Origin of the sequence: Acinetobacter sp. 1294596 (genome assembly GCF_000582925.1) — a bacterium.
In the GTDB taxonomy this organism is placed as follows: Bacteria; Pseudomonadota; Gammaproteobacteria; order Pseudomonadales; family Moraxellaceae; genus Acinetobacter; species Acinetobacter radioresistens.
On the sequence record NZ_JFCC01000021.1, the window covers coordinates 1 to 46,542 of the forward strand.

Genomic DNA, 46,542 nt, shown 5'->3' on the forward strand with positions numbered 1-46,542 from the left:
AACTAACCCATATCTAAAAATAAAAAGAACAAATATTAACCAAGAACATACAAAATAAGATAGAATATTTCACTGTTGATATAGATTTCATGCACCATGTCACATATTAGCTTTATTCATGCCCTTAACCTTAACTTAAGAAAACTAATCCTTATTCTTACCATATTTGCTGTTTCTTCTTTATTTATTATCTCCTTACTCATTGGTCACTATATTGCTAAAAAAGAATTAATAAATGATTCACTTGCCTTGAACTATGAATATGCTTTTAAGATCGCGAATAGTACTGACAACTATTTTAGAAATCTTTTATCTGAACTCAAGCATAGTACTTTAGCCGTTAGTTATTCTTTTGATAATAATAAATTACGGCAATATGAAGTCGATCGCCTGAAGAATCAAGCTCATTATTTTAATGCGGTAATCATTGGTGACCGTCGAGGAAATATTCTTAATTTTAGTCCGGCCAGTTTTGATAGCGGTCAACTGACAAATCAGGATCTTCTAAACTTCAAGCATCTAGCACAGAGTAAACAACCCTATATTTCTCAACCTTATTATTCTATCAGGCACAATTTAATTATTTTTATAGCTCAACCAATCTTCAACAAGCAAAATATTTATCAGGGCTATATGGGGGTTGTTATCAATTTAAATGAAAAAAATATTATCAGTGACCTTCTTGCCAGCGAATACGGTTATAAAAAAAATTATATGTATGTGATCGATCAAAGCAGACAGATTATCTTTCATCCCGATTCCGCGAGAATAGGTAGCATTATGACTAACAATACTGCCCTCTCTTATATGAACCAAATCAATAGAGGGCGAGTAGAGCTCATTAACAGTCAAGGAATAGAAAATTTAGCAGGTTTCGCTCGTATTTCTACTACCAACTGGATTGTGGTTTCTCAACAGCCAACCAGAGAGTTACTTAAACAGGCAAATTCAGTAATTTATAAAGTATCAGTTGTTATCCTATTATTTTATCTATTGATCTTTTTGGTGATCTGGAAACTTTCACTATTCATTTCTTCCCCCTTGAATCACTTGGCTAAAATGGCGAGTCGTCTTAACCAGCCAGAAATAGAACAGAAAATTCAAGCGATTAGCCCTTGGTATTATGAAGTACAGAAATTCAAACTATCTTTACTTTTAAGTGCACAAAATTTTAGTAAGAAAATTTCAGAAATGAATCATCATGTTAATTCTGATCCTCTCACTGGCTTGTACAATCGCAGGGGGATCGATATCTTTATTAAAGAAATGGTAGATAACCATACACCTTTTTCTATTCTCCTGATTGATGTCGACTATTTTAAAAAAATTAATGATACTTATGGCCATATTCAAGGTGATATAGTTTTAAAACAAATTGCCGGTCATTTAAGAACCAATTTTCGTAAAGATGATATTTGCTGTCGTTGTGGAGGAGAAGAGTTTGCTGTACTCATGCCTACTATTGATAAAAAAGCAGTCTATAACAGTGCTGAACGTTTAAGAAAAAAAATAGAATCGAATATTACCAACCTGTCTGGCCCGGTAACTATTTCTATTGGTATCGCATACTGGCCAGAGAGCTCCAAAAGCACTGAAGAAGTTTTCAAAATTGCTGATCACTATCTTTATCAAGCTAAACGTGAAGGTCGTAACTGTGTTCGTGGTCCATAAAGTATAGTTTATATAAACCGGCATATAACGGGCTATTCTAGTTATTTAAACGATGCTTGCTCTTCTCTGTTTAAATTTAGGCTTGCATATGAATACATTAAAATAAAAAAGAGCTTCTTAAAGAAGCTCTTTTTAAAAGACCAGATTATGATTGATGTGTAATCTGAACAGTCTTGATTCGGTTACCTTCCAGTTCTGTCACTTCAAAATGTACACCCCGGAAATCTAGTTGAGTACCGATTGTGATCTTATCCTGAATTTTATCTAAAATCAGACCAGCTACACTCACATAGTCTGCATCATCTTCTACCAGGTCTAGCATGCCAAGCTCCAGTTCTAGTTGATACAAATCCAGACTTCCAGCAGCTTTCCAAGTGCTTTCATCAATCTTTACCAGGTCAAGCTGTTCATCGGCATCTGGAAACTCACCTGCAATTGCCTCAAATACATCTAGTGGTGAAATAAGTCCCTGGATATTACCAAACTCATCATTGACCAATACTAGCGAGCCTTTGGAAGTACGCAAAGTATTAATCGCATCAATCACTTTCATTTTTTCAAAAATGTAGATTGGACGTTGCTGTTTTAACAGGGCTTTTAGCTGGACTTCATCTTCAAGTACATCTAGCAGTTCCTTGGCACGTATCACGCTGATTACTTTATCAAGGCTACCACGGCATACAGGAAACAGGCTATGAGGAACAGATAATACCTGTTCACGAATCTGTTCAGGTGAATCCTCAAGGTTTACCCAGGAAATCTGGTTACGGGGAGTCATAATTGAGGCTACTGAGCGTTCGGCAAGTGTCAGTACTCCACCAATCATATAGCGCTCTTCATCTACAAATGCATCTTGCGCTTCTGTAGATTGTGCATCAGCCACAGTTTCTACACGTCCACCCATCAGTTTTAAAATCGAGTTCGCTGTACGATGACGCAGAGGAATTTTTGCCTCATGCTTTGCTGCATTTCGCGAAGTAAACTGATTAAATATCTCAATAAGAATTGCAACACCTATACCTGAATAAATATAGCCTTTAGGAATATGGAAACCAAATCCTTCAGCAATCAGGCTAATACCAATCAAGAGCAGGAAGCTTAAACACAGGATAATAACGGTCGGATGACGGTTTACAAATTCAGTTAATGGTTTGGAAGCCAGCAACATTACTGCCATAGCGACAATCATGGCGGCCATCATGACATAAATATTGTCAACCATTCCAATTGCAGTAATCACCGAATCTAAAGAGAATACAGCGTCGAGTATAACAATCTGGGCTACAACCGCAGTAAAACTTGCATAAGCTACATTTGTAGTAACTTTAACTTCAGTTTTACCTTCCATCCGTTCATGTAATTCACTGACTGCTTTATAAAGCAGGAACAGACCACCGAATAAAAGAATCAGATCCCGACCGGAGAAAGTCCAGTCAAAGACAGTAATAAGCGGTTGAGTCAAAGTGACTAACCAAGAGATAGCAAATAATAAGCCCAAACGCATTACTAGGGCTAAAGAAAGACCTATTACACGGGCTTTGTCCCGTTTTTCAGGAGGGAGCTTGTCAGCCAAAATGGCAATAAAAACCAGGTTATCAATACCTAGAACAATTTCTAAAACAATCAGGGTAAGTAAACCCACCCATATGCCCGGATCTAATAAAAATTCCATTAGTTTAGACCTCCGGATAAATGAGGCTGATTAAAAATAATTTTTGATCGACACGGCGATGGATCCATATAAGTGAACCTTTTCAACTAAAGATAAAATTATTATGCACACTTTTAGTAAATTGTAATTACTTTTTTATAATGAGATGAAAGGTTTTATGTATAACTGCTATAGCCTTTATGAATTATTAGATTCATTTATAATTAAACAGAGAGTAATTTTTTATTATTTAGAAAATATAAATATTATATAATTTGAACAGGTTTAATATAGTTATAATAAAACTGTTTTTGAAGGCAGGGCTTTAAAGTTCACAGCTTGTATCTTATAAAGCCCTGTATTGTCTAATCTGAAGAGGCGGATGATTTGTGCTCTTGTTCATATTGATAGTCTAAAGCAGCTTTTTGGGCTTCGGCTGCAGCAATGGCTTCTGGTGCAGGTCGATCCGCGGTAGAAGCAGCAATAACAGAAGACGTAAATGACGTACCAGTTAAAGAAAGTATAAGAACTGCGTAAATATTCTTCATTTTGATTCCTCTACTTTTTAAATCGCTTTATAAGTCATTTAATACCCCCTATTAAGCTGGGTCTGTAAGAGGATGGTCGAGAAATGTAAGGGCTTAGCCCCTATAATTACTTAGGCAACCTGAATAATCATTTGATTAAATAAAAGTGACACTTAAAGACTGAATGTATATTTTTATCATAAAAAATGTAGAGTCATAACATATTATTAGGCTAGTTAGTTCAGTTTAAGTATCCCTATATTTCTTTAAGAGCAAGAGAAAATATCCTCATCGATATTTTCTCTCTTCTCCCATTTATCTGCTTTTTTCTGGCTGATTAAATTCTTTGAAATCAGCTTTTCGAATCATAGCGTGAATTCCTTTAGTCCGGTCTACTACTTGTGAAACTTCAAAATCAGTAGCAGCACTTAAATAAGCATAAGCAAGTGCTTCATCAATACCATATTCCTGATTTAAGAACCGGATAGCTTCACGGGTGGATTTTTTCATGGCTATATCAAGGTCTTCATCTAATCCTGGTGTAATCCAGAATTGATCATTTTCAGCCAGTACATGTTTAATCTCCTTACCAGGAATTTTGTCCTTTCCAGCTTTTAGCAGTGTAAATTTCAATGTAGCGCGTGCTGAACCTTCAAGTGCCGTTAAAGCGACTTCACCATCGCCCTGAACGAAATGGCTATCACCAGTATAGAAAAGTGCGCCAGGAACCTGGACCGGATAATAAACAGTTGAGCCTTTACCTAACTCGTTAATATCAATATTTCCGCCAAAGAAAGCAGGTGGAATTGAATTTACTGGTTCACTGGTATTAGCAGCCACACCCATAATTCCCATAAATGGTGCAAGAGGGAAACGAATCGACTTGCCCTGTTGTGTTTTTAGTACACCTTCATATTCTCCCTGAGCATTTTTCTCAATAGGTGTAAAAACTGATACATTGCCATAACGTTCCGGGTGTAAGTGGGAAGCACCTTCCTGTACTGTTTTTTTAGGGTATTCTCCTACTAGAGTGCCTTTACCATGACGGTTAGAAATTACCCCATACGGAACTCGTGGTTCAACATTGAGTACTTCTACCTTTAATATATCACCCGGCATTGCCCCCTGTATTTCAATAGGCCCCGTCACAATATGTGGTCCATCTTTACTAAAATCATGTTTTAAAGCAGACTGCGTAATCATCTTTGCTTCATCTAGAATATATTTTGGCTTTACACCCTGGGAACGAAAATATTTTTCTGCATTACGCCCCTGATCTTCGAGCAGGCCTTCATGGGAAACAGTATCAAAAATAACAGTACTATCGGTAGGCACACTTAGAACTGGTCGAGAATCTTTATTAGGCAGATAACCCCATTGAATAGTTTTTAAAGTACTGGGTATATAATATTGATCTTTATACTTTCCCTGCGTTAAAAGTCCCGGCTGATTACTTATCTGTTTAAGAACTTTAAACTCTTCTGCAAAAGTTGAAGTAGAGCCTAGTAAAGCTGACAATATAGCCAGTGATAAAGTAAGCGGTTTATACATCCTATTTCCCTAAATTTAAAAAGTTGAATATTCATCTTTTTAAAAGCAAGGGTCATGCCAACTAGAATTATTAAATCTTATTCATCAATTCTCTGTCGCTTAATAATATGTACAGGGATATAGAATTATTTTTTAAACGGGCTTCTCTAATATACATATATATTCGTACATTTTATTAGCGACATAGTATACTTCATTCGCCTTAGGTGCTTATCCCTGTACTCATCTGTCTTCATTGTCATGAAAAAAAATTTACGCTGCACAACCGCCGTTAAATCCTTAAGTGTTCTTGTTCTGTCACTCAGTCTGATTGCCTGCGGCGAAGGCTCGTGGTGGTCTAAAAATGATGAGCCAGAATTAAAAGAAGAGCAGATTAAACGGCTTATTCCTACTCGTGTACAAAACCGTGGCTCTTGGGCTGGCGACTTATATGAGATTACTGACCAGTTGGGAATACCTAAAACCAAGGAAAATATCTGTACAATTATTGCAGTAGTCGATCAAGAATCTAACTTTGTTGCTGACCCGCAAGTACCGGGTTTGGGTGAAAAAGCTATACGTGAAGTTGATCAGCGTCTTGAAGATAAACTGGGTGTAACACTGGCCGGATATTTTAAGAATATGCTGAAAACCCAACCTTCTCCGGATGATAACTACCTGAGCAGAATGCGCAAGGTTAAAACAGAACGTGAACTGGATGAACTCTACCGTGAAATGTTTAATCATTTTAGTAAACACTATCATGTAAGTGCTCTAACCGGAGCCGCCCGTCTGGTAGGACAAGATGTTTCTGAACGTTTAAATCCGATTACAACCTTGGGTTCAATGCAGGTTCATATCGGTTATGCCAAAGAGCATAAGCGTTCTGGTATGAACATGGCTGAATTGCGTAGCGACCTGTATACCCAAAATGGCGGCCTATATTATGGGATCCATCGTTTGATGATGTCCCCTGCTGATTATGACAAGCCGCTCTACCGCTTTGCAGATTATAACTCTGGACGCTATTCAAGCCGTAATGCAGCCTTTCAGAGTATGCTTAATGACTTAACTGAAGCAGAGCTAGACCTAGATGGTGACCTGCTACTTTATAATAAAGACGGTAGCATCCGTTCAAACAAAAGCCAGTCTGAACGTGAGCTGATTGCGGTCTTTGCTGCAAACAATGTTCTGATTACGCCACGCCAAATTCGCTCTGATTTAAAGGAGGAAAAAGAGCAAGACTTTGAAGATACTCAAACTTACCTTGCAGTAAAAAAACTCTACCAGGAAAAAACAGGTAAAGAACCAATTTATGCCATTATGCCAGAAGTAGTCATTTCCGGACCAAAATTAAGCCGTGACTATAATACCAACTGGTTTGCCACACGCGTCAATGGACGATATCAGACATGCATGCAACGCGCCAAACGTATCAAGCTATAAACCTTGCGCTATTTGATTTTGACGGTACATTGTGCCGTAGTGACAGCTTTACTGGCTTTATCTTTTATACGCTCTCTAAACGACATATCATGCGTCAAGGCCTGAAAATTCTCCCTTGGATTCAGGCCTATTATTTCAAGCTATACACTGCACACCAGATGCGCCCGAAATTGTTTTCGGCCATGTTTAAAGATAGTAATGCCAAAAATATACATTCAATGGCAGAACAGTATGCACACTTGTTAGTACACCAGCTTAATCCTGAATTATTAAGGCGTCTGAGACAACATCAAGCACAAGGTGACGATGTTGTTATTGTATCGGCTTCAATCGATCTTTATCTTGAACCTTTTTGCAGGCTGCTTGGAGTAGACCTGATTTGCACTGAAACTGAAGTACATCAGGGCAAATTGAGCGGATTTTATAGCAGTCCAGATTGCAGTTGCGAGCAGAAAAAGTTAAGGATACAAGAAAAATATACATTAACCGATTACCAGTCTGTTTATGCGTATGGGAACAGTTATGAAGACCTAGAAATGTTTAGTCTGGCTGATTACTGCTATATGGTTGGAGAAGATGCTGAACTGCCTACATTAGAGCCTATAAAAAAGCTCGCCTGAGCGAGCTTTTTTATTAATACAAGAATCTCAGTAAATCGCCATATGATTGCGATGAATCATTTCTAGAGAGCGTGCTTCACCAAGAACTTGATAAACTTTATTGGAAGATAGACCTTTTACAATTTCCGCAGAGCGCGAACTGAAATTCACTCGGCCTACTGCAATCCGTTTGCCCCGGCTATCTACACACTCCACAACATCACCACGATTAAAATGGCCTTCCACGGCGCGAACACCCACAGGTAACAGACTACGGTGTTTTTCACGAATAGCTTCTATCGCACCATCATCGATTACAAGCCGCCCGGCGGTCTGTAAATGGGCAGCCAGCCACTGTTGATGCGCAGTCATGCGATCTTTATCAGTGGCAAATAGAGTCCCCAGCATTTCACCGCTCATCAGACGTGAAAGTACGTTGTCACTTTCACCACTGGCAATCAGGGTAGGACAACCTGATCTTGCGGCCAAACGTGCAGCACGAACTTTAGTGACCATACCGCCTCGGCCAAGTACGCCGCCACCGCCTGCCATTTCAAACAGACTATCATCAAGTGCACGCACTGTAGAAAGTAGTTTGGCTTGCGGGTTGGAACGCGGATCTGAGTCGAACATACCTTGCTGGTCTGTCAGAATAATTAACAGGTCAGCATGTACTTGTCCTGCTACCATTGCAGCAAGTGTATCATTATCGCCAAAGCGGATTTCATCCGTCGAGACTGTATCGTTTTCATTAATAACTGGCACCACTTGCCAGTCAATCAGATGCTGTAATGCATCACATGAGTTTAAATAACGTCTACGGTCTGCCAGATCATCGTGAGTTAAAAGTACCTGTGCAGTTTGAATCCCATGCTTTTCCAATACACTGGACCAGGTTTGGATTAATCCCATCTGGCCAATGGCAGCACATGCCTGAAGACTGGGTAAATCTGTGGGTCGACTGCTCAATTTCATGCGCACCATCCCCTCTGCCACAGCACCGGAAGACACTAATATAATTTCATGTCCGGCTTTATGCAGGTCAGCAATCTGATTAGCCCAATGCGAAATTGCATTAAGATCCAGTCCCTGACCATTTGCTGTGAGTAAAGATGAGCCGATTTTTACAACGATACGTTTACAAGCTTTGAGCTGTCGCTGCCCATCTACCACTTCTATCATCATGTCCTCAGTTCTACTTAACGTACGTAGATTACTTCCACTTCATCATCGTCATCATCGAAGTCCTCATCATCCTCATGATCTGCAAGACGTTGCGCACGACGCATTGCACGATAGGCTTCTTTGGCGGCGATGGTTTGCTCACGTGTTTCAGCTTCAAGCTGTTCACGGAATGCCTTAACCTGAGCTGCATATTCAGGGTCTTCAATTTCACGTTCACGTTGCTGCTCAATCTGGTCCATCAGATAATAAACAACATCTTTTGTTCCTTCGCTTAGCAGACCTGAAGTCTTAAATACCGGGCCATCCCAGTTCAATTCATTCAGAATATGTTCACACCATTCTTCACGGCTATCCTCTGGTAACTGGTCGAGTTTGTTGAGAACCAGAACCACAGGTAACTGTGCCAGTGTTGGTGAGAACTTTTCAAGTTCACGTAAAATTGCTTTGGCATTATGTACCGGGTCTGAACCGTCAATCGGCTGCACATCGACGATGTGTAATAAAATACGGGTACGTGCCAAATGTTTCAGGAAGCGGATACCCAAGCCTGCGCCTTCTGCCGCGCCTTCGATCAGACCAGGAATATCAGCCATTACAAATGAACGGTGACGATCAGCATCAACGACACCCAGATTTGGCACCATAGTGGTAAATGGATAGTCTGCTACCTTAGGTTTAGCTGCAGAAACAGCACGAATAAAGGTCGACTTACCAGCATTCGGCATCCCCAGCAGTCCTACATCAGCCAGTACTTTAAGCTCCAGACGGATCTCACGATACTCCCCTTTTACACCAGTTGTACATTTACGTGGAGCACGGTTGGTTGATGACTTAAAATGAGTATTTCCCAGCCCACCTTCACCACCACCGGCAACTAGTACTCTCTGGCCACTTTCAATCAGATCACCAATAATATCGCCTGATTCTGTATCCACTACAGTCGTTCCTACAGGAACATATAAAACAACGTCTTCACCACCACGTCCGGTACAGTTTGCACCTGCTCCGTTCTTGCCACGTTCAGCACGGAACTTACGGGTATAACGATAGTCGACCAGCGTACTGGTATTGTCATCCGCCTGGATATAAATGCTTCCCCCACGGCCACCGTCACCACCGTCCGGTCCACCAAAAGGTACAAATTTCTCACGGCGAAAACTGGCTACGCCATTGCCACCGTCGCCAGCCTCTACGGTAATGACTGCTTCATCAACAAAGCGCATATGCCAATCCTCTAAAAACTCTTAAAACCGCCTATTCTGCCATATTTTTACTAAATTCTCGAATAGAAAATATAGCAATTGTTTATTATAAGCCGGTATTTGCAAGCTTCATAAATGCTTATAAAGTTTGACGGTTTTTCTATAGGGTTTTTATAGCTTTAAATCAGCAACTCGCTTAGTTTTAAATAAGCAACCTAAATAATTTAATTCCACTTTTAATTGTTCTATTGATATTGAATATAACTTAACGGCAGTAGCATTTTCATATCCAGATTGGCTTTGGTATTACGCTCAACGTTATACATGGTGGCTTCGAAGTTAGCGATCTTAGGAATATTAATCGGATCATTCAGTTCTAAAGAAGGATTAAGCTGATGCTTTACATGCACATTAATCGGTTGTTGGTTAAACTCGAAATACACCGGGCCATTAAATGCAATCTGGATGGGCAATTCATAAGTCCGGTTCAGTTCAAATGGAACATCAATATTTACCGGTACATCGAGTTTTAAAGGAAATTTTGGAAGTAGTTTGTTTTTATAGATCAAATCTGTAGTCGTTTCGACGGGCATCACCTGATTAATTTTGAGCATGGTCGAATATTTAATTTGTACCGATACAGGAGTGGTCACATTAAATTTTAAATCTGCCAGATATTTGCCATCCAATGGTAAAACCAAGTGGTGATCAAGATCAATTGATGAACTGATTCGCCCTATAGTCTGTGCAGTCAGATATTCTCCTACATGAATACGGGTACCTAGAGAATGGGGTAAAGTAATATCGGTCTGGGTCGAGCTCACCTGTAGAGAAGCCTGTACATTTAAATACAGCCAGAACACTAGTGCAATTAAGCTACTCACTAAAATAAAACTGGCCAGCCAGACTTTTAACGAGAAGTTACTGATATTCATCCTTAACTTCTCCTATTTTAAGGTGGAAGCTTGCGAACTGGCCGGTTCAGCCGTAACCCGCTTAAGTGTTATATGTTCAAGGGGTATTGAAAGCTCTCCCTTACGTATCTTTACCGGCAGAATATTCTTGACATCAACCGAAGCAGAAAGTGGCGCATTAACTGGAACACTGAGTCTACCTTGAATGGGAATACTTGTATTCAATGTTGTATTCAATGGAATATTCAGATTTTCACGAATGACCGTTTTGACTGGAGCCGTAAATTTTAAATGTACTTTCTGGTTTAAAGGCACTTTAATATCAATCGGCACATCAAGATCAATAGGAATATTACCTTTGAGCGGTAACGTTACATCTTTGCCCAAAATTCTGACTTTGACCTTGGTATCAATAGGTAGTTCCTGTTTCACCTTAAGTGTTTCTTTTACCGGTATAACAGTATTGATAGGTACTTCATTATCAAAATATACCCGTGGATTTAAAGTCTGAGATAGTGGAATATCAAGCTGTTCATGAATCGGTATACTGGCATTCACTTTTCCTTTGACATTCACATCTAGGGCCTCATGAATTTTAACGCGTGCTTGCAAGGGTTCCTGTAATTCAATATCAACTGCCTGATTTTGTAAGGGAATGTTGATCTTGAAATGTTTAAATGCCCAAATGGCAATCAGCACCCCGCACAGGGTCGCGAGTAGAATAAAGGCTATTCCACTTAGCATGGTCTTTATTTGCAAAATATCTTCCTTAACAACATATTATTTTTTTACTCATCAATATTGTTATAAATTTCTATGTGTTGTTCAGCAGTTTTTTTGTACAGATATAAAAAAACCCGGGTGAACCCAGGTTTTTTTAAAATACTTATGACTTATGCATTAGTTTCAGCAGGAATCTTAGGGTAACTTACGCCACCCATCTGCTCAGCAATACGTAATACCTGACAGCTATAGCCAACTTCATTGTCATACCATACATAAGCAGTCAAACGGTTGCCAGAAGTAATTGTTGCCTGTGCATCAAATACCCCTGCGGTACGTGAACCGATGAAATCGCTCGATACCACTTCAGTAGAGTTGGTATAGCCAATCTGGCCCTGCAAGTTAGAGTTGATTGAAATTTGACGAATAAATTCGTTCACTTCTTCACGATCAACTTCTTGGTCCAGAGTCAGGTTAAGAATTGCCAGTGATACGTTTGGTGTTGGCACACGTACTGAATTACCGGTTAACTTACCTTTAAGCTGAGGCAATGCCTTAGCAACAGCCTTAGCAGCTCCAGTTTCAGTAATTACCATGTTAAGTGTTGCTGCACGGCCACGGCGGTCAGCTTTATGGTAGTTATCAATCAGGTTCTGGTCATTGGTAAATGAGTGTACTGTTTCAACATGACCATTAATAACTTTATATTTTTCATCCAGTACTTTAAGAATCGGAGTAATCGCATTAGTAGTACAACTAGCAGCAGAGATGATTTTGTCTTCATCCAGAATATCTGCCTGATTTACGCCGTACACGACATTTTTCATTTCACCTTTACCAGGTGCAGTTAAAATAACACGTGCAGCACCTGGGCAATTCAGATGCTGAGCCAAGCCCTCTGCATCACGCCATTTGCCTGTATTATCAATAACTAAAGCATTTTCAATACCATATTCAGTATAATCTACTTCAGCCGGGCTAGAAGCGTAGATCACTTTGATATAGTTACCATTGGCAATGATTGCTTCATTTTCTTCATCAATTGAGATGGTGCCCGCAAATGAACCATGGATTGAGTCACGACGCAACAAAGAAGCACGTTTCGCCAGATCACCATCTGCACTTTTACGTACTACAATTGCTTTTAAGCTCAGACCACGGCCCAGACCAGACTGGCTGATAATCAGACGCGCCAGAATACGGCCAATACGGCCAAAGCCATAAAGTACAACATCTTTAGGCTGTGCAGAAGCAGGGTTACCTTCTAGTGTCTTGACAGCCTCTTTTACAAAAGAGTCAACATCACCCCCCTGTTCCTTATATTCAACAGCCAGTTTACCCAGATCAATCTCAGCAGAACCGATATTGTCGATTTTTACCAATGCCTCAAGGATTGGAAAAGTATGAACAACAGAAAGCTCTACATCCATTACGCGGGTACGACGATGGGCTTTTAAAATCTGGATTACTGAACGGTTAACTAAAGAACGGCCATAAACAGAAGTGACAATATTTTTTTCACGGTATAACTGGCCAATCAGCGCAATCATCCGTTCCGCAATTTCTTCACGGTTTTTCCAGCGACCTTGGTGTTCTGCGTGCAGGGCGATGATAGTGTCTTTGCTCACAAATACGTCCTCTAATTAATAATGTATCTAGGCGTGAATTTCAAAACCCGATAATTGTAATGGAATTATCGGCAAGAATGAAACAAAAGCTGAAAGGGCTGGTCATATTTTCCAATATATTGCTTATAATTTCATAAAATATCGCTAATTTTTTACAAAATTATCTTACAGGCTTATCTGTTCAGAATTCTAGAGATATGAATACTTAAATTGGGTGAATAAAATCACTTAGCAAATCATGTAGTTCTTACTCAAGACTCTAGCTAGTCATCTTTTAAACGGGTCTGGTAAGATTTCAGATTACGTACCAGATCCTGTTTATTTTTTTGCTGTCGGTATAAATGTAAGCTTCCTTCTACTACTAACACCAATACTGCACACCAGATAGGAATATAGGTCAGCCATTCATCGCCTGAGATTGCTTCGCCCAAGGCAACTGAAGCCAAGGCTAGCAGTACAGGTTCCAGATAGCTGAGCAAGCCAAAAATTACCATAGGCAAATAACGGCTTGCCAAAATATAACTGCCCAAGCCTAAAGCACTTAAGGCTCCCAGACCTGCTATCGCCGGGAATAGGTGGGGATAAGCAAGAAACTGGCTGTAACTATGTAGACCAATGCTGCTCAAATAAATTGCAACCGGAAGAATTAATACAATATCCCACCAGAAGCCTCCCAGATGATCTGTATGAATTTTTTTTCGCAAAAAGAAGTAAAAGGGATAGGCTACGGCGACATAGGCTGTTTCCCAAGCTATACCGCCGATTCGCCAGAGTTCATGGCCAACACCTATAGCTGCCAGTGCTACTGCCACTACCTGAAATCTTGACAACTTTTCTTTAAATAAAATACATCCTATAAGCACCATGACCAGTGGTAATAAGAAATAGCCCAATGAAACCTGTAAGCCTCGTCCATTCATTGGACCCCACAGAAAGAGCCATAACTGGGAAGTACATAAAATGGAGCTAACCAATAACATTAGAATAAATTGAGGTTTGGCTTTAAGCCGCTGCCAAATAGCAGAAATATATTTAAAATCACCACTCCAATACATAAAAAATGTCAGAAATGGCAAAGTTGATAGCATACGCCAAGCAAAGGTTTGCTCACTATTAAGAGGAGCAAGAAAGGTTGTAAAAAAATAGAGAACCCCGAAGGTGAGTGATGCTGTAACGGATAGCACAACGCCTTTAAACACTTTCTACTGCCCCTCTATTTTTTAATCTTGCATTATAAAGGAGCAGAAAAGATAAATGGAAAATTCATCTATTTATTTAAAAATCATACTTAAACATGTTTTCTAAGACTCAGAAGATCAAGACAAATCTATTATTTAGTCGTATGTTGAGTATGAATAATATCATCAAGCTTATAACCCAATGAAGAAGCGTAATTCAGGTATTCATTTACCACGTCCTGTTTAACCTGTGGTGTACGTGACAGTACCCAAAGGTACTTTCGAGAAGGTTCCCCTACCAGTACTGTCTGGTAATTGTCATCAAGCTTCAAGATCCAATAATCGCCTCGGCCTAAGGGTAACCAACGAATTGCCTCTGGCAGGAAACTGACTTCAAGTTTACTGTTAAATGGAGGGTTAATCACATATGCTTCACCTAGTGAACGCATCATTTTACCTTCCTGGGTATAACAGCGATTATCTACTGTTATGTTGCCATTTTCATTTAACGTATAAGTAGCTGTAACATCACGCGCACATTTTCGCTGAAAGTACATAGGTTTTCGGGCTACTTCGTACCATACACCCAGATACTTATCCAGTTCAACTCGCTCAACCACAGGCATGGTTTTACTTTGCGCATATGCCATTGTCCCGACAGCAAGACCAGTCAGCAATGCTCCCCCTACTGCAATCTTTGTTAATTGCCAACCTGCTTTTGATATATTTTTAGTCATAGCACATGAAACCTCGTAGAAATGAAAGAGTTATTTCACAGAATAATCTAACTTAACTCGTTCTTTTTGCACTCTATGTAGTGTTATGTTATGAATTTGCTGCGAAAAATTTTCAGCCTGCCACTATTGTAACATTTGGGCTTTTAGCCGCAGAATTTCATCACGAAGACGGGCTGCCTGTTCAAACTGTAACTCTTTAGAAGCTTTAAGCATTTCTTTTTCCAGCTTCGCCATATGCTTACTTAGAAGTTTCGGATCAGCTAAAATATGCCGTTCATCGGCTGTCAGAGAAAGTGCCTGCGCGGTGATTTTCTCATCAATCTCGTCCTCAGCTAATACTTCTCCAGTATCAATTTCTTTAATGACCTGACGCACTGCGCTACGCGGAATAATTCCATGCAATTCATTAAATTCAATCTGTTTGTTACGGCGACGTTCTGTTTCATCAATTGCTTTTTGCATAGAGTCCGTAATGCGGTCAGCATATAAGATTGCTTTGCCCTTAATATTACGTGCGGCGCGACCAATGGTCTGAATGAGTGAACGCTCGGAACGCAAAAAACCTTCCTTATCTGCATCCAGAATCGCGACAAGGGATACTTCTGGCATATCCAAGCCTTCTCGTAACAGGTTAATGCCGACCAATACATCAAACACCCCGGTACGAAGTTCATGAATAATTTTTACTCGCTCCACAGTATCGATATCTGAATGAAGATAGGCTACTTTTACCCCGTATTCTTTCAAATAAGCAGTTAAATCTTCAGCCATACGCTTAGTAAGAGTGGTCACCAGTACACGCTCATTTAAATTTTTACGTATGTTGATTTCTGATAGCACATCATCGACCTGAGTTAGTACTGGACGTATTTCAATTTCCGGATCAATCAGTCCGGTTGGCCGTACTACCTGCTCTACTACCTGTTCTGACTTTTCCAGTTCATAACGGGCAGGTGTAGCACTCACAAAGACCGTAGTGGGTATAATCCGCTCCCATTCCTCAAATTTCATGGGCCGGTTATCCAGCGCACTAGGCAAACGGAAGCCATAATTTACCAGGTTCTCTTTACGGGAACGGTCACCTTTATACATGGCTCCAATTTGCGGTACAGTAACATGTGATTCATCAATAATCAGCAGAGCATCATCAGGTACATAGTCAAACAGAGTCGGAGGTGCATCACCCGGACGGCGTCCAGATAAGTGGCGTGAATAATTTTCGATACCGTTGGTGTAACCCAGCTGTTGCATCATTTCCAGATCATACCGGGTACGTTGTTCGATACGCTGGGCTTCAAGCAGTTTATCGTGTTCGCGAAAGAATTTAAGCTGGTCTTTTAGCTCGTCACGAATAGTATCAATTGCACGAACCAGATTATCTTTTGGTGTCACATAGTGACTTTTCGGGTAAATTGTTACACGGGGTACCTTGCGCAGCATTTTGCCAGTTAAAGGGTCAAACCAGCGTATTGAATCTACTTCGTCATCAAATAGTTCAATACGGATCGCATTCTGTTCTGACTCTGCCGGAAAAATATCCATAATTTCGCCGCGGATCCGATAGGTACCACGTACAAACTCAAGCTCGTTACGGGTATATTGCATCTCTACAAGACGGCGGATAATATCGTCACGGCCAACACGGTCTCCCTGAACAATATGCAGTAGCATTTTCATATAGGCTTCAGGATCCCCCAAGCCATAAATAGCAGAAACCGAAGCGACAATAATAGCATCACGACGTTCTAGTAAAGAACGGGTAGCAGACAACCGCATCTGGTCAATGTGGTCATTAATTGCCGCATCTTTTTCAATAAAGGTATCAGAGGACGGAACATAAGCTTCTGGTTGATAATAGTCATAATAACTGACGAAGTATTCAACGGCATTATTGGGGAAAAAAGCTTTAAATTCGCCATAGAGCTGGGCAGCTAAAGTCTTATTATGTGCCATTACAATAGTGGGCCGCTGGGTTTGTGCAATGACATTCGCCATAGTATAGGTCTTACCTGAACCTGTCACCCCAAGTAACAGTTGACTTTTATACCCTTGCTGGATGCCTTTAACCAGTTTCTCAATAGCCTGTGGCTGGTCTCCGGCAGGCGCATACTGTGTAACCAATTCAAAAGGACGGCTCTCGCTCACTGATACTCTTCTCTGCTCATGATTGACCTGTATATTTTAACAGAATTCAGGCACTAACTCTTTTATGTTTAAGCGTTTCCTGATAGCTTTTTGCTATGTTTTGGTTACACTTCAAAGCGCTCAAGATTTCACTTGACCCTATGCATTTTCAGCGGCAACATGACAACACACTTCTCTGAAAAGTCTGGTTAATATGGTCTACCAATATCACGATGAAAGTATTATCAAAGCTTTGCCTGAAGATACTGTATTTGTATTTGGCAGTAATCTGGCAGGCGAACACAGTGATGGCGCTGCCCGGGTAGCCCACCAGTATTTTGGAGCAGTAAAAGGTGTGGGTCGAGGTTGGGCGGGGCAAAGTTATGCAATCCCCACTTTAAACGAGCATATTCAGCAAATGCCACTTAGCCAGATTGAGCATTATGTAGAGGATTTCAAGGTTTATACCCGTAACCACCCTAAAATGAAATATTTTATTACCGCCTTGGGCTGTGGTATTGCAGGCTACAAAGTTTCAGATATTGCTCCATTTTTTAAAGGTATTTCAAAAAATGTGATACTTCCTGAATCTTTTAAGCCTTATGTAGAACGAAATGCTTTAAAACAGTTTCCGACCCTGACCCAAGATATGGTAAGACAATTTATTAATGATGAGGTCATTTTCTATTTTAATCATGGTAGTGACTCGTTTGAGGCGGCTTTAGACAAAACCCGGTTGAAAAAAGCTGAAAAAGCCGTTGCCCTGATTGTACTTAATGAAGATATGTATCCACGTGACCGCTATGGACGTGGCCGCGAACATGAAATCAGTGATATTTTATCTAAATTCAATGGTAAAATTTATGATTTCCCGGAAAATACTGAAGGAGCCTTGGTGTTTACTGGTGTCATCATCGCATTGATGGAACTTTATGATTTTAATGAACAGGATTTTATTCGCCTCTGGGAAGGAGAAATTGAAATTGAGCATCCGGTCAATCGGCTTGCCAAAGCTTAAAATTTAATTTTATTATATATTTATAAATTACTGGGCTGAAACTAGAAATATTAAAAGTAAAATATGACAGATTTTTAGATTATTAACTTATTCAGCTCAGTAATTACAGCTTCATAAATATCTGTTATCCAGATAACCACTTATTTTCATCGGCTTATTTGTTCTAAAAAAATCTGTTTACCCCTATACTCTCGCCAGTCACCTAAAATGTGGATATAAGCATGGAACTGTTTGATTCTTCAATATTTGATCTTTCTCCAATTCCCATGTGGCTTGAAGATTATAGTGAAATCAAAAAACAGTTTGATGTCTGGCGTTCAGAAGGTATAAATGATCTGGCCGCATTTCTCAAAGAAGATATAGAACGGGTACGCAACTGTGCTCATAAAATCAAGGTCATTCGGGTCAATCCCAAAACTTTAGAAGTTTTTGAAGCAGACAGCCAGCAAGATCTGATTAAACATACTGCAAATATTTTTCAGCAGGACATGTATCAAACCCACATTCAGGAACTAGTAGCACTATGGCAGGGAGAAACCGAATTTTTTAGTACTGCTGTAAATTATACCCTAACTGGTAAACGTTTAGATATTCAGTTAAGAGCTATCGTTTTACCTGGTTATGAACATGATCTTTCACGCCTGCTTCTAACCACAGAAGATATTACCCACTACGAAAATGCCCGACGTCAGGAAGAAAAGAACCGCATTCTTGCCGAATCATTATTTATCTATTCACCGACTTCTTTATGGGTAGAAGATTTCAGTCGCATCAAACAGCGTTTTGATCAGCTAAAACAGCTAAATATTCAGGATTTCCATACCTTTTTAGATGTTCATAGTGAGTTCGTTAACCAGTGTATCGATGATATTGTGATTATCGACGTAAATCAGGCAACACTGGACCTGTTTAAAGCGCCAGATAAAGAGAGTTTATTAAAAAATACTGATCAGATTTTTGCTGACGAGATGCAGCAGACCTTCCGTGAACAGCTGATTGAACTCTGGAATGGTAATCTGCATCACCAGCGTGAAGCAGTTAATTATGCGCTTGATGGCAGTGTCCGTCATGTTATTTTGCAATTTACCGTATTTCCCGGTTATGAAAAAGACTGGGGAATGGTGCAGGTCGCTTTAACCGATATCAGCGCACGTAAAAAGGCTGAAAATTATCTGGAATATCTGGGCAGGCATGATGTGCTGACTCAGCTCTGCAACCGGGCCTTCTTTTCTGAGGAAGTCAAACGTCTTGAACGTAGCCGTTTGCGTCCTGTTTCCTGTATTTTTATAGACATGAACAGTTTAAAGGAAATTAATGACACCTTAGGTCATGATATTGGTGATGGGCTATTACGCAGAGTCGGAAACGTACTTAATCAGGCGATTGAAAACACCCGTTATACTGCATCACGCATTGGAGGTGATGAGTTCGTCATTCTCTTGCCTACAGCTACAGAAGCTGAAACACTGACTGTAACGCAAACTATTGAAGAACTGTTCAAGATTGATAACCAGTATTATGCCAGCCAACCTATCAGTATTTCCATGGGATGTGCTACGAGCAGGGAAAATGAAAGCATAGAAGCTTTATTAAAACGTGCTGATCAGCAGATGTATCAGAAAAAACAACATTATTACCAAAACAGCACGCTATAAATTAAACTGTGTGGGGTTATAAAAACAGGCAATCTACCTGTTTTTATAACTAACGCTTACCCATAGAGCGCCGAGTGCCACGTGGCGGAGCCCATGTACGGTCGGCATAGTTTTCAGCTTTAGGGCGAACCTGGTTATGTACAGCAACCTGCTCCGGATGATCGGCTGCCGGCACTGGAAACGGGAGCTTGACCAGTGGCTTTTTGTTTTGGCTCATACACTAACTCAAAATAAAACAATCCATATTGTAACGTGCTTTTCCGTTCAAATCGAACAGACATTCCGGGATTTTTTGTAGCTTCATCATGAGGTGATTCCATCTTTTTCATTTTTTTACTGATATGGTAATTTTTACACGCCCTTTAAGCAGTTTTTACGCTAAGATAATATTGCTTTTTATTTTTAATCCCCATAAGAAGGAATATTGCCGTGGACGTACGTCTCTCTGATCGTGTAAATGCCATCAAACCGTCCCCAACGCTTGCTGTAACTAATAAAGCGGCTGAGTTAAAAGCTGCTGGAAAGAATGTGATTGGTTTGGGCGCAGGTGAACCTGATTTTGATACACCACAACACATCAAAGACGCTGCTATTACAGCGATCAATAATGGTTTTACTAAATATACCGCTGTTGACGGTACGCCAGGCCTAAAAAAAGCAATTATTGCCAAGTTTAAACGTGACAATAATCTGGATTACCAACCAAACCAGATTCTGGTTTCTTGCGGTGGTAAACAGTCATTTTTTAACCTTGCACTCGCACTTTTAAATAAAGGTGATGAAGTAATTATTCCTGCACCTTACTGGGTTAGTTATCCAGATATGGTGATTATTGCTGAAGGTGTACCTGTTATTGTGAAATGCGGTGAAGAGCAGCGTTTCAAAATTACACCTGAACAGCTGGAAGCTGCAATTACTGACAAAACCCGTCTGGTGGTATTAAACAGCCCTTCCAACCCTACAGGTATGATTTATACCAAAGCTGAACTGGAAGCTCTAGCTGAGGTCCTTCGCAAATATCCGGAAGTTTATATTGCATCTGATGATATGTATGAACCGATCCGCTGGGATGATGAATTTTATAATATCGCAACTGTTGCGCCAGATTTATATGACCGCACCATCGTATTAAATGGCGTATCTAAAGCTTATGCAATGACTGGCTGGCGTATTGGTTATGCAGCAGGTCCTGCCAAGCTGATTGGGGCAATGAAAAAGATCCAGTCTCAGTCAACTTCTAATCCGACCTCAATTTCACAGGTGGCTGCAGAAGCTGCACTTAATGGTCCGCAAGATGTACTTGAGCCAATGATTGAAGCATTTAAACGCCGCCATGACCTTGTTGTAAATGGTCTTAATGAAATCAATGGTATTTCTTGTTTGCCTGCAGATGGTGCTTTTTATGCCTATGCCAACATTAAACCTCTTATTCGTGCTAAAGGTCTTAAATCTTGCACAGAATTCTCTGAATGGTTACTGGAAGAAACTGGTGTTGCAGTAGTTCCAGGTGATGCATTTGGTCTGGGAGGTTTTATGCGTATTTCTTATGCTACTGCTGATGAAGTACTGGTAGATGCTCTGGCACGTATTAAAAAAGCAGCAGACTCCATTGAAGGTGTAGATGCAGCTGTTGCTTCTGTTGAGGCTGAAAAAGCTGCCAAATAAATCCTGTAATTAGAAAAGCCTGCTTACATAGCAGGCTTTTTTAGCTCGGGTTCACTGTCTATTTTAATTCTTCCAATATTTCCTTTTTCAAATAAAATTTTGGTTCTTCTGCATCTGTCCACTGCACACCCCACTCGACGATTGCCATTAAAATAGGTTTTAAGTCCCTACCTTTGGCAGTCAGCACGTACTCAAAACGTTGCTGGCGGTCTATGTAACTTTGTTTTTCCAGTATGCCTTCTTCAACCAAACGTTTTAAACGCTCTGCAAGTACATGCCGGGTAATTCCCAATGATTTTTGAAACTGTTCAAAACGGGACAGTCCTAAAAATGCATCACGAATAATTAATAAAGTCCAGCGGTCACCAATCATGGCAAGTGTTTGTGCTACAGGACAGTTCTGCTGCTGGGTTTCAGACCATTTCATTTCTGTCTAACATATAAAAATTTATTGACTTTAATTTAATCGATCCGCTAAGTTAATAACAAGTTCCTTTTTAGAACTTTATAAATTAATAGTAGAACAGGAAGAAAAATGAAAGATCCCAAACAAATGACTGGTCTTGAACTGCTCACAGCAATGCGTGATGGGGTATTGCCCTCAGCCAGCATTGGCAAAACCATGCCCATGCAGTCTGTAGAAGTCACCCAGGGTACTGTTACCTTCAAGGTGAAAGCAGATGAGCGGCATCTGAACCCGTTAGGTGGTGTACATGGAGGCTTTGCAGCAACTGTTCTGGATTCTGTTACAGGCTGTGCAGTTCACAGTATGCTAGAAGCAGGTGCAGGATATGGAACTATAGATTTAAATATTAAAATGTGCCGTCCAATCCCTAAAAACAAAGAATTACAAGCTACAGGAACCCTCATCAATCTCAGCAAGAACCTTGGTATTGCTGAAGGAAAAATTTTTGATGAAAAAGGAAAACTTTATGCTTTTGCAACAGCCACTTGCATGATTCTCCGTAATTAGCAGTTATTCTTCTCCGGCTTGCTCCAGATTAAAAATCCCGAATCGAGCAAGCCTGTTTTTCAGCAAACTCTAACCTAGCTTTACGCCTTCAAAGTATTAAAGTAATGCTCTCTTTAAGCGTTTTTATCTTAAATAGGCCAGCTATAAAGTTAATTATTATCTTAGGATTTTTAAGTTCTCTCTAAATTGCTGATTTCAGAAATTTACCCGAATTTATATGGTGCTTCTGCGGACGGGTTATTCCCTTATAAATACAGTAAAACTTAAAGGCACTGTCTAACGACACTGAGACTACATCTTGCTGTGAAACTGACCAGACTTTTGCCTGATTCCGACCAGATAAGTTGCTGCCTGTGATTTGATAAATATACTGATCTTTCTTCAGCTGCTGAATTTGTTGCGGTGTTGCTGAAAGAGTATCTAAAATTGAGGAATGGGTTTTTTCTATTAACCACTTTTCACTCAACCAGAGTTGTAGCAGATCACCTAAGTAAAGTTGATGTCTACCAGCTGGCCAAAGGTCAATAAAGGCTTCTGTTACCGGCGTAAAATACTGTTCAGTATCTTGAATAATAGAAAGATAATTTTTCTGATATAAAGAAAAATGAGAGAAAATCTGAGAAATAGATAGCGTATTCATTCGCCTTCTCCTGTTTAGCCATTTTAGTGCTGGCAAGTTGGTTTAAATCCACACTGCTTGGTTTTACTCAAGCGCTCTGTTCTGTTATTAATCTAGCAACAGTTGATTCGCACTGTAAAGCTTTTTTCTGTTTTATTTCAATATTTGACTAAATAAAAAGCATATGGGACTCCAGCATCAGAAATATGACAATTTAAGCTTGACCCACTTTAAAATCCCTCTATAATCGCATTCAGATTCTCCCATAGCTCAGTCGGTAGAGCGACGGACTGTTAATCCGCAGGTCCCTGGTTCGAGCCCAGGTGGGAGAGCCAAATATATAAAAGCCCGCAGCATTAAAGCGGGCTTTTTATTGTCTGTTTTTTAATAACTACTATTTTTTCAAACTAAAAAAATCCTTCATAAAGAAGGATTTCTTATTAGCACTCGGGGTTAAGCTGCAGTTTTAGCCGGAACACCACTGTGGAACCTGAAAAGATCATCTGAACTTAAAATCAGAGCTTTTTCAATTTCCCGGATATGTTCAGTGCGTGTCTGGATATCTTCTTCAGCATTTTTAAGTTTTGCTGTCTTGGCCACGTCGAGCGCCAAAGCCAGATAATCCTCGAAGTGTCGAGACTCAGATTTAAGCAAATAGCGATAGTAACGTCCTAACTCTTCATCGACCAGCGGTGCAAGTGCATAAAACCGCTCGCAAGAACGCGCCTCTACAAAAGCCCCAATAATTAGTACATCAATTAAAGCTTCTGGCTCATAAGTACGAATTTCTTTGCGCAAGCCGGCTGCATAACGCCCAGCACTGACCGCCTTCCATTCTTGACCACGTTTAGCCATAAACTCAAGTACCTGTTCATAATGCAGCATCTCTTCACGAACTAACTGTGCCAGCTTGACTTGCAAGTCGGTAAAAAAGCTGTAACGGAACATCAGGTTCATTGCTGTACCAGCTGCTTTTTTTTCACAGTTGGCATGGTCCTGCATCAGTAGCTCTAAATTATTCAGTGCTTCATCCAGCCAGGCTTTCGGGGTTTCACAACCGAGAAAAGCTTTTACTGGCTGCATCAGTTCATCATAGTTTAAAGTCGACATAATTAACGTGCTGCCTTAATTGCTGCTTTCATTTGCTGTACAGCTTGTGCCAGTCCAATAAAAAGACTATCTGCAATAATCGAATGTCCAATATTTAATTCATGGATCTGTGGAATTGCTGCAATTGGCGTCACGTTGTCAATGTTTAAACCATGTCCTGCATTTACTACTAGGCCTTTACCTGCAGCATATTCAGTTCCCTTAATAATACGTTCAAGCTCTGCCTGTTGTTCTGCTTCATTATGAGCATCTGCATAAGCACCGGTATGAATCTCGATGGTAGGTGCACCACAGGCAATAGCCGCGTCAATCTGTGCCAGATCGGCATCAATAAAGAGAGAAACATCACAACCAACTTGTAATAATGCCTGAGTTGCTGCTTTAACTTTTTCAAAATTAGTCACTACATCCAGACCGCCTTCTGTGGTCAGTTCCTGTCGTTTCTCCGGTACAAAGCAAACATGCTGTGGACGGATTTCTTTAGCAAACTCAACCATTTCATTAGTTACGGCAATCTCAAGATTCATACGAGTTTTCAAAGCTGGACGCATACGGCGTACATCACCATCCTGAATATGACGGCGGTCTTCACGTAAATGCAGGGTAATACCCTCTGCACCGGCCTGTTCACAAATCAGTGCCGCATTCACCGGGTCCGGATAAACGGTGCCTCGTGCTTGTCTTAAAGTAGCAACGTGATCTATGTTTACACCAAGCAATGCAGCCATAATAAATTCCTGATTAAGATTGAGAATGAGTATTTTGAATCCATAACTGGCGGCTCTTCAATGGCCGGTCACCCAGTAAAGATGTAATCATCTGGCGATAAAGTCGAGATAATAGCTGTAACTGTGGCTGGGAGAAATCTGCACCTTTTTCATAGTCCAGCATTGTGAGAAGGCTCTGGCCAGCCAAGGTAGCTGAACTGGCTTTTTGTACAGGTATAAAACCTTCCTGGATCTGAAAATGGTAATGTCGTTCCGGTTCAACTGGCTGCTGATGGGCATCTACCGAGAAATCGATAGCATAACCAAGCTCTTCAAGCAAAATATGTTCAAACTGGCGTAAAATTTGTCTTAATAGCAGCCCGGGCTGTGTATTTACTGCCAGTTGCTGTAACTTGACTAATGTCAACTGATACTGCTGATAAGTCTGTGGCATCGCCTCTTCAAGCGGACATAACCGAAGTAATAATTCGTTTAAATAAAAGCCAGAGAAGAATGCATCACCGTAAAAGAAAATAGGCTGATTTACGATTTCAAGTTTACTGAAATTTTTGAGTTCACCTTTACCAGAAGCCTGAAGTGCTAAAGATTGATACTGTGGCGGGGGGACCTGACGTAAAATTCCGTCAATCCGGCCATATTCCTCAGTAAATAAATAGACAAGATGACTCTTCTCACGATATTTACGATAATGGATCAGGTAACCATGCAAAGCTTCATTGCGCATAGGGTTGAGCTAGTCCCGATCTGATGCCTGATCTTTATCATCCCCATCAGGGATAACTGCACCCACCACTGCCGCAGTCCCCTTGACTACCCCTTTCGTGGTTTTATAAGCCACCTTTACAGGAACCGTAACAACCTTATGAATACAGCCTTGCAGCATTAGAATGCTTATCAGTATTGCCATTGTCTTAATCACTACGGAACTCCTGCAAAAAGCTTAAGCCTTAGATATCACTATATCCTAGGCTCTTGAGCGCGCGTTCATCATCAGACCAGCCACCTTTCACTTTTACCCACAACGTCAGCATGATCTTCTGTTCGAACATTTTTTCCATATCAATACGGGCATCCATCCCGATTTTTTTCAGCTTAGCACCTTTTTCACCAATCACGATGGCTTTTTGTCCAGGACGGTCAACAAAAATGGTGGCATCGATATAGGTACAGGCAGCTTTCATCCGGCCAGTCTTCTCATTTAATGCCGGCTCCTCAGTTTTAAAAGATTCAATCTGAACAGTCAGGTCATATGGAAGCTCTTCACCAAGCTGTCGCATAATTTTTTCACGAATTACTTCTGATGCCAGGAATCGCTCTGAACGGTCAGTAATCTGGTCAAATGAGTATAGCGGCGGTTGGAAAGGTAAATACTTGTCAATTGTATCGCGCAGATGTTCCAGATTTGCACCACGCAATGCAGAAACTGGTACAATTTCCACGAAATTCATGAGTTTAGTACGTTCTTGAATCAAAGGAAGCAATGTCCTTTTTTCTTCAATAGTATCAATCTTGTTGATAACCAGAATGACTGGCATTTCAGCATTTTTCAGCTTCTCAAGCACTAGGTCATCATTTTGTGTCCACTTATGGGCATCTACCACAAATAGAACCAGATTTACATCACGTAGGGCTGAATGTGCTGCACGGTTCATCATCTTATTGATGGCACGCACTTCTTTCTTATGCATTCCCGGAGTATCTACATAAACGGCCTGTGACTTTTCACGGCTATCAATACCAATAATTTTATGTCGTGTTGTCTGGGGCTTACGGGAAGTAATAGAGAGTTTTTGTCCCAACAGGTGGTTCATCAAAGTTTATTTACCGACATTCGGACGTCCGACAATAGCCACAAACCCACTCTTAAAATCAGCAGGTATAGTGACACCCTGTGAACTAAAGAACTGGTCAATCAGGTTATTGTCCGGTGTGTTTGACTCTTGATCTGTACTGTTTTGATCTGGCTGGATCGACATGCAGTCTATTGCTCCAATAACTTTAAAATTTCCGCTGCTGCTGCTTGCTCAGCAAAGCGACGACTTGACCCTTCTCCGATAAATTTAGGCAGGCTGTCGACCGAACACTCTACTTTAAAATGCTGGTTCGGTGCATCCCCTTGAATATCGACCACCTCATAAACAGGGAGAGGTTTTTTACGGGCTTGCAGATATTCCTGTAACCGGGATTTCGGGTCTTTTAACTGGTCGGTTGGCTCAATATTGTTTAAATATGGACCATACCACTTCAATACGATGTCTTGTAAAATCTTGAGCTCACCACAGTCAATATAAATTGCTCCGATAATGGCTTCTACAGTATCGGCCAGAATCGATTCACGGTGGTGTCCTCCCGATTTTAATTCACCTGTACTTAATATTAAACACTGACTAAGTTTCAAATCGTTTGCAATCTTGCCTAATGCTTCCTGCCTGACCAGAGTAGCACGCATGCGGGTCAGCCGGCCTTCATTTTCAAAAGGATACGCATGATACAAATAGTTGGCGATAATCATGCCTAATAGTGAATCGCCTAAAAACTCCAGACGTTCATAATTATATTTGTGACTAACCGACCGGTGGGTCAGGGCAAGCTGCAATAACTCAGGCTGCTTGAACTGATAGCCGATACGGCTGGGGAAGCGAAAATCACTTACCTTAGAGTGACCTTTGATCAAAACTCTTCTCGAACTTTAGTACTAAATCAATATTAAGCAAGAAAGGTTTTCTCACTTCATAGCGGATATTTACATGTAAACCCTGATCATTTGAAACTTGGGCAATATCTTTGAACTGCAAGTCATCAATATTGTTCATGTCCAAACGCTGATCCATCTGCTGGGTAAATTTTGCTGGCGTTATATCTGCTGGACTGTCTTTTAATAACTCTTCAATCTGGCTGTTAATCACACGGTTATCCCAATATGCTGGCCATATGGCTACTACAGCCTTTACCACCATTGCAAAGACAATAATCGCAAATAGAATTGTAATATAAGAAGTGCCTTGCTGAGCATTACGCATTGTTATTACCCACCCAAATGGTTAATCAATTTTACCGTTACGTGCAAAGCTTGGTATCTTGAAGCCGGGTTCCTTATGCATCCAGATATAAACTGCTCGACCGGCCAGATTTTCTTCAGGCACAAACCCCCAAAAGCGGCTGTCTGCACTCTGGTCACGGTTATCTCCCATAGCGAAATAATGACCTTCTGGAACTTTGACTTCCCAGTAAAGACCATCTTCACCCGAGTATTTTCCATTTTCAACATAGTTAATAAATGGAGCCTGACGCGCAACATTTACCCCTTCAAGCTCACGCATGGTAAAAGTATGTTTGCCCAAAGTTTCTTTATGATAGATCGAAGCTGGCGTGTCCTGAATATCCTTTTCACGGCTGAACTCAACCGGAACCTTTTTAACTGGCTGTCCATTAATACTCAGCTGTCCATGGTCATATACAATATGATCACCCGGCAAGCCGACTACACGTTTAATATAGCTAATACTTGGTTGCGGCGGATAACGGAATACCACCACATCACCACGTTCAGGTTCACCAATATCAATGAATTTTTTATTTATAATCGGCAGACGCATTCCATACTGATACTTGTTGACCAGAATAAAATCTCCGGTTTCCAAGGTTGGTACCATAGAGTCTGACGGAATATTAAAAGGTTCATAAAAGAAAGAGCGCAGTACAAGCACGATGGCTAGTACTGGCCAGAAGTCATAAGCCCAGGTAATGATAAAATTTTCATTGCCACGGCCCCTCGTTTTGCGTTGCTTGAAAACAAGTTTATCGAGCAGCCACATCAGGAAAAAAATGACAGTGACTGGAACGAGGATCAAGTTAAAATCAAAATCCATGAGCTAGATGACCTCTTATTATTATCTTTCTACTTTTAAGACTGCAAGGAACGCTTCCTGAGGGATTTCAACACTACCCACCTGCTTCATGCGTTTCTTACCTTCTTTCTGCTTAGACAGAAGTTTTTTCTTACGTGACACGTCACCACCATAACATTTCGCCAAGACGTTTTTACGCATGGCTTTTACAGTAGAACGGGCAATAATCTGTGCACCAATAGCTGCCTGAATCGCTACATCAAACATTTGACGCGGAATCAGATCTTTCATTTTTTCGACCAGAGCAATACCACGGTGACGCGCATCATTACGATGGCAAATCATTGCCAGAGCATCAACTTTCTCACCATTAATCAGCACATCTACTTTTACCAGTGAGGAGCTTTCAAAACGGACAAAGTTATAATCTAGTGATGCAAAACCACGTGAACAGGACTTCAAGCGGTCAAAAAAGTCCATGACGACTTCTGCCATTGGAATTTCAAAAGTAATAGAGACCTGATTACCCAAGAATTTCATGTCTTTTTGAACGCCACGACGCTCAATACACAGCGTCATCACATTACCCAGATATTCCTGTGGCACCAAGATATGACATTCTGCAATTGGCTCACGCAAATCTTCAACAGTAGAACCATCAGGCATTTTTGACGGGCTGTCGATATAAATCGTATCACCTGCTTTAGTTAATGCTTCATAAACTACTGTAGGGGCAGAAGTGATCAGGTCCAGATCATATTCGCGTTCCAGCCGTTCCTGAACGATTTCCATATGCAGCATTCCCAAGAAGCCGCAGCGGAAACCGAATCCTAACGCATCAGAACTTTCAGGTTCGAAAAATAGTGCCGAGTCATTAATCTGAAGCTTGTGCAATGCTTCACGGAAAGGCTCAAAATCACTGGCGTCAATCGGAAATAAACCCGCATATACCTGAGGTTTTACCTTTTTGAAGCCCGGCAGCGTACCTACTTCTGGCGTAGAGGCCAGAGTAATGGTATCACCAACAGGAGCGCCAAAAATATCTTTAATACCGGCAATAATAAAACCTACTTCGCCTGCTTCGAGCATTCCGGTTTCAGTATGTTTTGGATTAAAAATACCCACAGAGGTAATAATATGAGTCTGGCCTGTTGACTTCACCAGCATTTTATCGCCTTTGCGCACACGCCCCTGCTTGATACGAACCAGGGAAACTACTCCCAAATAATTATCAAACCATGAGTCAACAATCAGAGCCTGTAAAGGTGCATCACGGTCACCCTCTGGCGCTGGAATAACCTCAACCAATGTTTCCAGAACTTTATCCACACCCATACCGGTTTTTGCAGAGCAAGTCGGTGCATGAGTCGCTTCAATTCCGATAATTTCCTCAATCTCGTGAATGACGCGTTCAGGCTCAGCCTGTGGCAGGTCAATCTTGTTAAGGATTGGCAAAACTTCAAGGCCCTGTTCGATTGCGGTATAACAGTTGGCAACTGACTGTGCCTCAACACCCTGTGCTGCATCGACTACCAGTAGAGCACCTTCACAGGCTGCCAGTGACCGTGAGACTTCATAAGAAAAGTCAACGTGCCCTGGGGTATCAATAAAGTTGAGCTGATATTCCTGACCATTCGGATGCGTATAATAAAGTGTTACAGAAGCGGCTTTAATAGTAATACCGCGTTCACGTTCAAGCTCCATTGAGTCAAGCACTTGTGCCTGCATTTCACGGTCTTGCAATCCACCACACATTTGAATGAATCGATCTGCCAGGGTCGACTTGCCATGGTCAATATGCGCAATAATCGAAAAGTTACGAATGTTTTTGATATCAACAGATTTTTTAGCTTGCGCCATGGGCTACCTTGAAAAATGTATACGGCTATGTACAAAATTTAAGGTACATAGCAAAAGCTGTTTCGGGAAATTGCGAGCGATTATAACAGATGGAATTTTTAAAGTATCCATAAATCATGCGCTTTTGCTTTGAGCTGTAAATCAGCAAAATCTGGAAAAACCATATCGACCATTTTAGATTGTCGAGAAATCCATCGGGTTTATCTCTGCTGAAATTGGCTGGTAAGCCTGAGTAAAAGTGGGCGACATACGTTTTGGGCGACCCGTTGCTATTTCGATACATGCCCATTTGGTCTGACCGGTAAACAGCAGGGTTTGGTCTTGTGGACGGTAAAAAGCGTACTGACGGTATGAGTACAATGCATTAATATCATAGAGCCAGGTACGTAGAATCAGTTCCTCCCCTTCAAATGCAGCTTTACGGTATTGTACCTGATGCTCAACTGCGACCATGGCATGTTTAAGTTCCTGATACTGTTTCAGTCCCAGTCCAAGTGCCTCAATATGTGCTTCCGCCACCTGTTGCATCCAGGCGACATATACGACGTTGTTTACATGTCCCAAACTATCAATATGCTCTGGCTGAACCTGAATGTTTAAATCAAAAAATGTATTCACGTGCAATTTTTTCCTGTCTTGCATCAACTCACATAAAACATCTAGTGTAAAGGCATCATTCGGCTAATGGTACTTAAATAAAAAGCCATCCTGCAGGATGGCTTTAAAAGTTGATATAGTTTGTTACTGGATCCGCAGGCCCAAGATGGCGCGTTGCCCCTGACGGATCAGCGCAACCCGGGCTACCGTATTCTTTTTCAGCTTACTTACTGCATTTACAAACTCATCGCTGTTTCGCACAGGCGTATTATTAATTTGAGTAATGATGTCTTCTGGCATCAAGCGGGATTGTGCTGCCAGCCCCCCTCGCATAACTTCCTGAATATATACTCCGCCATCAACACCCAACTGCCTGCTTTCAGCCTCGGTCAGATTGCGAATAGCTATACCTAAAACAGGTCCTTTATTTTGTACAGGTGTATTGGTTTTTGCTGGCGTATTATCTGGTGCCGTAGTAAGCGTAGCAGTAATATTACTCAATTTCTCGTCACGTAATACCTGCAAGCGAATACTCTGATTTGGAGCCTGACGGTTGAGATAATTCAACAGATCTGAAGTACGGGAGATCGCCATCCCGTTAATTTGCAAGATGATGTCACCAGCTTTTAGTCCTGCTCTGGCCGCTGGAGAATTTGGTGCGACCTGGGTAATAAGTGAACCTTCCGGTTTAGGCAATTTATACGCTTCTGCCAGATTACGGTCGATATCTTGCAGCATTACCCCCAGATAAGAGCGGATTACTTTACCATTACTCTTTAATTGCTCAGCGACATCCATTGCGACATCAATTGGTATGGAAAAAGACAGGCCCATATAGCCACCCGTTCCACTAAAAATACGTGAATTTACACCTACAACTTCACCACGCTGGTTAAATAGTGGCCCCCCAGAATTACCGGGATTAAGCGCAACATCTGTCTGAATGAATGGTACAGAGGTTTCTCCCATCATACTTCGGGATTTAGCACTGACAATTCCCGCTGACGCAGAATAATCAAAACCAAATGGCGAGCCAATTGCCAACACCGGTTCACCAACCTTGAGCTGGTCTACATTGCCAATTCGCAGAGCTGGAAAGCTTGAGCCATTAACTTTAAGTAAAGCCACATCGGTTCGTTCATCACTTCCAACTACAGTAGCATCAATTTCACGACGATCATTCAAGGTGATGCTGATACGTGAGGCATTTTCAACTACGTGATGATTGGTCAGCAGATAACCATCTTTACTAATAAAGAAGGCACTGCCGTAGCCGGTTTTTTCTTGCGGTACTTGCTGTTGCGGAATAATCACCTGATTGCCAAAAAAGCGGCGTAATAACTCCGGTACCTGCTGCTGTAACAGCTCTTCCTGTGTCATTTTCTTGACAACATTTACACTCACAACAGCCGGACTGACCTGCTCAACCAGATTAGAGAAATCGACTGTAGAAGCCGCCTGTGTCTGTACTGCTGCCATAGTAAAAACAGCAGCGTACATTCCTTTTTGTAATAAGCGATTTTTCATGAAGCACAACTCACATACTGCAGTTAAATGATAATTTTTTAGCTGAACGGTTTTTTAATTTTGATTAATAATATGTTTGATGAATGATTTAAAACAAGGTTTTAGTCAAAACGTTACAAAATTTAAATTTAATTGGAAATTCTGGTTAAACCTGAGCGTTTTAAGTCTTGCATTCTTAGGCAAAAAACGGTCTGATGATCGAATTTCTATCAAATAGCCGATGAATATGAGCAGTTTAAATACAACTCATCAGTTTGACGTCATTATTGTAGGTAGCGGTGGAGCCGGATTAAGCCTGGCATTATCATTACCTCACCATTATAACATTGCTGTTTTAGCTAAAGCTCCCCTGACAGAAGCCAGCACATATTATGCACAGGGTGGCGTAGCCGCAGTTCTGGACGAAACTGACTCTATTCAACAGCATATTGATGACACCATGATTGCAGGCGCCCAGTTATGCGAGCTGGACGCGGTTAAACATACTGTAGAAGGTGGTAAACCTTCAGTCGATTTTCTGCTCAAACATGGCGTACAGTTTACGCTGGATGATGCCGAACAACTGCATCTTACCCGTGAAGGCGGACACTCTCAGCGCCGGATTATTCATGCTGCCGATGCAACCGGCAAAGCGATTTCAACGACACTGGTGCAGCGTGCCCAAGAACAGAAAAATCTGACCATATTTGAAAACTATATTGCAATTGACCTGATTACTACCGAAAAATTAGGAATAGATGAGCAAAAAAATCGGGCCGTCGGCCTTTACGCACTTAATGAAAAGACTGGCAAAGTCCATACTTTTTTAGCTCCATTTACCGCACTGGCCTGCGGAGGAGCTATGAAAGCCTACTTGTATACATCTAACCCTGATATTGCAACCGGTGACGGAATTGCCATGGCGTACCGTGCTGGCTGCCGTGTGGCCAATATGGAATTTAACCAGTTCCATCCAACCTGTCTGTATCACCCTCAAGCCCGCTCTTTCCTGATTACAGAAGCCATGCGTGGTGAAGGTGCTTATCTGCGTTTGCCAGAGGGTGAACGTTTTATGCTGCGTTTTGATGAGCGTGCCGAGTTGGCCCCTCGAGACATTGTGGCTCGTGCCATAGATTTTGAAATCAAGCGGCTGGGGATTCGTCATGTGTGGCTGGACATTACCCATAAACCGGCTGAATTTGTAAAAGAACACTTCCCGACCTTATATACCCGTCTGCTTGAACTCGGTATTGATATTACCAAAGATATGATTCCCGTGGTGCCAGCTGCGCATTATACCTGCGGTGGTGTGGTTGTGGATGAGCATAGCCAGACTGATATTTCTGGCCTATATGCCATTGGGGAAACGTCCTATACAGGTCTGCATGGCGCGAACCGAATGGCAAGTAACTCCCTGCTAGAGTGTTTTGTTTATGGCATGAGTGCAGCCCAGCATATCCAGAGCCAGTTTAACCCTGAAGTTAGCTTGCCTGCTGTACCTGAATGGGACGACTCGCAGGTTACTGATGCAGACGAAGATGTTGTAATTCTGCAAAACTGGGACGAACTGCGTCAGACCATGTGGAATTACGTTGGTATTGTCCGTACCAGTAAACGCCTCAAGCGTGCATTGCATCGAATTGAGATGCTTAAGCGGGAAATCACTGAATATTATGAAGATTATCAGGTCAGTAAAAACCTGATTGAGCTGCGTAATCTGGTACTGGTTTCCGAGATGATTGTACGCTGCGCGATGGAACGTAAAGAATCGCGTGGTTTGCACTATACGCTGGATTATCTGGAGCTGGCGCCTGAACTTCGAAAAACCATCCTGACGCCACCAGATTTCAAAGTTAGTCAACCACTGGTTAATGAGGAAGTCGAACCAGCACTTGGTTAATCCAATCCTTTTCTAAAACTGGCCTTTAATTCAGGCCAGTTTTCCAATCTGTTCTAACGCCTGTTCAAGTACCTTTTCTGGTGCTTGTGTAGCATCAAGGCGCTTAATCCGTTCTGGATGTTGTTGCCATAATCTAGTGTAACCTGCGCGCACTTTTTCAAAAAAACTGACCTTTTCCTGTTCAAAACGGTCTAGTGCACCACGCTCACGGGCACGGGACATTCCCAGCTCAACCGGTGCATCTAGCCATAATGTAATATCTGGCATACGAGAAACAAAAGACTGGTTGAGAACCGCCAATTTATTTTCATTCAGACCACGTCCAGCACATTGATAGGCAAAACTGGCATCTTATATTCCTTTATATTAATTTGTAAACAAAAGTAGTTATATCCTAATACTATATAATGTAAACTATACAAGTATTACCGAAATGATGAACTTCTTTAAAGTCTAAAAGAATCTAGCTTAGAGATGTTTTATATTAATTGAGCTTAGGTATTAGGAATCAAATTAAAAATGACCCAAATCATTGGACTTGCAGCTGTAGCTAGATCAGGTAAAGACACAGTAGCTTCTATGTTATTAAAACATGAAGGTGTAACCACATATGCTTTAGCTGACCCGCTTAAAATTGGATGCCAAATTTTATTTGGGTTAACTGATGCAGAGACTTGGCATGATAATATAAAAGAAGAAGTAATCCCTCATTGGGGATGGTCACCTAGAAAGTTTTTTCAAACAGTTGGAACAGATTGGCTTAGAGAGTTAAATTCGGATCATTGGTTATTAAGAGCAAATTTGGCTTTCAACCAATATAAAACTAATGAACCTGATAAATCACAACTTGACTTCACTGATCCTAAAGCTCCATTTAAGTTAGCAGCGCAAGCTATTTTTGGAATTACTCAAGAAGAGTCCTGGAACCCTTCATTATTGAATAAAAAAATCAAATACTGGGACATGACACCAAATGAAATGATCGAATTTCTTCAGGATCATGCCCTCAAAGAATTTAGTAATTATCACTTTTTAAGATCTAAAAGACCTTTGGTTCTTCCGTCAAAAGAAATACCCATCTACGGCAAAAACAATATTGTAATAATCAAAGATATTCGATTTGAGAATGAAGCTGATTTTATTCGTTCTCATAACGGCACAATATGGCACGTTCAGCGAGATAATGCTGCAAAAGTTATAAACCACTCTTCTGAAAAAGGAATAGAAATCAAACGCGGGGATACTATTATTTATAACAATGGTTCCTTAATGGATTTGAAATTACTCGTTGAAAAGGAATGGGAAAAAATTAATCGTGAATGATATAAATATTCGGGGGGTTAGATCAGTTGAAACATCTTCTAGTCATGTTATAAAGGCTAGATACTTAAACCTTCAAGGCTTTGATCTTGATAATAAACTTTGCTTTGATTTGCATAGAATGTTCCTTTTTCACTCTAAGGATAGAATTTCTTCATCCGCTTATCTCCTAATTCAAGCAATTGAAACATTCTTTGAATTTATAAATAAATATAATGAGAGACAGCCTGACAGACTAAAAATAGACACTCTTGCTAAAGTACACTCGGAAATTTTTAGAGCCTATATAAGATATTGTCAAAAAAATAAATTAAGCCTAGAGCTTCCCTCAAAGCTTAAATCAGCAATTGTAGATTTTGCTCAAAATACAATGTTAATACCAATACCTTTATTACCTAATGTCACTGCTTTTAAAACCAAGAGCAAGCCAACAGAACCTTTAGATGAAATTTGTTATAATGATTTAATTAATGCATTAAAATTAGAAATAAATCGACTTTACGAAAAAGTAAACTTTATTGAAAAAGTTAATCAGGTAGAGCCATATACCTTATCAGAAGCTCATTTAGACATAACTCCACCCATGACTAAAGAGCGTGTATTCGCATGGTATGAGATGATACTCAATAAAGAAATTATTAGTAAACTTACGGTACAAAGCCTACCTATAAAATTAAAAAAATGTATCGATCCTGAACTTTTAGAATTAATGAACCAGCCTAATTCTATAATGATTGATAAATTCAAAGCTATTTATGAAAGAGATAAAGAATTAATAGATACCTCTAAAGAAATTCAACAGCTAAGGAAACAACAAGGGTTTGGATTAAGACACTGGAATTTCGATGTTGCAAGAGGATTAAAAACATTAATTGTTAACGGCTATCCAATGCATAAGACTTTAGATGAAATTAATGTCAAATATGCGGCTGACTCTTGCATAAATAAGGGAGAGTGTGAGGATATTATTCAACTATTAATATTACGTATATCTCGGGCTCAATCTAAATTTAAACACCCTGAAATAGACAATTGGGATGCTTTTTTAGGAATGTATTTTCCATCTATGATTGATGCAGCTGCAATCTACTTAATGCTAGCAATTCAAACTGGCTGGAATAAAGAGACTATTTTATCAATTGACCCTAACAATTATGAGCATGTATTAAGTGGAACTTTGAGTGAAAACCAGTCTATTATATTTTCAGAAAAACATAGAAGCCAAGATTCTAATCTTCCCTACAGTAGTTCAAAGGAGTTTATAGCTCCTAGCAACAAAGATGATAGATATTCGATCTATAATATTATTCAATTAGCAAAAAAGATTACAGCACCTCTTCAGGATTATTCGTTTGATTATATCCCTATGCACCATAAAGAAGAGGATTTAAACCCTCTATTTATATGCCTTAGATATTGGGCTGACTGGGTTTCTAAAGGAGGAAGACATACTTCATTATCTCAGAATAAAGCTTTTCAAACCGCAATTAAACATTTTATTAACAAGCATGAAATTAAAGAACATGGAAAGCAAATTTCAGCAATTGGTGATCTTACTTTAAGACTTCGCATTACGTGGATGCAAAATAAACGAAAAAAACTTCCTTTAACAGTTATTAGACTGATACAAGGACATACGACCAAAGATACTACAGACCGATATTACGACAATTCTGGTATAGCAAAACAAGATAGAGTAAAACGTTTAAGGATTGAACAAGAAAAAATCGTAACTTTACTTAGGCATCGAGAATTTAAAGGAATTATCGGAACACAAGTTAATCAAAATGCGACTACAAATCTAGGATTAAAAATTTTCCATATTCCAGGACAAAAAAATTCTTTATGGGGGTGTTCTAATCAATATGAACCAACATGGATCGGCTCAGAAAATGAGATTCCTGAGGGAAAAAAATGTTATTCAATTCAAAATTGTATTTTCTGCAAACAAATTCGCCTTTTTGAAGAATCTGTTCCTTATCTAATGGAACGACTACAACATCTAGAAGATTCAATGAGCGATATATATCAGCCTGATTCAACATTGATTGAAGAAAAATTGATTATTGAGTCAATTCTAGATAACTGGAATGATGATGATCATATTAAACAATCCGCACGGTACCAAAGAAAAAATGCACCTCTGTTACCTAGAAACTTAAATGATTTGAAAGTAATTTTTGAGGATGATTATGCTTGATCTTGATGAATATTTTACCACTGAATCGTTGCTGCAGGATCAAGCTGAGGCTGCTAGTGAAGAATTCAATCATGTTTTACAAACCACTGGAGGGAGAATATCTAGCTCAGTTATTTCACTATCTATAAAACTAAGTGAATATCCTGATCAAGACTTTCCTATTTCTGACTATTCTTCATATAAAGATGATGTATGGTTACTTGAATTTCCCACTGGTAGCAACCCTGTAAAAATCAACTTCAGAAAAGAAGATACAAAATACAATGGCTTAAAACGTGCATTGTTATATTACGTAATCCCAGATTTTTGCGCATTTGGCAACATTAGAAGTTACGCCACCACTAGATCTTATAATTCAACTTTTAACCTCTTTCTATCCTATATTTTTCACTATAATCATTTATCTCCAGATGACCCTTCTGATATAGATTGTATTAGTCCAGCTATATTAAACGATGCACTCGATAGAGCAAAAAACAATCAAGACACTCCAAGTCATTATTGTGACCTATTTCGTATCATTAGATTATGGTTATCATTATCTCATCAAGAAGCCATACCGGAGAATTACAGACTAAAGATAAATCCAATATCTGTTGATAATAAACGTCGATCTAAGGATGTTCTTAATCATTTTCAAGGTACATTATCTACTTGGCTGCCATTTTCTGAGGATGAACTCTCAAAATTAATGGAGTATTCATTATTCTGGCTCGAAATTGCATTACCAGAATTGATAAAAGTACGTGATTATATTGATGGCCTAGATTTATCAAATACCAGCCATGCTCCTTTCTATTCATGGGCACCAAACGAAGAATTTGAAAGACTTACAAACATTACAATTGATGGAATAAATGTAATGTCTAGCATTAGAAGTTTTCAAAAAACTAGCCTTCAAAGCCATAGTAAGCCCTACGTATATACATGGAAAAATCAATATGCAATAGCTTTAGATCATGTTAGGAATGCTTTGTTTATCTTAGTTGGTCTTACTGTAGGAATGAGAGCAAGAGAAATTGGGCAAATCATGCTAGACGATACCTACAAAGATAAAAATGATGAATATTGGATAAATATTACAAGATTTAAAACCACCAATGACCCAAATTATCAGGGTGAAACCGAAGTAATGCCTATTCCTTATTTTATCGGTAACTGCATAGATTGTTTTAAACATTTAAAAAGCTTATCTAATTTTAATAAGGAAGGTTATTTATTTCAGTCAAACAAAAGCAGAAAAGTACTAAATAATTTCACAAGCGGACAAATTAAGCTCATCACGAATGAAATTAGACAATTTACTGGAATCGAAAGTCCTCACACTCATCGGTTTAGAAAAACAGTAGCTGAAATATTAATTAATAGAAGTGAAAAAAATATCGATTTAATCCGAATGCTGTTTGGACATGAAAGCTATGCCATGACTCTGAAATATATAGCTAGAAATCCTTTTATGGTTAATGCAATTGCAGAAGCTATTGAAGTACATTTTACTGAGGATTTTCATGAGGTAGTACGCAATATTAGAGATGAGTCTTATTCAGGGAAATTAGCCGAAAGAATTGCAGATACAATGATCTCTATTCCAGAAAAATTTGTTGGAAAACAACTTAAACTTCAAATTATGAATTATGTATCACACATGCTTTCTAGTGGAGAGATTTGGTTTATCCACAGATCTGCTTTAGGCTCCTATTGTATTTATAGTGGCGAAATAGAAAAGGATGACCTACTTCCATGCCTTTTAGAAAAAAACAATTTGGGAACTTCTTTAACTCCTGATGTGAATAATTGTCAATTGGATTGTCAATATTGCGTTGTCCTTGAAAAATCGAGGAAAGCTATCTCCGACAACATCAACTTCTATCACGGTGTTTTAGAGTCAACTGATAACATTGGCCAGAAAGCAGAGGCAATGATCCGTAAAAAACTTGCAGCGAATGAAAAACATCTAGAAACCTTAGATATGAATCATCACAAAGTTAAAAAGGCTCTAAAAATGGAAGTGGTACAATTATGAGTTCAACAACAAGATCTAAAATTGTTAATGCTATCATTGAAGAAAATGTAAAAAATCCTAGTGTTAAATTAAAAATACAGGATATCTGTACAATTGTAGATATATCTAGACAATCATTTAATCGATATTATTCTGATTTGAAACCCTATATGAACGGTGAAAAACCTATTAGTGAATTAATTAAGGGTGAGGAGGAAATTTCTTCCGACAAATTATTATCTAGCTACCAATCAAAAATTGTTGAACTTCAGAATAAACTTAATGGGTTAGAAGAAGTCCATAGTAAAGAAATAGCTAAAATAAAAAATAATATGACAACTACATTAATGAACAATGATCTTACTTCATTTGATGCAGATACTATTAGATTACAGTTGCAGAAGCAAAGCTTACACAACGACAAACTACTAGAGAAGATCAATACTTTACAGAATGAATTAAGTAAACAACAAATAATACAAAGTACTAATTCTGCAATCCCCTCTTTCTCTGCTAAATTTGAAGTCTTAGAAGAGAATTTTGAATCGATTTTTAAAAATTATAAAGATACTGACAATATTGACACTTTCGAAGATGAAAAAGATAGTGCTATTAATCGCATAATAACAAAATTGAATAAACTTTCAGTTAATAGAAAAGTAGTTGTTATCATATTTATGGAAAGGTATCTATGCAGTTTTAATAAATTTGTCCAAAATTATGTATTTAATTCCGATACCCTCCATTTATTTGTCAGACTTCCCATCCACTCAAGATCAGAATTAAAATTAATCTTGAAAAAACTAAACAACCAATCAGGAATACAAATCTACATTCCACATTCAGATTCAGAGGCAATCACTAAATCACAACGTCAATTTTTTTTCAGAAATATCCCTAATTCTGAATTTCAGGCAGCTGATAAACCATTTATACCTTCAGTACAGGATGGTTTTGATAAAGTATGCCAATATCGAATAAATCAGGGGGATTAATGATAACAATACAGTCCATACTGATCGAATATAAAAGCGTCGATACACTTAATGATAGTCAGCATTTTGTCTTAAAAGCTATACTTCCTGGTGATAAAGAAATATTACTTAGCCATCCTAATTTATTTCTATACTACGAAACAAATAGAGCAATTAACACATCCAAGCGGTATGCAAATATCTTAGCTCAATTTTATTCATATTTATCTACAGATGAAAAGTTCCGGGATATTGAGATCAGCAAATATCATGTTCTTACTGATAACCGTGACATCAGAAAATGGCAAATTTATCGTCAAATAAAAAGAGTACAAAAACAGTCTAATAAACCGACTTCAAAGACGATTCTTGAAGATGCAAAAATTATTTTAAATTATTTCAAATGGTTACATAATTCTGGATACATCACTAATGTATCTATAGAGCATAAGAATTGGATTGCTAATTTCAAAAATCAAAGAATGCTTAATTATATTCAACAAACAGCTAAACAGGTTATAGATGCGAAAAATATAAAAGTTCTAGATAAAGAAAGACGACAAAGCTCTTCAAAGTCTCTTATTACAAATCAAGAGATTAAGGCTTTGATTAATGCTTATACTGATCCCGCCTACTCTGCCTTGTTTAAGCTGTCTCTTGGCACTGGTATGCGTCCTATAGAACTTGTCCAATTCCCATACCTTGGAAATGGAGAGAATAAACATATAATGCCATATTCTGAGATGGATAAAGATAATCCCACCATCGGGTTCGAAGTAATAGGCAAAGGGAAAAAGCTTCGAACTGTCAGAATTAATATCAAAGATCTTAAAGAATTAGATAATACTTATATCAAGCCTTTTTACAATGAAAGAAGAAAATTATATCGAGAAAAATATGGAATTGAGTGCCCACCATCAATCTTGTTTTTAAATAAAGTGGGGAAACCTATAACGCCAACAATGATTTCCAAACGCTCAAATGATGCCAAATTAAGAGCAATGAAATTTTATCCAGACTTTAGAGAAAAAATTACATTTTATGAAGCTAGGCATTGGTGGCCCACTATGTTTGCACTTGAGTTTTTTAAGGAAAAGCTTCTCGATAGTTCCTCAGAGGTTCTTTATGCAGCTTTTGCTGAAGCATTAAAGAATCAGATGGGACATGAGGATTTAGAAACCACCTACAAATACTACATCGATATGGCAAGACTAGTATATTCAGCACATCAAAGGACTGTTCATGAATTACTTGTCTCACCTCAAAAAACAGTTCAAGAAATGTTAGATGAAATGAAATAGCAAAGCTTATTAAAGTTTGCAAAATCAACATTTAATTGAACATCCATTCTTATTCAAGTTGGACACTTTAATAAATTCTTTGATAAATTAAGGTGTCCCTTTACTTGGACAAAAACTAAATATTACTCTACTGCTTTACCTCTCTTTTTATACATAGATTCACCTTCAAGATTAACGTCATGCGACTCATAGTTTGTCATAAAAAAACCGCCATTATTAATGGCGGTTTTTTATAAGCTAGATACTTATAAACTACGCTGATTTACACGCTTAGATAATTCTTCAGCACTTTCTACCCGTTCAGAGTAGCGGTCAGTGAGGTATGAAGCCTGTCCTCTCGTTAAGAGGGTAAACTTGTATAACTCTTCCATTACATCGACAATACGGTTGTAGTAAGAAGAAGGCTTCATACGACCATCCTCTTCAAACTCCATGAATGCTTTGGGTACTGAGGACTGATTTGGAATCGTGATCATCCGCATCCAGCGTCCTAGAATACGCAATTGATTCACTGCATTAAAAGATTGAGAGCCACCACACACTTGCATTACAGCTAAGGTTTTACCTTGAGTTGCACGTATTGCACCTGCTGCAAGTGGAATCCAGTCAATTTGAGCTTTCAAGATGGAACTCATTGAGCCATGACGCTCAGGAGAGCACCACACCATACCTTCTGACCATGCTAAGAGTTCATGAAGCTCTTTCACTTTAGGATGTTCCATATCACCATCTTCAGGGAGAGGTAAACCTTTAGGATGGAAAATTTTAACTTCGGCACCGAAATACTCTAGGATTCGGCCAGCTTCTTGAACAGCTAAACGGCTATATGATCTATCACGGTTTGAACCATACAGAAGCAGTATTCTTGGTGGATGATCTAGCTCTTTGGCTTGAACCTTTTCTAAAGTAGGCTTTTCTAAAAGACTTAAATCAATATTCGGTAAATTCATCAGATTTATACCTCTTTAAAAACTTTTTTTCTCAGCCATAAAGACACCGTAACTAAAGTGATCAATACAGGAACTTCTACTAATGGCCCAATGACTGTTGTGAAAGCAACAGGCGAAGCTAGGCCAAAAGTGGCAATAGCGACAGCAAGCGCCAATTCAAAATTGTTTCCTGCGGCAGTAAAGGAGATAGCGGTAGTTTTAGGATAGTCATTGCCCATCCACTTGCTCATGAAGAAGCTAATAAAGAACATCACAATAAAGTAGATGGTTAAAGGAATTGCAATTCTAAGCACGTCTAGAGGTAGATTGACTACTTCACCACCTTTAAGGCTAAACATGGCTACAATCGTAAATAAGAGCGCAATCAGACTAAGTGGACTGATCTTGGGAATAAACTTAGTTTGATACCATAGCAACCCTTTTTGCTTCACTAAAAACATTCGGGTTAAGAAACCAAGTAGGAATGGTATGCCGAGATAAACGAGGACAGCATGAGTAATTGTCCAAAAGCTCACATCAATAACCTGTGCTTCCACACCAAAATAAGGCGGTAAGAAGGTCAGGAAAAGCCAAGCATAGGTACTAAAAAACAAAATTTGGAAAATACTGTTAAAAGCCACCAATGCCGCTACGTACTGATTATCGCCACAAGCTAATCCATTCCATACCAACACCATAGCGATGCATCGAGCTAATCCAATCAAGATTAAGCCTGTCATATATTCAGGATAGGAATGTAAGAAAACTATTGCCAGGATAAACATCAGACATGGAGCTATCAGCCAGTTCTGAACAAGGGATAAAGTCAGAGTGCGTTTATCCTCGAACACTTTTGGCAAAGTTGCATAATCGACTTTAGCGAGTGGTGGATACATCATCAGAATTAGTCCTATTGCGATAGGAATATTCACTGAATCCACGCTTAACCTATCCAGTGCAACAGAAGCTTGAGGAAAGAACACGCCAATGCCTACCCCTAATGCCATGGCAATAAAAATCCATAGGGTCAGGTTTCGGTCTAGAAATGAAAGTCTTGAGTTAGACATAGCTTACTCGATATTAGAAATCTTGTTGATTTCATTGATGAGTTCAGAACGAGAAAGGTGATTTACATCAAGTGCAAATAAAGCGTCTAAGCGTCTATTAATGTGATCAACAGTCTTTAAGAATGCTTGAAGTTTTTCTTCTTGAGGAAGGTCTAAATGTGATGGGTCGGCTAATCCCCAATGAGCTTTAATTGCATCATTCAAATATAGTGGACATGACTCTTGAGCAGCCGAATCGCATACTGTAATCACAACATCAGGTTGGTATCGTTCACAGTCATCCATTGTTTTGCTTGATAAGCCTTCTATAGATAGCCCTAAGTTTTCCAAAGTCTTAATCGTTAAAGGGTGGACTTTGCCTGTAGGTTTACTACCCGCACTATAAGCTTTCCATCCTTCAGGAGCACGACTATTAAATAACACTTCTGAGAGGATGCTGCGGCAACTATTGCCTGTACATAAGAAAAGGAATTTCATAGTTATTAATCACAATGAATAGAGATAAAGGTATCAGTAGAAGTGCTGTTAATCATGTCTTCGTTTTGATTCGAGATAATATTTAGTACAGCTTTAGCCCATTCAGGAAGATTTGGGTTCAGACGGTAATAGACCCATTGTCCTTGTCGCTGATCTAGCAAAATCGAAAGGTTTCTAAGTAATGCTAGGTGTCTGGAAATCTTAGGCTGACTAAGCTGCAAACGTTCAGTAAGTTCACAGACACACATATTCTGCTTAGCCAAAACAAGCTTTAAGATATCCAAGCGAGTTGGGTCAGAAAGACATTTAAAGAAATCCGTTTGATCCATTTTTAACACTCATTTATATGCTATTACGTATATACAAATATCCATATGTTAATACAATTGATATTTTGTTCAACCTAAAGCTGTTATATGAAAGATCTCGTTAAATATTTTAAGTCTAAAAAAATCATTTATCGAAAAATGACACAGGTTGAGTCGTCTTACGCTCATAATGACATCGGTTGAGTCGCAGTATGATGTCATTATTATTCGTTAGAAGAACTAAGATACTGAATTGATTATCAAACTAATGACAAGCTATGTGCCGTTTGACGGATTTCACTACCTTACAATTAGATCGCCTATTACATTCGTCAGCAGTTGCTTCTTATGACGTTGAATTAAACGTGCATCCATTCCTAAAGAAATGGGTTTTTCAACATCTAGAATTGGGTGATCTCCAATAAATAGTATTTCTGACATTTCACAGCTGAAATGGCTTTTAATAACTTCATAGATATTATCTTCAGGTTTTATAGCCCCAATTTCATAACTTAAAAAAAGCGCATCAAATACATTTGGAAGCAGCTTTTTAAGTTGCTCTCCGTAAGGCATGGCTAAATTAGAACATAGTGCAATTTTAAATTCATGCTCTTTTAATATTTGTAATGTGGATGTCGTATCTTTATAAAGTTCAATTGTACTTAACTCAAATAGGAGATCATCATTTATTTCGTGCAAAAGTTGAGGGGGAATATTTTCTCCAAAGAGCATAGCTAATTGTGCAATATCAACAGGATTAGACATAATAACATTTGCATCTTTGGTGCTTGGTTTTCTACCATTATCTTTTAGCCACTTCATTAACTTGCGATATGGAGATCGGCTTGTACCAATTTTTACAAGTGTACCGAAAGCATCAAAAACAATGACTTTAGGAAGGTGATTCATCATTCTTAGTATGGATACTAAACTTATAGTAAGTTCAGTCTAACCAAGGATTAAGAAAATGCAATTCGATTCATTTCATATTTCTAAAAAGATAAACTAGGGAGCTCAATATTCCAAAATATTGATTTAGAAGAAGACCGATGAAACGAATTAACTAAGTAAGTTGTATTAGTTCAGACTTGATCGTACATTCTTCTTGAAAAAGAGAAAGTTACCCGTTTTGATAAAGGTGTCGAAATCTTAATCAAACAAAGGTAACTTTCTTATGTTGCATACTAACAATCAAATCATTAAACACAAAGTAGGTCTGCTTAATTTAGCTGAAGAGCTTCAGAATGTATCCAGAGCATGCAAAGTGATGGGTGTTTCAAGAGATACATTTTATCGCTATCAGGAATTAGTGAAGTCTGGTGATATTGACGCACTGATTAATAAGTCCCGTCGAGTACCAAATTTAAAAA

42 protein-coding genes, 1 tRNA gene and 3 pseudogenes are annotated in these 46,542 nt (G+C 39.3%); 15 read left to right on the plus strand and 31 right to left on the minus strand.

Going from position 1 to position 46,542, the window contains the following annotated elements:
• The first annotated feature begins 96 nt into the window (after positions 1-96).
• Positions 97-1,671: a sensor domain-containing diguanylate cyclase gene (locus tag J502_RS08975; protein WP_034683865.1), complete on the plus strand. Its 1,575-nt coding sequence runs from the start codon at positions 97-99 to the stop codon at positions 1,669-1,671.
• A 145-nt stretch (positions 1,672-1,816) separates the two neighbouring features.
• Here the strand turns inward: J502_RS08975 and J502_RS08980 are convergent, their stop codons facing one another.
• The 3 genes from J502_RS08980 to J502_RS08990 form a co-directional block, all read right to left on the minus strand.
• Complete coding sequence (locus J502_RS08980; RefSeq protein WP_005019408.1) at positions 1,817-3,343, minus strand: TerC family protein; 1,527 nt, start codon at positions 3,341-3,343, stop codon at positions 1,817-1,819.
• Between the two features lie 344 nt (positions 3,344-3,687).
• Positions 3,688-3,870, minus strand: coding sequence for a hypothetical protein (locus J502_RS08985; RefSeq protein ID WP_005019406.1), 183 nt, complete (start codon positions 3,868-3,870; stop codon positions 3,688-3,690).
• Between the two features lie 294 nt (positions 3,871-4,164).
• Positions 4,165-5,400 carry an acetamidase/formamidase family protein gene (locus J502_RS08990; protein ID WP_034683867.1) on the minus strand — a complete coding sequence of 412 codons (1,236 nt, stop codon included), beginning with the start codon at positions 5,398-5,400 and terminating at the stop codon, positions 4,165-4,167.
• A gap of 240 nt (positions 5,401-5,640) precedes the next feature.
• Between J502_RS08990 and J502_RS08995 the strand changes: the two genes are divergently transcribed.
• The gene (locus tag J502_RS08995; protein WP_034670422.1) at positions 5,641-6,825 is read left to right on the plus strand and encodes a DUF1615 family protein; all 1,185 of its coding nucleotides are present in this window, start codon (positions 5,641-5,643) and stop codon (positions 6,823-6,825) included.
• On the plus strand, positions 6,792-7,445 hold the full coding sequence (locus J502_RS09000; protein WP_005019403.1) for an HAD family hydrolase: 654 nt from the start codon (positions 6,792-6,794) through the stop codon (positions 7,443-7,445). The genes J502_RS08995 and J502_RS09000 overlap by 34 nt, the downstream gene beginning before the upstream one ends.
• 27 nt (positions 7,446-7,472) lie before the next feature.
• Here J502_RS09000 and proB read toward each other — a convergent pair whose 3' ends face one another.
• From proB to uvrB, 8 genes are all read right to left on the minus strand, one after another.
• Positions 7,473-8,606, minus strand: coding sequence for a glutamate 5-kinase (gene proB, locus J502_RS09005; RefSeq protein ID WP_005019402.1), 1,134 nt, complete (start codon positions 8,604-8,606; stop codon positions 7,473-7,475).
• 17 nt (positions 8,607-8,623) lie between these two features.
• Positions 8,624-9,832, minus strand: coding sequence for an Obg family GTPase CgtA (gene cgtA, locus J502_RS09010; RefSeq protein ID WP_005019400.1), 1,209 nt, complete (start codon positions 9,830-9,832; stop codon positions 8,624-8,626).
• Positions 9,833-10,056: 224 nt separating this feature from the next.
• On the minus strand, positions 10,057-10,746 hold the full coding sequence (locus J502_RS09015) for a hypothetical protein (RefSeq protein ID WP_034683868.1): 690 nt from the start codon (positions 10,744-10,746) through the stop codon (positions 10,057-10,059).
• A gap of 12 nt (positions 10,747-10,758) precedes the next feature.
• Positions 10,759-11,469 (minus strand): MFS transporter, encoded by a 711-nt coding sequence (locus J502_RS09020; protein WP_171072018.1) that lies wholly within the window; start codon positions 11,467-11,469, stop codon positions 10,759-10,761.
• Positions 11,470-11,618: 149 nt separating this feature from the next.
• Positions 11,619-13,076, minus strand: a complete 1,458-nt coding sequence (locus J502_RS09025) for a glyceraldehyde-3-phosphate dehydrogenase (RefSeq protein ID WP_034683871.1) — start codon at positions 13,074-13,076, stop codon at positions 11,619-11,621.
• 263 nt (positions 13,077-13,339) lie between these two features.
• On the minus strand, positions 13,340-14,275 hold the full coding sequence (gene rarD / locus J502_RS09030) for an EamA family transporter RarD (RefSeq protein WP_034683873.1): 936 nt from the start codon (positions 14,273-14,275) through the stop codon (positions 13,340-13,342).
• A 131-nt stretch (positions 14,276-14,406) separates the two neighbouring features.
• Complete coding sequence (locus J502_RS09035; protein ID WP_005019391.1) at positions 14,407-14,991, minus strand: lipocalin family protein; 585 nt, start codon at positions 14,989-14,991, stop codon at positions 14,407-14,409.
• A 123-nt stretch (positions 14,992-15,114) separates the two neighbouring features.
• Positions 15,115-17,136: an excinuclease ABC subunit UvrB gene (gene uvrB / locus J502_RS09040; protein ID WP_005019389.1), complete on the minus strand. Its 2,022-nt coding sequence runs from the start codon at positions 17,134-17,136 to the stop codon at positions 15,115-15,117.
• Between the two features lie 193 nt (positions 17,137-17,329).
• On the opposite strand from uvrB, the gene J502_RS09045 reads away from it, so the two are divergent.
• Together J502_RS09045 and J502_RS09050 are read left to right on the plus strand one after the other, a co-directional pair.
• Positions 17,330-18,133: an A1S_2505 family phage non-structural protein gene (locus J502_RS09045; protein WP_005019388.1), complete on the plus strand. Its 804-nt coding sequence runs from the start codon at positions 17,330-17,332 to the stop codon at positions 18,131-18,133.
• 221 nt (positions 18,134-18,354) lie between these two features.
• On the plus strand, positions 18,355-19,788 hold the full coding sequence (locus J502_RS09050) for a sensor domain-containing diguanylate cyclase (protein ID WP_005019387.1): 1,434 nt from the start codon (positions 18,355-18,357) through the stop codon (positions 19,786-19,788).
• 49 nt (positions 19,789-19,837) lie between these two features.
• Here the strand turns inward: J502_RS09050 and J502_RS16950 are convergent, their stop codons facing one another.
• Positions 19,838-20,005, minus strand: a complete 168-nt coding sequence (locus J502_RS16950; RefSeq protein WP_005019383.1) for a hypothetical protein — start codon at positions 20,003-20,005, stop codon at positions 19,838-19,840.
• A 212-nt stretch (positions 20,006-20,217) separates the two neighbouring features.
• On the opposite strand from J502_RS16950, the gene J502_RS09055 reads away from it, so the two are divergent.
• Positions 20,218-21,453 (plus strand): pyridoxal phosphate-dependent aminotransferase, encoded by a 1,236-nt coding sequence (locus J502_RS09055; protein ID WP_005019381.1) that lies wholly within the window; start codon positions 20,218-20,220, stop codon positions 21,451-21,453.
• A gap of 112 nt (positions 21,454-21,565) precedes the next feature.
• Here the strand turns inward: J502_RS09055 and J502_RS09060 are convergent.
• A pseudogene (locus J502_RS09060) lies at positions 21,566-21,880 on the minus strand (winged helix-turn-helix transcriptional regulator); the annotation flags it as partial.
• A 108-nt stretch (positions 21,881-21,988) separates the two neighbouring features.
• Here J502_RS09060 and J502_RS09065 point away from each other — a divergent pair.
• Positions 21,989-22,426: a PaaI family thioesterase gene (locus J502_RS09065; protein WP_005019378.1), complete on the plus strand. Its 438-nt coding sequence runs from the start codon at positions 21,989-21,991 to the stop codon at positions 22,424-22,426.
• A gap of 181 nt (positions 22,427-22,607) precedes the next feature.
• On the opposite strand, the gene J502_RS09070 is transcribed toward J502_RS09065, so the two are convergent.
• The gene (locus J502_RS09070) at positions 22,608-23,066 is read right to left on the minus strand and encodes a hypothetical protein (protein WP_005019377.1); all 459 of its coding nucleotides are present in this window, start codon (positions 23,064-23,066) and stop codon (positions 22,608-22,610) included.
• A gap of 238 nt (positions 23,067-23,304) precedes the next feature.
• On the opposite strand from J502_RS09070, the gene J502_RS09075 reads away from it, so the two are divergent.
• Positions 23,305-23,380 (plus strand) — tRNA-Asn (locus J502_RS09075).
• 118 nt (positions 23,381-23,498) lie between these two features.
• Here the strand turns inward: J502_RS09075 and J502_RS09080 are convergent.
• The 11 genes and pseudogenes from J502_RS09080 to J502_RS09130 form a co-directional block, all read right to left on the minus strand.
• Positions 23,499-24,155: a MiaE family protein gene (locus J502_RS09080; RefSeq protein ID WP_005019376.1), complete on the minus strand. Its 657-nt coding sequence runs from the start codon at positions 24,153-24,155 to the stop codon at positions 23,499-23,501.
• A 2-nt stretch (positions 24,156-24,157) separates the two neighbouring features.
• The gene (pdxJ, locus tag J502_RS09085; RefSeq protein WP_005019374.1) at positions 24,158-24,883 is read right to left on the minus strand and encodes a pyridoxine 5'-phosphate synthase; all 726 of its coding nucleotides are present in this window, start codon (positions 24,881-24,883) and stop codon (positions 24,158-24,160) included.
• A gap of 13 nt (positions 24,884-24,896) precedes the next feature.
• Positions 24,897-25,607 (minus strand): DNA repair protein RecO, encoded by a 711-nt coding sequence (gene recO, locus J502_RS09090; RefSeq protein WP_005019373.1) that lies wholly within the window; start codon positions 25,605-25,607, stop codon positions 24,897-24,899.
• Positions 25,608-25,616: 9 nt separating this feature from the next.
• Positions 25,617-25,790 carry an NF038104 family lipoprotein gene (locus tag J502_RS09095; RefSeq protein ID WP_217449019.1) on the minus strand — a complete coding sequence of 58 codons (174 nt, stop codon included), beginning with the start codon at positions 25,788-25,790 and terminating at the stop codon, positions 25,617-25,619.
• 40 nt (positions 25,791-25,830) lie between these two features.
• Positions 25,831-26,859: pseudogene (gene era, locus J502_RS09100) on the minus strand (GTPase Era).
• A gap of 5 nt (positions 26,860-26,864) precedes the next feature.
• Complete coding sequence (rnc, locus tag J502_RS09105; RefSeq protein ID WP_034670408.1) at positions 26,865-27,557, minus strand: ribonuclease III; 693 nt, start codon at positions 27,555-27,557, stop codon at positions 26,865-26,867.
• Positions 27,538-27,903: a DUF4845 domain-containing protein gene (locus J502_RS09110; protein WP_005019368.1), complete on the minus strand. Its 366-nt coding sequence runs from the start codon at positions 27,901-27,903 to the stop codon at positions 27,538-27,540. Before J502_RS09110 ends, rnc begins: the two co-directional genes overlap by 20 nt.
• Positions 27,904-27,924: 21 nt before the next feature.
• The gene (lepB, locus tag J502_RS09115) at positions 27,925-28,752 is read right to left on the minus strand and encodes a signal peptidase I (protein ID WP_034683874.1); all 828 of its coding nucleotides are present in this window, start codon (positions 28,750-28,752) and stop codon (positions 27,925-27,927) included.
• 21 nt (positions 28,753-28,773) lie between these two features.
• Positions 28,774-30,591 carry a translation elongation factor 4 gene (gene lepA / locus J502_RS09120; RefSeq protein ID WP_005019363.1) on the minus strand — a complete coding sequence of 606 codons (1,818 nt, stop codon included), beginning with the start codon at positions 30,589-30,591 and terminating at the stop codon, positions 28,774-28,776.
• A 174-nt stretch (positions 30,592-30,765) separates the two neighbouring features.
• Positions 30,766-31,209, minus strand: a complete 444-nt coding sequence (locus tag J502_RS09125) for an acyl-CoA thioesterase (protein WP_005019361.1) — start codon at positions 31,207-31,209, stop codon at positions 30,766-30,768.
• 123 nt (positions 31,210-31,332) lie between these two features.
• Positions 31,333-32,715, minus strand: a complete 1,383-nt coding sequence (locus tag J502_RS09130; protein WP_005019360.1) for a Do family serine endopeptidase — start codon at positions 32,713-32,715, stop codon at positions 31,333-31,335.
• A 220-nt stretch (positions 32,716-32,935) separates the two neighbouring features.
• Here J502_RS09130 and nadB point away from each other — a divergent pair, with 220 nt between their 5' ends.
• Positions 32,936-34,594 carry an L-aspartate oxidase gene (nadB, locus tag J502_RS09135; protein WP_005405373.1) on the plus strand — a complete coding sequence of 553 codons (1,659 nt, stop codon included), beginning with the start codon at positions 32,936-32,938 and terminating at the stop codon, positions 34,592-34,594.
• 30 nt (positions 34,595-34,624) lie between these two features.
• Here the strand turns inward: nadB and J502_RS09140 are convergent.
• A pseudogene (locus J502_RS09140) lies at positions 34,625-34,945 on the minus strand (dTMP kinase); the annotation flags it as partial.
• A gap of 168 nt (positions 34,946-35,113) precedes the next feature.
• On the opposite strand from J502_RS09140, the gene J502_RS09145 reads away from it, so the two are divergent.
• The 5 genes from J502_RS09145 to J502_RS09165 are packed head-to-tail and all read left to right on the plus strand — an operon-like array spanning position 35,114 to position 42,391.
• Entirely contained in the window at positions 35,114-35,917 is an 804-nt protein-coding gene (locus J502_RS09145; RefSeq protein WP_052026687.1) for a deoxynucleotide monophosphate kinase family protein, read from the plus strand.
• Positions 35,910-38,114, plus strand: coding sequence for a hypothetical protein (locus J502_RS09150; RefSeq protein ID WP_034683876.1), 2,205 nt, complete (start codon positions 35,910-35,912; stop codon positions 38,112-38,114). The genes J502_RS09145 and J502_RS09150 overlap by 8 nt, the downstream gene beginning before the upstream one ends.
• Complete coding sequence (locus tag J502_RS09155) at positions 38,107-40,137, plus strand: tyrosine-type recombinase/integrase (protein ID WP_034683878.1); 2,031 nt, start codon at positions 38,107-38,109, stop codon at positions 40,135-40,137. Before J502_RS09150 ends, J502_RS09155 begins: the two co-directional genes overlap by 8 nt.
• Positions 40,134-41,111 carry a hypothetical protein gene (locus J502_RS09160; RefSeq protein WP_005252319.1) on the plus strand — a complete coding sequence of 326 codons (978 nt, stop codon included), beginning with the start codon at positions 40,134-40,136 and terminating at the stop codon, positions 41,109-41,111. Before J502_RS09155 ends, J502_RS09160 begins: the two co-directional genes overlap by 4 nt.
• Entirely contained in the window at positions 41,111-42,391 is a 1,281-nt protein-coding gene (locus tag J502_RS09165; RefSeq protein ID WP_034683881.1) for a tyrosine-type recombinase/integrase, read from the plus strand. The genes J502_RS09160 and J502_RS09165 overlap by 1 nt, the downstream gene beginning before the upstream one ends.
• 245 nt (positions 42,392-42,636) lie before the next feature.
• Here the strand turns inward: J502_RS09165 and arsH are convergent, their stop codons facing one another.
• From arsH to J502_RS09190, 5 genes are all read right to left on the minus strand, one after another.
• Positions 42,637-43,341: an arsenical resistance protein ArsH gene (gene arsH, locus J502_RS09170; RefSeq protein WP_034683883.1), complete on the minus strand. Its 705-nt coding sequence runs from the start codon at positions 43,339-43,341 to the stop codon at positions 42,637-42,639.
• Positions 43,342-43,346: 5 nt separating this feature from the next.
• A complete protein-coding gene (gene arsB / locus J502_RS09175) occupies positions 43,347-44,387 on the minus strand; it encodes an ACR3 family arsenite efflux transporter (RefSeq protein WP_034683884.1) in 1,041 nt (346 codons plus the stop codon).
• 3 nt (positions 44,388-44,390) lie between these two features.
• Complete coding sequence (locus tag J502_RS09180) at positions 44,391-44,864, minus strand: arsenate reductase ArsC (RefSeq protein WP_034683886.1); 474 nt, start codon at positions 44,862-44,864, stop codon at positions 44,391-44,393.
• A 5-nt stretch (positions 44,865-44,869) separates the two neighbouring features.
• Positions 44,870-45,193 (minus strand): ArsR/SmtB family transcription factor, encoded by a 324-nt coding sequence (locus J502_RS09185; protein ID WP_034683887.1) that lies wholly within the window; start codon positions 45,191-45,193, stop codon positions 44,870-44,872.
• 279 nt (positions 45,194-45,472) lie between these two features.
• Entirely contained in the window at positions 45,473-46,081 is a 609-nt protein-coding gene (locus tag J502_RS09190; protein ID WP_034683889.1) for an HAD family hydrolase, read from the minus strand.
• 265 nt (positions 46,082-46,346) lie between these two features.
• Between J502_RS09190 and J502_RS09195 the strand changes: the two genes are divergently transcribed.
• Positions 46,347-46,542: helix-turn-helix domain-containing protein (locus J502_RS09195; protein WP_034683890.1), on the plus strand; the 196-nt coding region annotated here is incomplete at its 3' end.

Bases quoted from the DNA above. Each gene is read 5' to 3' on its own strand.
- J502_RS08975 (WP_034683865.1), top strand. From the start codon at position 97: ATGTCACATATTAGCTTTATTCATGCCCTTAACCTTAACTTAAGAAAA.
- J502_RS08980 (WP_005019408.1), bottom strand. From the start codon at position 3,343: ATGGAATTTTTATTAGATCCGGGCATATGGGTGGGTTTACTTACCCTG.
- J502_RS08985 (WP_005019406.1), bottom strand. From the start codon at position 3,870: ATGAAGAATATTTACGCAGTTCTTATACTTTCTTTAACTGGTACGTCA.
- J502_RS08990 (WP_034683867.1), bottom strand. From the start codon at position 5,400: ATGTATAAACCGCTTACTTTATCACTGGCTATATTGTCAGCTTTACTA.
- J502_RS08995 (WP_034670422.1), top strand. From the start codon at position 5,641: ATGAAAAAAAATTTACGCTGCACAACCGCCGTTAAATCCTTAAGTGTT.
- J502_RS09000 (WP_005019403.1), top strand. From the start codon at position 6,792: ATGCATGCAACGCGCCAAACGTATCAAGCTATAAACCTTGCGCTATTT.
- proB (WP_005019402.1), bottom strand. From the start codon at position 8,606: ATGATAGAAGTGGTAGATGGGCAGCGACAGCTCAAAGCTTGTAAACGT.
- cgtA (WP_005019400.1), bottom strand. From the start codon at position 9,832: ATGCGCTTTGTTGATGAAGCAGTCATTACCGTAGAGGCTGGCGACGGT.
- J502_RS09015 (WP_034683868.1), bottom strand. From the start codon at position 10,746: ATGAATATCAGTAACTTCTCGTTAAAAGTCTGGCTGGCCAGTTTTATT.
- J502_RS09020 (WP_171072018.1), bottom strand. From the start codon at position 11,469: ATGCTAAGTGGAATAGCCTTTATTCTACTCGCGACCCTGTGCGGGGTG.
- J502_RS09035 (WP_005019391.1), bottom strand. From the start codon at position 14,991: ATGACTAAAAATATATCAAAAGCAGGTTGGCAATTAACAAAGATTGCA.
- J502_RS09045 (WP_005019388.1), top strand. From the start codon at position 17,330: ATGGTCTACCAATATCACGATGAAAGTATTATCAAAGCTTTGCCTGAA.
- J502_RS09050 (WP_005019387.1), top strand. From the start codon at position 18,355: ATGGAACTGTTTGATTCTTCAATATTTGATCTTTCTCCAATTCCCATG.
- J502_RS16950 (WP_005019383.1), bottom strand. From the start codon at position 20,005: ATGAGCCAAAACAAAAAGCCACTGGTCAAGCTCCCGTTTCCAGTGCCG.
- J502_RS09065 (WP_005019378.1), top strand. From the start codon at position 21,989: ATGAAAGATCCCAAACAAATGACTGGTCTTGAACTGCTCACAGCAATG.
- J502_RS09070 (WP_005019377.1), bottom strand. From the start codon at position 23,066: ATGAATACGCTATCTATTTCTCAGATTTTCTCTCATTTTTCTTTATAT.
- J502_RS09080 (WP_005019376.1), bottom strand. From the start codon at position 24,155: ATGTCGACTTTAAACTATGATGAACTGATGCAGCCAGTAAAAGCTTTT.
- pdxJ (WP_005019374.1), bottom strand. From the start codon at position 24,883: ATGGCTGCATTGCTTGGTGTAAACATAGATCACGTTGCTACTTTAAGA.
- recO (WP_005019373.1), bottom strand. From the start codon at position 25,607: ATGCGCAATGAAGCTTTGCATGGTTACCTGATCCATTATCGTAAATAT.
- J502_RS09095 (WP_217449019.1), bottom strand. From the start codon at position 25,790: ATGGCAATACTGATAAGCATTCTAATGCTGCAAGGCTGTATTCATAAG.
- J502_RS09110 (WP_005019368.1), bottom strand. From the start codon at position 27,903: ATGCGTAATGCTCAGCAAGGCACTTCTTATATTACAATTCTATTTGCG.
- lepB (WP_034683874.1), bottom strand. From the start codon at position 28,752: ATGGATTTTGATTTTAACTTGATCCTCGTTCCAGTCACTGTCATTTTT.
- lepA (WP_005019363.1), bottom strand. From the start codon at position 30,591: ATGGCGCAAGCTAAAAAATCTGTTGATATCAAAAACATTCGTAACTTT.
- J502_RS09130 (WP_005019360.1), bottom strand. From the start codon at position 32,715: ATGAAAAATCGCTTATTACAAAAAGGAATGTACGCTGCTGTTTTTACT.
- nadB (WP_005405373.1), top strand. From the start codon at position 32,936: ATGAATATGAGCAGTTTAAATACAACTCATCAGTTTGACGTCATTATT.
- J502_RS09145 (WP_052026687.1), top strand. From the start codon at position 35,114: ATGACCCAAATCATTGGACTTGCAGCTGTAGCTAGATCAGGTAAAGAC.
- J502_RS09155 (WP_034683878.1), top strand. From the start codon at position 38,107: ATGCTTGATCTTGATGAATATTTTACCACTGAATCGTTGCTGCAGGAT.
- J502_RS09160 (WP_005252319.1), top strand. From the start codon at position 40,134: ATGAGTTCAACAACAAGATCTAAAATTGTTAATGCTATCATTGAAGAA.
- J502_RS09165 (WP_034683881.1), top strand. From the start codon at position 41,111: ATGATAACAATACAGTCCATACTGATCGAATATAAAAGCGTCGATACA.
- arsH (WP_034683883.1), bottom strand. From the start codon at position 43,341: ATGAATTTACCGAATATTGATTTAAGTCTTTTAGAAAAGCCTACTTTA.
- arsB (WP_034683884.1), bottom strand. From the start codon at position 44,387: ATGTCTAACTCAAGACTTTCATTTCTAGACCGAAACCTGACCCTATGG.
- J502_RS09180 (WP_034683886.1), bottom strand. From the start codon at position 44,864: ATGAAATTCCTTTTCTTATGTACAGGCAATAGTTGCCGCAGCATCCTC.
- J502_RS09185 (WP_034683887.1), bottom strand. From the start codon at position 45,193: ATGGATCAAACGGATTTCTTTAAATGTCTTTCTGACCCAACTCGCTTG.
- J502_RS09190 (WP_034683889.1), bottom strand. From the start codon at position 46,081: ATGAATCACCTTCCTAAAGTCATTGTTTTTGATGCTTTCGGTACACTT.